Here is a 57671-nt window from a genome sequence, read left to right on the forward strand (position 1 = left end):
CACCGAGGATAATAACAGATTCCAAGAGGAAACAGAAGCACGCCAAGGTACATGATTTTTGCAGATATCGAGCCATTTAGCGTGTTGGTTGAACATGGAATCGATAACGTGGGCAAAAGCCTCGTAGGAGTGAAATAAACCGTGACGACCGGATAATAAATAACCCTCTAACCAACCGACTAAAGTATGTTCACTCAGCATCTCCATCACCCGACCATCGGCAGATAATTGGCTACCATCTAAATCCTCCGGATAGGTATCAGCTAACCAAGCTTTTTTAGTCACTTCATAGAGAGCTGCTAAACGATTAGAAGCAGTTTCATCGGGACCAAAAACGCGAAAATTAGTCATATTATTTCGCATTACATCCCGCAAAAATACCCCCATCACTCCCGTGTTTTCCGCTTCCACTTGGCCCGGGTGGGTGACATCTACGGCATATTGACGAAAATCGGGCATTTTTAGGTCTTTACGCAGCAATCCGCCATTAGCGTGCGGATTAGCACTCATGCGACGATGACCAATAGGAGCGAGTTCTTTAAATTCCGGCTTAAATTGACCCGTGGCATAGTCAAATAATTCCTCCGGGTTATAGCTTTTCATCCACTCCTCTAATTTTCTCAAGTGGTCCGGGTTTTCGTGCATAGCACCCATGGGGACTTGGTGAGCGCGCCAGAATCCTTCTACTTTATGACCATCAACCTTTTTCGGACCTGTCCAACCCTTGGGAGACCGGAGGATAATCATCGGCCAGGGGTAACGTTTAGCCACTCCTGTGCTGCGAGCTTCCTGTTGATAGGAGCGAATCTGATTGATACAGTGTTCTAGGGTAGCGGCCATTTTTTGATGGCAGTGCATGAGGTCTTCATCTTCCTTACATTCGACGATGTAGGGAGTGTAACCGTAACCGACAAAGAGACTTTCTAACTCGTGGGTCGAAATACGGGAGAGAATGGTGGGATTAGCGATTTTATAACCGTTTAAGTTTAAAATTGGCAGTACCGCACCATCGCGAATCGGGTTAAGGAATTTATTCGAGTGCCATGCGGTGGCAAGGGGGCCGGTTTCTGCTTCCCCATCACCCACCACCACGGCCGTAATTAGGTCGGGATTGTCAAAAACAGAACCGTAGGCATGGGAAACACTATAACCCAGTTCGCCGCCCTCATGGATAGAACCGGGGGTTTCGGGGGTGACGTGACTACCGATGTGACCGGGAAAAGAAAATTGTTTAAAGAATTTTTGTAATCCTTCCTCGTCTTCACTTTTATCGGGGTAAATTTCCGAATAGGTTCCTTCTAGATAAACCGGACCGAGTACCCCCGGCGCCCCATGGCCGGGACCGGCCATAAAAATCATATCGAGGTCGTATTTTTTGATTAAACGGTTGAGGTGAACGTAGGTAAAACTTAAGGCCGGACTCGCTCCCCAGTGACCAAGTAAGCGATACTTAACGTGTTCGGGTTTAAGATGTTCTTTGAGCAGGGGATTATCGCGCAGATAAATCATACCTACAGCTAAATAGTTACAAGCGCGCCAATAGGCATGGGTTTTATAGAGTTCGTCTTGAGAAAGGGGATTTTGCTCTGTTAAGGGTCTTTCTGGTGCGGATACCATGAATATTTCTCCGATATCTATGAAGGATGAGATTAAGAGAGTTGATAGACAATTTCTCCAGATTATCGAGAGGGTTAACCCTCGGTCAGTTTTCAAACTGTAATCAAGAGTCTAACCTTTCGGAGCGTAAAAAACTATTAAAATAAGCTATATTTTGCCAATCCGGCCAGGGGAATTTATGTCAGTCGGGCGGCGTTTTTAAATCGCTTTTAAAGGAAAATTAATATCTTCTTAACTTAGGTAACAATAATTCTCAGAAAAATTTTAATTATTTTTTAATGTCAGCTTTTCCCAAAATACTATAGGGTTACACCCTAGTTTGTCGGGAAGAGCCTAATTAGGCCTTCTCGATGCCAGTGGTGAGGACTACTAGGATAGCTTTTGAAGCACTGAAACTTAAAATCTTTCTATACTTCATCTAGCGAGCAACAAAAGCTGATTAGCATATATAGTGATTCTCTAGAGGCCAATCAATTCTCAAATTATTGTTTCTTGATCGTGCCTAAGCTTATCGCAGCTGCAAAGGAGTTTTTTTCATGACAAAAGTAAGAGTCGCTATCAACGGATTTGGTCGTATCGGTCGCCTCGTTTTTAGGGCGGGTATCCAAAATCCTGATTTCGAGTTTGTTGGTATAAATGATCTGGTTCCCTCCGATAATATTGCCTATCTGCTCAAATACGACTCCACCCACGGACGTTTTCAGGGTACGGTAGAAGCAAAAGAAGATGGCATCGTCGTGGATGGTAAGTTTATCCCCTGTTACTCGATTAAAGACCCTGCTCAACTGCCCTGGGGTGCAACTGGGGCCGATTATGTGGTCGAGTCCACTGGTTTATTTACCACCGCGGAAGGGGCAGGAAAACACCTAGAAGCCGGGGCCAAACGGGTGGTTATCTCCGCACCCACCAAAGATCCCGACAAGATTCGTACTATTGTACTGGGCGTTAACGATAATGAATACGATCCCGCTAAGGATCTGATCGTCTCTAACGCTAGTTGTACCACCAATTGTTTAGCCCCGATCACCAAAGTTATTAACGATAACTTCGGACTAGCGGAAGGATTAATGACCACGGTACACTCGATGACCGCCACTCAACCCACCGTGGATGGTCCATCGAAAAAAGATTGGCGCGGTGGTCGCGGCGCTGGTCAAAATATTATCCCCTCCTCCACGGGAGCAGCCAAAGCAGTAACCCTAGTTATTCCTTCCCTAAAAGGCAAATTAACCGGTATGGCCTTCCGTGTGCCAACTCCCAACGTTTCGGCGGTGGATTTAACCTTTAAAACCGAAAAAGCCACCAGTTACGAGGAAATCTGCGCCGCTATGAAAGCCGCCAGCGAAGGTCCGATGAAAGGTATCCTCGGTTATACCGATGAGGAAGTGGTATCGAGTGACTTTATCACTGACCCCCGTTCCAGTATCTTTGATGCTAAAGCTGGCATTCAACTTAATGCCAATTTCTTTAAGGTCGTCTCTTGGTACGATAACGAATGGGGTTACTCCTGCCGGATGTTAGACCTGATGAAAATGATGGCAGCTAAGGAAGCAACCCTCGTAACAGCCTAAATCAGTTATCAGTTATCAGTTTACTGTTTACTGATAACTGATAACTGATAACTGATAACTGATAAGATGAATCCAAAATTTAAAGATATTATCGCTTGGGAACAGGCACAATTATTAATGCAGCCGGCATTTATTCGGGTGCTGGATAATCTGCGTAAACAGTTAGAAAATTCCCTCTGGAAAGGAACTTATACAGAAATTCAAGATCCCTATCCCAGTTATCTGCTCTGTTTGACTTATCTCGATCGCTCCGTTACTGTAAATATTTGGGAACTTTGTTTTCAAGTCTGTTTTCTCGATTATCCCACCGATGAGGGAGAGAGCGTCACCATCGATACCAGTCTCCTCGACCCCACCGGTGAACTAGATTGGCAGAGTTTGGAAACGAAAACCGAGCGCATTATTAAGCAATTATTCGCTAATTTACCTCCATGAAAGCAGATTTAGAAACGATCAAGGCAGAGTATGCCGCTAATTTTCTGAAAAATTACAGTAATGATCCCCAAAATTTAGCATCCCAAACAATTTTAATCGATCGCTCCGATTGGGGTTTATTAGAATTAAAAGGCCAGGACCGACTGCGTTTTCTCCACAATCAAACCAGTAACGCTATCGATCGCCTGAAACCGGGTCAGGGTTGTGAGACAATTTTCCTTAACTCTACCGGTCGTACTCTCGATTTTGTCACAGTTTACTCTGGCGATGACTCCCTCCTCATCCTCGTTTCTCCCCAACGTCGTCAATTTTTACTGGAATTGATCGATCGCTATATTTTCCCCTTCGATAAAGTGGAAATTAGCGACTTAACCGATAATTTTGCCATTGTCACCCTAATCGGTGCTAAAAGCGGGCAATACCTGCAAAAAATCGCCATTCCAGAGCAGATTTTAACGGGGGTGCAGCATAGTCATTATCTCCTTTCTGACCCCCCCCTGAGAGTGGCCGTCGGCACCGGCTTAGATCTGCCCGGATATACTTTAATCGTTGCCGCCGCCGAAGCCGGTCCCCTCTGGGAAAATTTAATAAAAAATGGCGTTACTCCCGCCGATGAGCAGGTGTGGGAATACCTGAGAATCCATCAGGGCCGACCGGCAGTCGATCGAGAATTAACCGAAGACTATAACCCTTTAGAGGCCGGTTTATGGCGAGCGATTGTCTTTGATAAGGGCTGTTATATTGGTCAAGAAACTATCGCCCGTCTCAACACCTATAAAGGCGTAAAACAAAGACTTTGGGGCATAAAACTCAGCCAACCCGTCCCCAGCAATACCCCGATTATTTTAGAAGCGCAAAAAGTCGGTTTACTCACCAGTGTGCTGGAGGATTTTGGCTTGGGTTATGTGAAAACAAAAGCGGGAGGAGAGGGTTTAAAAGTACAAATCGGCGAGGCAACAGGAGAATTAATCCCCTTACCCTTCCTCTCTCACGAATACCCCTTTCAGTGAACAGTAATCAGTAAACAGTGATCAGTAATCAGTAATCAGTAATCAGTGACCAATCACTAATCAATGATAACTGATAACTCACATCTTATAAGTAGTTGTGCAAAATTAATTTATTGGTTAGGATAGGCAAAAGGCAGGAGGCAAAAGGCAAAAGCTTTATCGAAATGTGTAATTAATTTTGCTTAGATACTTAACTAATAACTAATAACTAATAACTAATAACTAATAACTAATAACTGATAACTGATAACTGATAACTGATAACTGATAACTAATAACTGATAACTGATAACTGATAACTGATAACTGATAACTGATAACTGATAACTGATAACCCCCCTAACCCCAACGACTAGCGATAGGCATTCGCCAACCAGTGCCAAAAGCGCGATCGCTAATTTTTAGACCAGGAGGGGCTTGTTTGCGCTTAAATTCGGCATTTTTAACTAATTTAATCACTTTCTGCACAATTTCAGCCTCAAAGCCGGCGGCGATAATTTGTTCGGCGGATTGATGGCGATCGATTAATAGTGCTAAAATAGCATCTAAAATCTCGTAGGGAGGTAAAGAATCTTGATCCTTCTGATTGGGTTTTAATTCAGCACTAGGAGCTTTATTAATCACATTGAGGGGAAGAATTTCCCCGTGCCGATTTAACCAGCGACAGAGGGAATAAACACGGGTTTTCGGCACATCAGCAATCACTGCTAAACCACCATTCATATCACCGTAAAGGGTGCAATATCCCACCGCCATTTCTGATTTATTGCCAGTGGATAATAGTAAATGACCGAATTTATTAGAGAGGGCCATTAATAAATTACCGCGAATGCGTGACTGAAGATTTTCTTCAGCAATACCGAAATCAGTCCCAGCGAAAAGCCGCTCTAAAAGTTGATCATAAGCAGTCATAATTTCTTTAATTGCTAACTTCTCACTTTTGATACCTAAATTATTAACTAAAGCCACTGCATCGCTAATGGAATGGTCGGAACTATAGGGAGAAGGCATCATCACAGCGAGAACATTTTCTTTACCTAATGCGTCGCTGGCAATAGCGGCAACTAAACTGGAATCAATGCCACCACTCAAGCCGAAAATTACCCGTTTAAAACCGCATTTCTGCACATAATCTCGCACTCCTAAGACTAAAGCTCGATAAATTTCCTCATCTTCATCGACAGGTAAAGGATGAATAACTGCGGGTAACAAATCCTGATTAAACTCGATCAACTCTAGGCTAGAAGTAAATGCTTGGGCGCGATAAATCACTTCTCCTTGTCGGTTAAAAGCCACGCTGTCACCATCAAAAATTAAATCATCATTACCTCCCACTTGATTGACATAAACTATAGGTAAATTATATCTAGTGGCACTATGGGATAATAAAGATTCTCGCAATTTTTGCTTACCGACACTGTAGGGAGAAGCGGAAAGATTAACGATTAAATCCACTCCTAAATTAGCTAAATCGGCGATGGGATTAACCGCGTATTGACGCTGACCCCAAAATTGTTCATCATTCCAAACATCTTCACAGATAGTTACCCCAATTTTTACATTATTTTCTGTTAGTTGAAAATATTGACTTTCTTTCCCAGAAGCAAAGTAACGATCCTCATCAAAAACATCGTAGGTAGGCAATAAACGTTTAGTAAAAATTTGTTTGATTTCTTGACTTTTTAACAAAGCTATGCTATTAAATAACGGCTTTTCTCCTCTGACCGTTGCCGAGGGATTTTTTTCGACAAAACCAACTAAGACGGCTAATTTTTCTGGTAATTGTTGGGACAATAATTGCAATTGTTGAGACATTTTCTCCACAAAACCCAGATTTAATAACAAGTCTCTGGGAGGATAACCACAGAGGGATAATTCCGGAGTTAAAAGTAATTCTGCTCCCTGATTAAATGCTGTTTGAGCGGCCTCTAAAACTCTTTGGGCATTTCCTTCGATATCTCCAACAATGGGATTTAATTGAGCGATAGCAATTCTCATGTTTTTTCCTATTTAAACAAAAACTAACGGTTGCTCTTTAAAGGGAGCAAAAGCTTTTTCATCAAAGCGATACAAACTAGCGGGACGACCGGCACCACGAGAGACTTTTAACCCCATATCCTTGAGAAATCCTAATTTCAATAGCCGATTTCTGAAGTTAGAATAATCACTAAAATTTTTACCTAAAATTGTCTCATAAAATTGATAAAGATCATTTAAAGTAAATAATTCTGGTAAAACCTCAAAAGCGACGGGACTATATTCTACTTTATTGCGTAATCTTCGCCAGCCATATTCCAAAATTTGACCGTGATTAAAGGCTAAATCTGGCACTTTATCAATCATATACCAAGTGATATTATAATCCCGTTCAGTGATTAACTTTGCTTCTTCAAACCGCACTAAAGCGAAGTAACTCACCGATAGATAACGTTCCCTAAAACTCTCGGCCGCTGCTGGAGAATCTCCCTCTGGACTGCCAAAAGTATATAACTGTTCCAGATAGAGATTATTGACGCTAATTTTCTCGGCTAAAATTCGATAGGCTGCCGTTTCCAGTGATTCCCCATTTCTCACTAAAGTTCCGGGTAAACTCCAGTAATTACTAAAGGGTTCTTCCCGTCGTTTAATCAGAAGCACTAGCAGCCGATTTAATTGGGTATCAACGGAAAAGATCACGTTATCAACTCCGACTTTAAAATCAGCTAGAGATTTATTAACTAGGGTCTTTTGCGGTTTCATGCGTAAAGTTTTTGACCTTCAATATAATCTTTAATCGGTGCGGGAACAGCCTGTTTATCGCCTTTTTCTCGATAATCTGTTGAGGATACAGCCGGAGCAAATACATCGGCAATCAGACAATCACCCCCTAATGTTTGCAGTTGTTTAATATCATCTTGGTTAATAGGATATCCTGGACGGGGAATCACAAGAATTTTGACTTTTTCTAGTAATTCTTGGCTACGATACCAGTGCCTAATTTGTCCAGCTAAATCGGAACCAATGACTAGGGTATATTCCTCCTGTTCTCCCCAAATTGCTCGCGCTTTTTCCACACTAATTAAGCTCCGTCGATCGCTTAATTCTCGTCGCAGTTGTATATTATCCCTTGGGGGTCGAATATCCCGGATGAGCAAATTTAACATCCTCAGACGATGTTCGAGACTGGTTTGATGATTTTTAAAGGGATTATCGGCAGCCCAAACCGCAACGATATCGTACTGTTCCGATAACCATTTTAGTATGGCTTGATGACCGGCAGTAGGAGGATCGGCACTGGTTCCAAAAAGGGCAATTTTAAGCATAGGATTCAATTGCTTGCTCACTGAGGGATTAGTTTAAGTCTGCTCAAGCTTGGCAAAGATTAACTTCTCCCCATTATAGTTGATTTTACCAAAATAGGGCAAGAGGATCAGTCATCTCCTGCAAAAGTAAGTTATCGAGCCGCTATCGGGTCAAAATATCTAAAACCCCGGATAAATTCGACATAATTTTAGGTTTTATGAATAGGATAGTTAGGGACTTGCGCTTTGATAATGTACCTTTTGGGCGAACGCAGTTCGCCCCTACATTGTGGACAAAATCCGTTACTGTAGGGGCGCAATGCGCCCTCCGATCGATCAGGTTTGCTGATCACCCTAAGTAGGGGGAGAGCCTTCGAGGTGTTAGGGACTTGCGCTTTGATAATGTGCCATCTGGCTGGTCTGGTTCTTCTACAGAGCGATTTTCTGGCTGGGATATTATTCCTACGCAAGTCCCTTATCTCTTATCTTTTGTCTGCTACTGAAGATTTTTGATTCTTGCAGGAGATATTATTTTTTATAAAATTGGTGAACTAATTCTCAAACGTACTAACCCACAAACAGAAGGAGGCAAACCCATTACGCTGCGCTATGACTCCCGTAGCACTTAGCGGCCCAAACCACTGGATCGATTTCTCCCTTTTGGAGTTTTTCTAGCGGGGTTGCTCCCTCTAAACGAATATCACCCGTAAGCAGAAAGAGCATTTGTGTCCAAGCACCATCTTCTTTTAAAACGGCTAACACTTGGTCTAAACCAGACAAAACTTTGCCATCAATAAATTGCCAAGCGGGATAAACTAATTCCTCGTTGACAGATAAACCTAAGACCTGATGATTGAGCCTCATAGTTTCTAATTCCAAAGAACTACAGGCTAAAACACTACAAACCTCGGCGCTGGTTAAGGTTCCGCCTTGCTTGGATAGGAACCGCTTCTTCGCTTCTTCGCCTCGTTTAATGGCAGCTGCCAACGGAGGGGCCAAAGCTAAAGGAGATTGTGCTTTTTGTATGGATTCTAACATTTTTAAGCAACCCTACCACCGTCAACAAGACCTGTATAAAACAAATATAAGTCTCCCTTCAAATGTTTAGTCTCTTGTATCAGCTTACTTTTATCGTCTGAATACCCAATAACCTTACCTTTCTCTGGCCAGCCATATTTGTCGCGACCAGTGATCTCTAAGACCACCCATTGATCGGGGTAATAGGATGAGACATCGGCTATACTCAAATCTTCTGTTTTGTGGCTAAGTGTCTTCATGGCTAAGGTGGCAGTTGATTTGATCAGGATCTTTGTTTTTGCCTAGTAGTGTTTTGCTCCTCGTGTCAGGAATCCCTAACATTATTAGCTTTACTCAATCTACCCTAATAAGCTAAGATGCGGGGATGATAATGATGAGTAAAGAGCCAGCACCCGCGAGGATGCTGGCCCTCTCCTAGCTTCGCATCATCGGGATTAGCCCTCTCAACAGCCCACCAGGAGACTTAAAAACCTTATTAGTGGACTAAGAAGCCAGGAGGTCAATCAATAATGAAGAACTTACTCACTGTCATGCTCCTAAGCTCCCTTGCTTACGGCGTAGCTGTCGGGAAGATTCATCCCTATGACTACGTTTTTATCTACACCATCAACGAACTAGCAAAACGTCAGGGTGGAGATAATAAAGACGGGAAGCGATAGGTAGAACGTTTATTTAATTCAGGCTGGGCAGTGCGGCAACACTCGACCAGCTTTTTTGTACTGTTTTTTACTATCGCTCTATTTTCTTCAATGGTATCCACAATATAATCACTTACTGTAAGGATATCAACCAATAAATATTGCCCATTTAAACCAACAAATATTGCCCATTTAAACCAATAATTGTTGCTATCATTAAACAATAATTGTTGGTACTCCATTTCAAAATATGCTAACTAGCTCGAAAATACAGCCATGAAGACGCTCTCGTCAATGCCCCAAAACCTATCCGAAATGCCCCAAAACCTATCCGATGCCGAAAGGCAGGCAAGAAACTGTAATACAGCCATGAAGACGCTCTCGTCAATGCCCCCATCACTGTGTGATGCCCAAAAGCAGGCAAGAAACTGTGGTTTGGATATACCCAAGCTAGAAGCTTTGTTGAAAGAAATCGAACCCCTATCTGAAAAGTACAAAATTATGTTCTATCTGGCGGCTACAGGGCTTTATTCCGCCGATGATTTGGCTGAAAAGTTCAATCATAGCAGCGGCAAAAATCTAAACGCAGATTTCAACAGATATATAGGAGACAATCTTAAACCTTTCCTTGATTTACATGAAAGTGATCGTCTGGGAATTACTTCCCTAAGAAGGATTCTCTTTAACAAGGGCTATCTTCCTGACATTAATGACGATGAATCAGTGGAAGTTTTGCCAACACGCTACGCTGAAAATTCGCAATTAGAGGAGCCTTCTGCTTCGGACCCAATTATTGTTGATCAGAATACCACCAATCAAGGAGATTAATTTAAAAATGGAAAACACAGAGTTATTGTGTGAGGCAACAACATCGGCCAGTCCCCGTGCTGACATTATTAATGGTTTGTTAGCTCAACTAGAAAAGGAACAGGATAGCGATATCCGTGCTGAAATCATAAGGAAATTAGGGGAATATCCTGAGCCTCAAGTGATTAAAAAACTTTGGGATTTGAGAAATAATCTCGAAAGCGAATCTGATGATTTTGTGCAGTACGAAATCAAGCTTAGTTTGCGTAAAGTGACTAATCATCCTAGTATAAATATTGATTTTTTTCTTGATAACTTAGAGGTATTCCAATCAAAAGATAACAATTCTCAAGCTCCAAAAGTCTTAATTGATGCCGATCTAATTGAAGAGTTTTTATTAAGAAATCAGACGACTCTTAACAGTGAAGCTACTAGGGTTATGGGACTTGTTTTAGAGGGAAAAATTAATCCTTACATCGGCGAAATGGGATTAATCAAAATTTGGCATAATATCAAAAATCTGAAATCTAGAGAAGATGCCAATCGTTCGATCATTGAACTTCTGAGCAAGATTAACGTCGGCCAAGTTAACTTGAAAGAAATCGACCTAGAAAAATATCCCAACGTTAATTTAACAACGGCAATTCAAGTTGAGATTGCCAGAAAGTATAGCCTAGAAAGTATTATCACCATCAGAGATCGAGAATTCATTGCCAGTGGGTATCCTTTTGTGGGTTCTCCTTCCTTATTCTTACAGTTTTTAGGGAAAGATACCTCGCCGGCATCTATCAAAAGAACTCTCAAAAATCTCGATAAAGCGGCAATGGAACATGAAAAAGTAAAACTCAATCAGCTTTTAGAAAACGAGCCTCAACAAAACTTATTCTTTGAAGATAATCTTTTGCTTTTTCAAGGCTGGAAAATTGAGAACTTTGAAATTCTTTGTGCTAATAACAATTTAACTGCTGCGACAGTTATCCTATGTAATACAAAAACTCAAAAACGTTACACTGAATCGGCCTTTAAAAAAGGTTCAGTAGATGCACTTTGTACTGCTTTTAATGAGGCTCTAGCTCATTTAGTTGAGGTTAAACATACCCTTAAATCTATCTATTTGGCCAACTTGACACCGGGTCAAGAAGGAGCCACAACTGTCAAGGCGGCGGTTGAGTATGATGGTAAAGAAGTTATTACCATCCACACCCATGAAAATATTCTCAAGGCTCATTTTTTCGCCTACGTCAAAGCGATGATTGCCGTTTATGCACCCGATGAATATCACCCCGATATTCATAGCACAAAAGAATTGACATATTTGCACAAAATTGGCGAACGAGATTTTCATGGACTGAATTTCAGCCAAGTTAATTTAATGGATAGTGAGGCCAATCTTTCCGATGCAAAATTGATGGGATGTAACTTCAGTAAGGCTAATCTTTCGGGGGTTAATTTAACTAATGCTGATTTAACAGGAGCCGATTTAAGTCATGCCAATTTGAGCAAAGCTGATTTAACAAGAGCCAATTTGAGCAAAGCTAATTTAACGGGAGCTAACTTGACCGATGTTAAATTAGATGAAAATAATCTAACCCTCCTTGATTGCACAATTTTGACTAACACAATTATGCCTGAAATTAACATTGAAATTAGCGGCGAATCCCGTTTAGAAAAGGTTGGTCAACTACTCAAACACATTGATCCTAAAAGTCAATCTCGAATCTTGGCTATTCACTCCATGACAGATTCCATCTGGTGGGATAATCCCCTTGGTCAAAAATTCTGGGAAGTTAACGAAGAACTAATCAAAAGGGGGATTTCTATTCAACGAGTCTTTATTCTTCCTGAAGCTCCGACTCCAAAGCATTTACAGGTGATTCAGGAACAACTTAACTGTGGCATAGAAGTTGCTTGTATTTGTCAGGAAAAAGCCAAAGATGAAGGCTATCGTTGGGATGATACCAACCTATTGATTAGCGAAAACTTATCTGTTCCCAGAAATTCTTTTACAGCGAGAAGAACTATGAATGGTCAAACAGAATCAGGTTATATTTCCTATCAAACAAGAGTTGTCGAGACAGATAAAAGTATCTTTAATGCTCTATGGGAAAAATCCGAAAAACTCTCTACTCAAGCTAATATTCAGGAACAATTAGCAAACCTGAATACCTGACCCCGAACTTTATTATTTTATTAACTGATGCTCACAATGCGATCGCTCTTTCTATTCTGTTTGAATAAAAAGCGATCGCTAAAAAGAAATTTCTCGGTCGTTTGTCACACAATCCTGAAGATATAAATCAATTAGTTCCTGATAAGAAATTCCTTTTTCTTTTGCTTTTTTTTCAAAGAAATCAATGACATCAATCCTTAAAGGTAAAGTGACCTGCCGCTTGAGTTGTTGAGCAAAAGGATTAGGACGACTTTTCATATTAGCGAGATCATACTCTGATTTCATAAACAATAACCTCGATATTGTTGAGACTCTTTTTGAGTAGCTTTTCGAGCCGAAATAATTCTAATAACAGAATCCTCTTCTCGATAACAGTGAACAATTAATAAAATTCGCATTTTTGAGCTTCTACCCAATAATAAAAATCGCTCTTCCATTTCTGAATGATCATCATCCCAAAACTGAATAGCATTTTCGTCATAGAAAACAGATTCAGCTTCTTGAAAGGAAACACCATGCTTCTTTTGATTGGTTTGATTTTTTTGCTTATCCCACTCAAAGGATAGATGAGGCATTGAGGACAGTGTAGTATTTTTGTTAAAACCAACGGCCCGATTATAACATATACAATCAAATTAACGATAGTTTGCTCTTAAAAAATTGTTCTCTCTCACCTCAGAAAAACTGCGATCGCCGTTCTAATTCTATTTTGATAAAAAGCGATCGCCCCACAGTTTAAACTTATAAAACCGCCATCGACAAAGAAGCGGTAATGAATAGTTCATTAGAACTATTCAGGATAGTTAGGCAGAGAATGATATTGAAAAATGCCAAAGATACTGCCGACACTGCCAATACTAAGAATACTGCCAACACTGCCAATACTAAGAATACTGCCGACGCTGCCAATACTGAGCATACTGCCGATACTAACCAGACTTAAAATGCTGCTGGCACTAGCGAGACTTAAAATACTGCCGGCACTGCCTAAACTCAAGATACAGCGATAACTAGCTTTGCTCAGATAATTAAGACCAGAAATCATTTTAAATCGGGGAAAGATTGGGGAATAGTTAGGGAAGTATTTTGCCAAACCTGTTGTAAACGCATAGCCGGCATAGTTAGATAAAGAATATCACCTTGATCGAGAGTGATTTCTAGTAATTGCCAACCGTGGATAGTTTGACCTTGTTTTTCTAAGTAAAGTGGCACAAAATCGGCATTCATCGCCGCTTCCTTGATAATTTGCCCCATAAAAGGATGATTAGGTGTGATTAATGTAGCCAAAGCAACCCAGAGGAGATCATCGGTCATGCCATTACCGAGAATTCTACCGCCCAAAGCGGCCGCAGCGAAGGAATAGGTAGCCAGATCCCGGGGACATAATACCGTATCAAAATCAAAAACCTCTTGAATCGATCGCCCGAATTGTTCCTGAGAGCAGCGTAAAACTAGATTAATTTTAGGAGCGATCGCTTTAGCAGTGAAGGCAATCTCCACATTAATCATATCCTCGTAAGTAACCACGATCAAAGATTCGGCGTTGTTAATATTAGCGGTTTCTAGGGTAGCCACTAGACGCGCATCCTCGATGATAACGGGGATTCCCCAGGAGCGCACGGAATGCAAAAATCGATTATTGGGGTCCGATTCGATCACCACCACTTCACAGCCTTGGTCGTGCAATTGTCGCACAATGCGGGTGCCGATACCTCCTAAACCACAGATAATGTGATGATTGCGGACGGGAATGCGGGTAGCATCCCAAAACTGCTTAAAGCGACTACCGAGAATAAAATCGTTGAGGAGAGCATAACAGATACCAATAACCCCCGCACCGACAATCATCATGACCACGGTAAAAATTTTGATACTATCGGGGGTAGATTCGGCCACTTTTTCGTTACCTCCGGCACCGGTAATCATCCCGACGGAAAAATAGAGGGAATCGACGAGGGAAATTTTTTGATTAACGCTGAGATAGGTAATGGTAGCAAGGGAAATCATCCCCAGGAGAGAAAGGGTGACAAGAATTACCGGTTGGACATAGTGCTGATAGGGACGGAGATTGAGTAGATTTCTCAGCCACTTTTGCAGTTTAAAACGCTGTTTTGCCTTAATTGTCGGTTTATTGCCGATAATGAGATGATCGCCAGTTGCGAGTTTTTTGCCTAAAAGAACTGCTGAAACCAGATCGATTTCGTCGTGAGCGGGGAGATAATAGATTAACATCCGGGCCGGATCGTCCCAAAGTTCGTAGAGGGGTAATCCCCACCAAGGATGATTTTCCTCGATAATTATCTCTTGAATTGGCCAAAGGCGATCGAATAGCTGTAATTGACCGATAGCTTTATTACCAAGGGCAGCAAAGGAAAAGATCGGGGCTGCTAGGGAAGCAACGCTCATGCTAACGTGAGCAGGGAGGGTTTGATCGAGTCTTTCTCCTAAAGTTTCGTTAAATAGTCGGTTAACTATCCGAATTTTCGGGTTAATTATCCTGGCGCGGGTGAGAATTTCCAGATTGAGTGCGTCGTTATCGATGGCCAAAACTAGGGTTTCTGCATCCGGGAGACCAGCTTGCAGGAGAGTTTTAGGAGAGCAGGGATCGCCGATAATAATATCAGACTGGTATTCGCAGACCATTTGGCGATCGCTAATCGCTACTACTGCCGCAGATTGTTGTTTGAGTAAACAAAAGATTTTATAACCCGTGCGACCTAATCCACAGACGATGATTTGCGGTTTCATTCGTCGAGCGCGTTTTTTGCTGATTAACTTTTCATTTCTAGCGCAAAAACTAGGAAAAATCTGTAACTAAAGCTGCAATGCTGCCAATTTTCCTAATCAGGCTTTGAAGATGATAAAATAACCATCATCATTGATTGAATCACTTCAGCCTTGACTCGCTTTCTTTGGGATAAATTTAGTAAAGATTACCTCGAAACTTTTCTCGCTTCTTGCGGTGACGTGAAAACTAGCCTTGATGTGACGGCAGAAACTCAAGAAATCGATGTGTATTTTCGACCGACTTCCCCCAAAATACCGCCCGAATTAGGTTTATTAGGCCGATTAGCTCAAACCCCTTGTCTATTGGAACCCTATCGCAATCCGGTCACGATTGAGGGAATTCTCGCTTGTTTATCTAAACTGTTGACGGTGCGGGAACAATTACAAAGAGAAGCTCACCGCAATCAACAACCCTTATTAGCAGAAAATATCCCTAGACTATGGATAATAACTCCTACGGCCAGTCAGAGGATTATAACTGCTTTTTCCGCTCTCAATCATCCAGATTGGGGAGAAGGAATTTATTTTTTACCTCCAGCATTAACCACAGCCATTATTGTCCTGCATCAATTACCTGAAACCCCTGAAACCCTTTGGTTAAGATTATTAGGTAGAGGAGGAACCAGAAGCAGAGCGATTGATGAATTAGAGTCCTTGTCTCCTAGTCATCCCTTTAAATCAGCTTCCTTAAAATTATTATACAATTTAAGTAGGAACTTGCAAGCCTTACCCAAAAGAACCCAGGAGGAGAGAAAATTTATCATGCGTTTAGCCCCTTTATACGAACAAGATAGAGAAAAAGCTATTCAACAAGGAGAAGCTATCGGACTTCAAAAAGGTAGAATCGAAGGGATTCAACAAGGAGAAGCTATCGGACTTCAAAAAGAAGCATCCAAGTTAGTGCTACGTCAACTAAAGCGACGTTTTGGTGAATTGCCCCCGCATATCACCGAAACTATTCAAAAACTCTCAGTAGAAAAATTAGAAGACTTAGGAGAAGCATTACTAGACTTTGAGACTCAAGCTGACTTAATTAATTGGCTGAACTAATAAATAGGCTTTGAAGATGATAAAATAACCATCATCATTGATTGAATCAATTCAGCCTTGACTCGCTTTCTTTGGGATAAATTTAGTGAAAGACTACCTCGAAACCTTTCTCTCTTCTTCCGGTGACGTGAAAACCAGCCTTGATGTGACGGCAGAAACTCAAGAAATCGATGTGTATTTTCGACCGACTTCCCCAGAAATACCGCCCGAATTAGGCCTATTGGGCAAATTAGCTCAAACCCCTTGTTTATTGGAACCCTATCGCAATCCGGTCACGATTGATGGCATTATTGCCTGTTTATCTAAACTGTTTACTGTGCGGGAACAATTACAAAGAGAAGCTCACCGTCATCAACAACCCTTACCCTTATTATCAGAAAATATTCCCAGACTATGGATACTAACTCCTACTGCCAGTCAAAGAATTATAACTGTTTTTTCCGCTAAAGAAAAGTTATTATAAATCCAACAAAAAAGATTACAAGGAAGAGCGACTATTCCCGCAGCTGAGGTGGATAAAATATATGGGATAGAACCTTAAATGAGCTATTCTGTTACTTTTGAACCAGAGTCGATAACTGATTTAGATTTGATCACCGATTTTATCAGACTTAGGATTGTTAATAAAATTAAATATAACTAATGAAATTACTTTTTTAGAACCATGCCAGCAAAAGATATTTACCATGAAGCCGTGAAAAATGCCTTAATTAAAGACGGTTGGACTATTTTAGCTGATCCTTATAAAATTAAATATAAAGATGTTGAATTTTTGCTGATTTAGCAGCAGAAAAACCTTTGGCTGCTGAAAGAAATGGACGTAAAATTGTTGTGGAAATCAAAAGCTTTTTAAGTCCCTCACCTATGAGATATTTTGAAATAGCTTTAGGACAATATATTTTATATCGAAATTTAATCAGTCTTGCCGTGAGTTAAGTTATCGGTAAATCTTGCCTCGAAATCTGAGGTTGATAAAAGAAGCTTAAAGAAGCTATTCTGTTACTTTTGAACCAGTTTATCCCTATGGGTAACAAAAATTTGAGGTATAATCATAATATCTCTATAACCCCACATAAAAAAGGCTTATGGCCATTTCAATTACTTTAACCCTACCTGATGAGATTTTTAATCTAGCTCAATCCTTAGCCCATTCAATTAACCGTGATCTTAATGATATATTAGTAGAAGCGATCGCTTTTTCTATTAGTCCCAATTATCAAGGCCAAAAAATCTCATCCCTAAATTCATTATCAGATGAAGAAATTATCAAATTAACTCAATTACAAATGGCATCAGAACAGGATCAAAGATTAAGCGAGTTGCTCAATCAACAACAAGAGGGGGATTTATCAACCTTTGAAAATAGGGAACTTTGGTCATTGATGCAAATTTATCAAATAAACTTGTTAAAGAAGGCACAAGGATTAAATGAAGCGGTTAAAAGAGGATTAATTTCACCATTAGAAGCATGAATCCTAGCCCTATTCCCGACTATATTAAAGATAAAATTCGCCAACAAGCTAATACTAAATCTGGTTATTAAAAACTGATTATTTATTCCCCCTTTTGCATGAGGTTCTCTCCTTTATAAGTAGCCTATACTCAACGGATTTAGTATAATTGCTGATTGTCGGTATTCCTGCAAATGTAAGATGCACCAGGTCAATTTATTGCGGGGGAACCTAGGAGCGAAGGTGATCATTTCGGTCAAAGAAATAAGTAGAGGTAGAACCTCGCTTATCTGCGTTGCCAGCTATAACCTTGCAACCAGTCAAAAATATTTATATAATCCAAAACTATCTTAAATATAAAAATCAATAAAAAATTATGATTAAATAACCCTTGACCCCCCCCTTTTTTTGTGATAGTCTCCGCTGCAGAGTATTGGCGCAAAACTAGCGTTAAATATGATCATAATTTTGTCTTATTACTGTCATCAAATCTATGAAAAAATTACTGACAATGTTAACCCCCTTGACTCTGATGGGGTTAGCCGGGGTTGCTCCTGCTCAAGCGGCAATAGTAGCCGGTTGGAATTCATTTAATGCCGCTACCGCAACCTATCCCAAAGCGGCGGATAATGTAGGTGCGAATATAACCAGCACGGGGTTAAACACTGCTGGGATAGATCGCCGGGTTCAGCCAGATTTCGTCTTGGGTTCTACTGTTGGTACATCGCCGGATCGGTGGAATGGAAATAGCACTGTTAATACCGGCCAATATGTCGAATTTGCCGTACAACCTAGTGCAGGTTTTCAAGTCGATTTTACTGACTTGCAACTCAATGCGAGGCGGGATGAAACGCGGCTAGATTTAGTCTTGCGCTCTAGTGTTGATGGGTTCACCAATAATTTAGGGACACAAGTGAACTTAACAACTAGCTTTAATACCTACAGCTTTGACCTAAGCAGTTTAGCACCCCAAACCGGACCGGTGCAGTTCCGTCTCTATGGACTGAATGCTGACTCCTCCACTATCTGGTTCTATGCTAATAACTCCGCTAATGTTGCCGGGGGTGGGTTTGTGGCTCTTAATGGGGATATCACTCCTGCTCCAACGGTTTCAACCCCCGAACCTAGTGGTATAGTGAGTTTAATCGCTGTTGGTGCGTTGGGTGCCGCTTCCCTTCGTCGTCGGGGATAAATTATCCTTGGCAGGGGCAACTACAGAGGGGTTGTCCCGAAATGCTATCATCAATTTTAGATTTGATCACCAGTTAATCAACATTATGTCATACAAAGATATTATTACCATAGAACCGGGAAAAAGGAGCGGAAAACCTTGTATTAGAGGAATGAGAATTACTGTTTATGATGTTCTCTCCTATCTGGCTTCGGGAATGACTTATGAGGAAATTTTAGAAGATTTTCCTTACTTAACCAAGGCGGATATTTTAGCCTGTTTGAGTTATGCCGCCGAGCGTGAACGTCAAACCATTTTAGTTAACTAATGAAATTACTTTTCGATCACAATTTATCACCTCGTTTAGTTAGTCTATTAATCGAGGGGTAGCCCTGATTAATTACGGCACGGCATATAATGAAAAACGGTCTCCCTAAACCAGTTGCTAAAATCGCCGCCATGGACAGTCAATTACTTGATAAACTCGGACAATTACAAAACCTCTTACAAACCAGCGAAAAAGCGCTGATTGCCTATTCTGGGGGCGTGGATAGTACCCTAGTGGCCAAAGTGGCCTATGATTTGCTAGGGAGTCAAGCATTGGCAATTACGGCGGTTTCCCCCTCCCTACTGCCGGAAGAATTGGAAGAAGCGATCGCTCAGGCCGATTATATCGGTATTCGACATGAATTGGTGGAAACCGAGGAAATGAATAACCCTAATTACACCAGTAATCCCGTTAATCGCTGTTATTTCTGCAAAAGTGAGCTACACGACACCCTTAAACCCCTTGCTCTAGCTCGTGGTTATTCCTACGTCATCGATGGCGTTAATGCTGATGATTTAAGGGATTATCGTCCCGGGATTCAAGCAGCTAGGGAACGCGGCGCTCGTTCACCTTTGGCGGAAATTGCTATCACAAAAAGCGAAGTTCGTCAACTATCCCGTTACTTAAATTTACCTTGGTGGGATAAACCGGCGCAACCCTGTTTAAGTTCCCGTTTTCCCTACGGGGAGGAAATTAGCCTGGAGAAATTGCAAAGAGTCGGACGGGCGGAGATTTATCTGCGAAAATTAGGTTATCGTCAATTACGGGTGCGATCGAGCGGCGATACGGCACGGATTGAATTACCGGCAGCGGAAATTCCCGACTTTATTAATCGGACAAATTTAAGCGAATTAGTCGCTGATCTGCAAAAATTAGGCTTTATCTATGTCACCCTCGATCTAGAAGGTTATCAAAGCGGCAAGCTTAATCGAGTCCTCTAGTTCAGTGATCAGTAAACAGTAATCAGTGGACTGAAAACTCAAATCTGCTCTAACAGTTATCTTAATGGTGAGGTACGAAGTTTTCCTTTTGGGGAGCCGGTCGCTGGTCGTCAATACCAAATTGAGTTATACTTCATCTTGACGAGAAAGGCTGTAACGGATAACGGATAACTGGTCACTGATAACTGATAACTGGTCACTGATAACTGATAGATGAACCTTTTTCTAGGGTTCCTAAGTCTTTACCCTTAAACCTCTAATTGCCAAGGCGAGGATAGATGAGTCAACTACAAAATGCCTTTACCCTATTCCTGAGCCTGTTGGTGGAAGCGATGCCTTTCTTACTGCTAGGGGTGATTCTCTCTAGTATTCTTTTAATATTTGTCGATGAACGTCGCCTAGTTGCCTTGATGCCTCGCAATGCTGTTTTAGGAGCATTTGTGGGGGGATGTATTGGGTTTTTGTTCCCCGTCTGCGAGTGTGGCAATGTGCCAGTGGCGCGACGTTTACTTGTGCAAGGAATGCCGAATGCAGTAGCGGTTAGTTTTCTCTTAGCAGCGCCGACAATTAACCCGATTGTTATCTGGTCCACTTGGGTAGCTTTTCGCGATCAACCGGAAATTGTTTTCTATCGAGTTATCTTTTCTTTGTTCATCGCTACGGTTATCGGGATTATCTTTAGTATCCAAAAAGATCCCCGACCGCTCCTACAAACCTCTTTGGCAAAAAGTCTCAATTGGCAACCGCAAACACCGGAAAAAGAATCTATCCCACTACTACTACAATCCGGTTCTTTTCTGATCGGTAATTCTGGGCAAACTTTGCGCTTAGACGAAAGTTTTGCCGCTACTGCTGTCCTACCGGCGGTGCAAGCTATCCCGATGAAAAGGCGCTGGTTAACTTTTCTGGAAAACGTGGTGATGGAATTACGCGAATTAGGAGGAGTGTTAATCTTAGGAAGTGCTATAGCGGCCGGTTTACAGGTGTTTGTTCCCCGGGAATTTGTGCTTAATTTGGGTCAGGATCCGATTACTTCGATCTTGGCCATGATGCTGTTAGCGGTAATTGTTTCGATTTGTTCCACAGTTGATTCTTTTTTTGCTCTCTCCTTTGCCTCTAGTTTTACCAGTAGTTCCCTACTGGCTTTTCTAGTGTTCGGTCCGATGATTGACCTGAAAGGGATTGGTTTAATGTTGTCTATTTTTAAACCGAGAATGTTAATTTATCTCTTTGCTTTAGCATCGCAAATGACTTTTTTACTCACCTTGACTCACAGTTATTTATTTTAGGTCAGTACCTGGATAGTTTTTCCCATGAATTCATCACGTCTAAAAATAATTGCCCCCCAATTTATCGATATTATTGCCCTAATCGGTTGGGGTTCATTACTATTTAAATACTGGATAACTGGACAGTTAAATTTACTGATCCATCCTAATTATTTTTTTCTGGTTCTCATCACCAGTATTGCTTTATTTGCCCTAGGATTGGTCAAGCTTTGGACATTATTAAAACAGTGGCAAAAAAAGATTAATTTAGATAGTAACGATAATCGATCGCATATTACCATTCTTCCTCAACATTTTGGCTCAGGTTTATTAGTAATAACTGCCCTTTTAGGCCTATTTATCGCTCCGCAGCCCCTCAGTAGTCAAATCGCATTACAGAGGGGAATTAGTGAATCTTTACCCCTAACTCGCGTGCAAACTCAATCCTTTGGTACTACCGTTAAACCGGAGGAAAAAAGTTTAATTGAATGGGTAAGAACTTTGAATGCTTACCCTGAACCTGATGCTTACACAGGACAACCGGTAAAAGTCACAGGTTTTGTGGTGCAATTGCCCCAATTACCCGATAATTATTTATTAATTAGTCGCTTTATTCTTACCTGTTGTGCCGTGGATGCTTATCCCGTGGGTTTACCAGTGAAACTATCAGGAAGTCGCAGTCAATATCCCAATGATACCTGGTTAGAAATCACCGGAGAAATGGCCACGGAATCTTTACCCGTAGAGGTAGGAAAATCAACCACCAGAAGACAATTAGTAATTAAGGCCAAATCCGTGAAACCTATACCCACTCCTGCGGATCCCTACGGATATTAACAGTTATCAGTTATCAGTTATCAGTTATCAGTTAAGTAGGTGGGTGGAATTAAATATAAGATGAACGTAGGTTGGGTTGAAGCATGAAACCCAACGCCCAATCATGTTACGCTACCGCTAACCCATCCTACAAATAATTGTGCCTCCCTACTTATCAGTGAGCAGTGAGCAGTTGTTGTTACTAACCATCTACTATAATGCTGAAAACCTTACAACTACAACCGATTGATAAATTAGCGATAACATTAATTGTATCCCTAACCTTAGTAATTGGTGGCTTAATTTGGTTGGGTAATAGCTGTGGTAATCAATGTCTTTTACAAACTGGTCCAAGAGTCAAGGAATTTAGCTGGGAAAATCGAGAAATTGGAGTGGAAGATCAAGCATTTATTATCACTTTTGATCGCCCCATGGATCATGCTAGTGTAGAAAAAAATCTAGTTATCGATCCTGCGCTGCCGGGGAAGTTTAGTTGGGCCGGAAGACGATTAGCTTATACCCTCACTTCTCCCATTCCCTACGGAGAAAAATATCATCTGCAAATTGAAGGTGCGAGGGAACAATTTCCCAGCGGTAATCGATTAGGACAAACCCTAGCAATTTTTGAAAGAGAATTTAAAAGTCGGGATCGTGCTTTTGCCTATATTGGCACTAATGGGGAAGAACAGGGAAGATTAATTTTTTATAACTTGACCGAGGAGAAGAAAACCCTCTTAACCCCCGCAAATTTGACCGTTATGGCTTTTGAATTCTATCCTGATGGTAAAAAAATCCTCTTTTCGGCTGTGGCGAAAAATCAGGGAATACAGGGAATTCGTGAACTACAGCTTTACCAAGTTGATTTTGGCCAATCTTCCCCAAAAATTGAGTTAGTACTAGACAATAAAGATTATCAAAATAATCATTTTGATTTATCTAAAGATGGGGAAACTATTGTCGTGCAGAGAATTGAGCGCCGCAATCCGATTAACTTCGATTTATGGGCAGTTAAATCGGGGGAAAAACCCCAACAATTAAACATTCAAGGTGGCGAATTTTTGATCGCACCTGATAGTAAAACTTTGGCTGTCACCCAGGGGGAAGGAATTGCGCTTTTGCCCTTAAAACCCGAAACAAAACCCCTAGATTTTTTACCAAAATTTGGGCGAATTTTGAATTTTTCTGCTGATGGTACGGCTGCGGCAATGGTGAATTTTAATACTGATAATGCCAAAATGCGTTATATTCGATCGCTTTTTTATGTCAATAATCAAGGATTACAAAAACGCTTACTCAATCTACAAGGTTCGATTATAGATTGTCAATTTAATGCCACTGGTAGTGATTTATATTGTTTGTTAACTGAGTTAGTTACTAACAGTCAAGAGTACAAAGAAAAACCCTATTTTGCTAAAATAGATGTGAAGACTGGTCAAGTGACTCCCCTACTGGAATTAGCCGATTATCGTGATATTCACATTAGTTTATCTCCCGATGGTTTAGCAATTATTTTTGATCAACTTCGCACCAGTTATGATACTAATCCGACTAATCCCTTGACTACTGACTCAGGAGAAACAATTATCGGTGGTCGTTTGTGGATGTTAATTCCTCCCCTACAAGATGGAGTGAAAGCAAGTAAATCTGATTTAATTGAATTACCTCTAGCGGGAATTCGTCCCCAGTGGATGCCATAGAATTACCATCATTAAGTTAGGAATTATTTCGATGCTGTCAAACTCAGAAAAATTAGCCAAATTGCGTCAGTATTTTGTTAGTGGTGCCACTCGTTCCTATCAATTCCGTCGTCAGCAGTTAGAGAAGTTAAAACAGGCAATTATTAAATATGAAGGAGAGATATATCAAGCTTTATATAGGGATTTAAAGAAAAGTCCCGAAGATTGTTGGATTACTGAAAATGGTTTCCTTTTGGGGGAAATTAATAACGCTTTAAAAAATTTGCGCTCATGGATGCAACCCAAACCTGTTAAAACTAATCTCTTAAATTTTCCTTCCTCCAGTCAAATTATTCGGGAACCTTTGGGAGTGGTGTTAATTATTGGTGCTTGGAATTATCCCCTCCAATTGTTATTAGTGCCTTTAGTTGGTGCTATTGCTGCCGGTAACTGTGCGGTATTAAAACCGAGTGAATTTGCCTCAGCGACGGAAAAATTAGTAATTGAAATAATTCAAGAAATATTCCCTGAAGAATATGTGTTAATTGTACCCGGAGATGGTGCGGAAGTAATTCCGAATATGTTAGACAGTTTCACCTTTGATCATATATTTTTTACTGGCAGTACAAGGGTAGGAAAAATTATTTATCAACTAGCGGCAGAAAAGTTAATTCCTGTTACTCTAGAATTAGGGGGAAAAAGTCCCTGTGTTATCGAAGCTGATGCTAATATTTCCGTGGCAACTCGTCGCATTGCCGTGACAAAATTCTCTAATTGTGGTCAAATGTGTATCGCAGCTGATTATGTTTTAGTACATCAATCCCAGCAGGAGAATTTGATCAGAGAATTAGCTAATACTATTGTTAATTTTTTTGGTGAAGATGCCAGATTAAGTGCTGATTATGGTAAGATAATTAATGATAAACAATTTGATCGCCTGATTGACTTGCTCAAAGATGGTGAGATTGTTTTTGGTGGCAAAACTGATCGAGAAAATTTATATATTCAACCAACTTTATTAACTAATGTTTCCCTTGATGCTCCTATTATGCAAGGGGAAATATTCGGTCCAATTTTACCGATCATTGCCTTTAGCACTTTTGAGGAAGCTTTAGCAATTATTGCTAAAAACCCTAACCCTCTAGCTTTTTATCTGTTTACTACCAAGGCAAATACCGAAAAGAAATGGTTAGAATCAGTCCAGTTTGGGGGAGGTTGTATTAACAACAATAGTTTTCATTTTACTAATCCTAGTTTACCCTTTGGTGGTCGAGGAAATAGCGGTATTGGTAGCTATCATGGTCGTTTTTCCTTTGAGAATTTTAGTCACCAAAAAGCGATTATGAAAACACCTCTTTGGTTCAATCCCGCTTTAAAATATCCGCCTTTTAAGGGTAAATTAAACTTATTTAAGTTATTAGTTCGCTAAAAAGCTACAGTTTAAGTTAAAGCTTTTAAGAGAGCTTGAAATTTCAGCTGAATTTCTGCTAGTTCTTTTTCTGGATCGGAGCCGGCAACAATACCCGCACCGGCGTATAATCGCGCTTGATCGCCTTTAATTAATGCCGAACGAATACCAACAATAAACTCACTATTATTTTGACAATCAATCCAACCCAAAGGAGCGGCATAAAGAGAGCGATCGAAGGTTTCATAATGACGAATTTGTGCTAAAGCGATCTCGGTGGGAACCCCAGCAACAGCAGGAGTGGGGTGTAGTTGGGCAACAATTTCGAGGGGATGGATAGAGGGTTTTAGTTTGGCATGGATAGGAGTCCAGAGATGTTGAATATTGGAGAGTTTTAACAATCTAGAGGGAGAATTTTGCGGATTTAAGCCAATTTGTCGCAGTTTTTGGTTAATAAAGTCACTAACAGCCCGATGTTCCCGTTGTTCTTTTTCACTAGCGAGGAGTTTATTGGCAAAGAGAGCATCTTCGATCGCATTTTCTCCCCGGGGGGCGGATCCCGCTAAAGCATCGGTGATTAATTGCCCCTGATGGACAGTTAACAATCGTTCGGGACTAGCACCGATAAAATGATCTCCCCGTCCATTGCCGAGGGAAAAAGTGTAGCAATCGGGATGACGCTGACGCAAATTATCGAGACAGTTTACTAGATGAAAAGGACGAGGAGAAATCACGTCAAGAGCGTGAGCGAGGACAATTTTGCTAAATTTTTGAGCATGGATAGATTGGATGGCATCAGCAACAGCCGCTTGAAAATTATAGGTAGGACGAATATAATAACTACAGGAATCCTGGTGAGGATTTTGTCGGCAATTGCTGGAGTTATTTTGGATAATTTTGAGGTTATTAATAGTTTCTTCGAGGGAGTTTTCTATTTCTTTTTCGCCGGTGATTAAGAGATTAGTCAGGAAAAAATATTCCGATTGTTTTTTGATAATTTGAAACTTAGGCAGGGTTAGGGTAGCTGAGGGAAAGGGGGTAGCTGTTGCCGAGTCGAAAAAAGTGAAACTACAAAAGATGCGGGGAGTAATCTCGCTATAGTTATCAATTTTAATAATTCTTTGTTGACAGTTTTCAATAAATTTTTGAGCTTTTAAAAAACGTTGTTTGCCGTGGAAAGTAGCAGTAAAAGCGATGCCGTAGCCGAGAAAAGCAGTTTCTCGTTCGGGATTTTCCCAATAACAATGGGTGGGATAGCTAGAAGCAATCCGAGAGAGAATTTCTAGGAGATCAAGGGGGGAAATTTTTTGACAAAAACTGACGATCGACCGATTTCCCTTTTCTGCGGCTAACAGTTGCGGGTTGAGGATAAAGTTATAGAGGCCGCGAAGATCAGCAATCGGACTATCAGGATAGGAAAGGCGAGGAACGGCAGAAGTCATGTCAAGTTTTTTGTATTTTTTGCAAAAAAAACCATGATTAATGGTATGTAATCCCCACAGATGTGGCCAGAGTCAAGGCTCTCTTTTTAACTATGGTATCGGAGAAAGGGTCTTTAGGCAGAAAGCGAGCGGGATATTTGTGGCGATTAACCTCCTTGGCAACACATCAAGGCTTAAAATCTCCAGAGATGGCTATTATTTAAATGGGCAAAAAAATTAATTTAATAATTTCTATTTTACAAGTTTGTGGAAATTGCCACCACGGGACAAGTGGGGATACATTGTTCACAAACCACACAACGGGAACGCAAAAACTTAAGACGAAAACTTTCGGGATCAAGGGTTAAAGCTTCCGTGGGACAAACTCCCGTACATAAGCCACAATCGACGCATTTTTCTTCATCAATAACGATTTCGCGACTAACTTGGGAAACGCCAATATTTTGTAATTGTAACCATTCGATCGCCGCTTCTAACTCATCGATATCTCCCGATAATTCTAATACTAATGTTCCCACTTGATTGGGGGCAACTTGGGCGCGGATAATATTAGCGGCGACGTTAAAATCCTTTGCCAGTCGATAGGTAACGGGCATATGGACGGCTTTTTTGGGAAAAGTGAGAGTAACGCGTTTTTTCATGCAGCCTTTCCAATCAAAGAATCTTTTTTTGCTTATTTGCCGAAAACGGCTGGAATTACAATAGTAGCAGTGGCGGCAACGATCAGACCAAAAGCCAAATTAACTACCTGTTGATCAGCTTTTTGGTAGGTATCGATGCTAAGACTAAGTTCACGGATTTGGTTGATCACGTCTCCTAGCTTTTTTTCAATGTTTTGAACGTTACTTTCTAAAGTTTCTAATCGCCCCTCAATTGTATGAACGTCCCCTCCTAGCCTTTTTAGCTGTCCCTCTATTCGATCGAGTCTTTCTTCTGTCATAATTATTACCCATCTCTAACTTAATTGTAACTCAATCGACACCAATACTAAAAGAGCGCAGCAGTCGTTACAATAGGACAAAGTAAACTTTGATTAAATATCCATGACAGCCACCACACCCACCAACAAAACCAGAAATCTTCTGCTGGCAGTAACGGCAGTTATCCTTAGTGTAGCGATTTTCTTGGGGTTTCAAACCACCGCTAGTTCTGTATCTTTGGAAGCGCAAGCGGAAAAAGCGACACCTTTCGATCTTGCCGTCAGCAATGGTAAACCCACCCTGACAGAATTTTATGCTAATTGGTGTACCAGTTGTCAGGCGATGGCCCCTGAAATTGCCGAAATTAAAAAACAATACGGTAATGCCATTAATTTTGTTATGCTCAACGTTGATAATAATAAATGGTTGCCGGAAATTCTCCGTTATCGTGTGGATGGAATTCCCCATTTTGTATTTTTAAATAACCAAGGACAACCGGTTGCCCAAGCGATCGGAGAACAACCAAAATCAATTTTAACTGCTAATTTAGAAGCACTTTTAACTAATTCTACCCTACCCTATGCCACCACTACGGGAGAGACTTCTGATTTTAATATCCTTGTGGGTGCTAGTCAAACCGATCCCCGCAGTCACGGCAGTCAAGTTAAGCAGTAAGCAGTAAGCAGTTATCAGTTATCATTGGAAAGCTTCGGGCTGAAAGCTATCATTCAAGAGTCAACTATCAATCAGTACATTTCATTGACTAAAACCTTTTAACTATGGCGATTATTGTTCAACATTTGACCACAGGTAACGAATATATATTCCTAGGAGTTAGTGGGGGTGAAAGTAAGAATATTTTACCCACCAAAATGTTAGGAGATTTCTTCGCAACCGAGACTCCAGATAAATCGCGATCGGTGACGGTTTGTGATGATCAAGGCCGGATACTTTGGTTTCCCGTCACAGAAATAATTGTGGTGGAGGTAGATGGTCAAAAACCCGAAGAATTATTACCAGAAATTATCGCTCCTGAACCAGTTCCTTTACAATTAGATAAAGAGAATCAAACTCAGACCCCAGAAAATCAAGGAAACATCGATGAATTTGCCGAAGATGACGATTGGATCTAGAATTAAATATCTAATTTTAGCGGGAATCATTGCCCTATTTACTGTAGGCTTTAACTCCCTCTATTCGGTTTCTCAAAACTTGATCGCTTCCTTCCCTGTTGCCGAAGTTGAAGCCCAATATCTTAACGATTGGACACCAGAATTAGAGGCAGAATTTCAACAAAGGGCAAAGCAAGTTATTAACCATTTTGCTAGGGCAGAAAGTTATGGCAATTTGTGGGGAGAAAACGAGAAAAAATCCTATGCTATGGCCATGTTTGATTTCTTGGCAGGAAACAGGCAAAAAGCCCTAGATTTCCTGCAGCAGGATGACCCACAAAAACGGGAACAGTCCCACACTGATTATATAGATTATTATTTTTCTTTTACCCTAAAAGGACAAATTAGAAAATATTTTCTTCTCGGAAAGTATCTCGATCCAGTTTATCGTCAGAGAATGTATAATGCGGCGAAAATTTGGACAGAAACCGACCCTTTACAACGGCCCCATCCTATCCACGGCACCGGCCAAGGAACGGGTAATGATTGGAGTATGAAAAGACGGGGTTTATGGGTAGATAGTCGCAATACTGATAACCTGCGAGCGATGCGCGAAACATCGGTTTATCTGATGGCCGAAGAAACAGGAAATGAGGCAACTCGTCAACTTTATAAAAGTAAAATTAAGCGCTACGTTTCAGCTTTATATAACATCGGTATGGGAGAATGGGATTCAGAAGTTTATCAAGGTCATACCTTTGCTGCCTATCTCAATCTCTACGATTTTTCTCAAGATACGGAAGTTAAACAATGGGCAAAAATGGCCTTAGATTGGTTATCCATGGCCGCTAGTGTTAAATATTATCGGGGTGGTTGGGGTGGCCCTGTAAAACGTGATTATGGTGATGGCCATGGCGTAATGCGATCACACGCAGGTCGCACTTTTTGGTTATACTTTGGTGATACTCCCGTCGCCAATAATCGCCAGGAATTGGACTCTCTTTATCTAATTACCAGTCATTATCGTCCTCCTTTAGCAGTGATGGAATTAGCCCGAAAAAACTTTAATAAACCGGTAGAAATTCTCGCCAGTAAACCCCTATATGAAAACTGGAAACCGGGCAATAATCAGAGTCCGGGTTATTGGGAAACTCAATTTATTGGGGCTAGTTATCAAATGGGTAGTCTGGCGGGAACTTTCCCCGATGGCGATGTGGCTCCGTTTAAATTAATGGCCTTTAATCAACACAAAGGTGTGGATTTTTTTGTGGCTAACACTGGCAAAAATGGCGTAAAACCGGGCAAAAATCCCGGGGATGAAATCGGACAATATCGTAATCTTTTAATCTGGTTACGTCCAGCAGACCAAGCTTTTTTCTGGCAATTACCGAAAACTGCCAAGGTAGAAAAAGATGATAATATCTGGTTTATTCAATTAGAAAAAACTTGGTTAGCCCTGAGATTAATAAATCTTTCTTCTCCTGAAATGATCGAGATTCCTAATTCCCCTTATCCCGATGATAATACCTACCAAGCTTTACCCACAGGTAACAATTATGCGGGTTTTGCTCTGGAAGTGGGGGAAGCGGCAACCCAGGGTAGTTATGAGAATTTCAAGAGCATATTTAAGCAAAAAAGTCAAGTAAATTTAACTCAAATTAAGCAAGGCAGGGTTTTATTTAAAGGCAGTCAAGGGCAGAGTTTACAATTGACCTATAATCAAATCAATCTACTGCCGATGTTAATTCGTAACGGTCAAAAGCACGATTGGTCAAAAAATTTCGCCCTTTATAACAGTTTAAGTCGAGATAACTCTCCCGTTTCTTTAGGATGGAAAGAGGGCAAATTAACCGTCAAAGCAGGGAAATATCAATTTTCTAATGCTTTGATTCTGTCTTCTCCTTAAGTTAGATATTCTCGACTATTTATTCAGCAGACCCTAGTTATGAGGAGAGGCAAAAGGCAAAAGGCAAAAGGCAAAAGGCAAAAGGCAAAAGGCAAAAGGCAAAAGGCAAAAGGCAAAAGGCAGCTTTGTTCTCCCCACACCCCACACCCCACACCCTGTCCCCACGAAAAACTTTTTCAGCAGACCCTGTTTATGAGGATTGCTCAGACCATTTGCGCTTGATTTAAGAATTCTTGCAATTTTTCTCCTTCGATTACTTCCGTGGTCAAAAGATTAGCAGTAATCGACTCTAATAAATTGCGGTTGTGACTAAGAATTGCTAGGGCTTTTTGGTAACTAGCTTCGATAATTTGTTTGACTTCTTCATCGATCGCTTTGGCCGTATTTTCCCCGATCGAACGCCGGGGACTACCCTGATTATTACCTAAAAAATTAGCCTGTCCCGTTTTATCGTAGGCTAGGGGACCCAGGGATTTACTCATACCATAAATTGTCACCATTCTTTCCGCAATATCCGTCGCCCTTTGTAAATCATCGGAAGCACCATTAGTGACACTGCCAAAGATTAATTCTTCGGCTGCCCGACCGCCCAATAACATAGTAATTTGTTCTTTAAATTCGGTTTCTGTCATCAAAAAACGGTCTTCCGTGGGAATTTTCAGGGTATAACCCAAAGCGGATAAACCCCGGGGAACGATGGAAATTTTCTCGACGCGACCACCTCCCGGCATGACAGCACCAACTAAAGCATGGCCGACCTCGTGATAAGCGACGATTTTCTTTTCTTTTTCCGATAAAACCCGACTTTTCTTTTCTAAACCAGCGATAACTCTTTCTATCGCCTCTTTAAAGTCGATTTGACTGACTTTTTCCCGATTATTACGGGCAGCCAAGAGAGCAGCCTCATTGACGAGGTTGGCTAAATCGGCACCGGCAAAACCGGGGGTTTGGGTGGCGATCGCTTTGAGGTTAACATCTTCACCCATCTGGACTCGTTGGGCGTATATTTCCAAAATTGCCAATCTTCCCGCTAAATCGGGACGATCCACCAAAACTTGGCGATCAAAGCGCCCCGGACGCAATAAAGCGGCATCAAGAGTCTCCGGGCGATTGGTGGCGGCCAAAACGATGACGACGGCTTCTTTGGGGCTAAAACCGTCCATTTCTGTCAAAAGTTGGTTTAAAGTCTGCTCGCGCTCATCATTACTGCCGCTAGTTCCCGATCCCGAACTTCTTGATTTACCGATCGCGTCCAATTCATCAATAAAAATGATGCTGGGGGCATTTTTCTTCGCTTGGGCAAATAGATCCCGCACCCGGGCTGCCCCAGTGCCGACAAATAATTCCACGAATTCCGAGGCCGAAATGCTAAAAAAAGTTACTCCCGCTTCTCCCGCGACCGCTTTTGCTAAGAGGGTTTTTCCTGTCCCCGGCGGTCCGACTAAGAGAACACCCTTAGGAATACGCGCCCCAATTTTATTAAAGCGCTCGGCATCCTTGAGAAATTCGACGATTTCCTTTAACTCGGTTTTTGCTTCCTCGGCCCCGGCCACATCAGTGAAGGTAATCGGATATTTTTCGTCGTCTCCGTAAACTTTAGCGAGATTTTTGTTAAAAAGCAGCGATTTACGCGTGTCATCGTTGCGATAGAGCAGAAACTGCATAGCGGCGACTAAAATTAAGGGGGGAACCACCCAAGCGAGGAGAGTGCTGATCCAACTGTTTTCGGCTACGGGAATCGCCTCGAATATTACGCCTTTTTGCTGTAATAGTTGGGGTAATTGGGGGTTATCGACTGGAATTGTGGCCAATACTCGTCCGGGGGCTAGATTACTGCTTGGTTTGCTGGCCAGAGAACTAGAATCACTGTGAAAGGGATTACTTGATTCTGGGGGATTAAGGGGGGGATTACCCGGAATAGCCAGGGATTCTAAAGGATTTTTTAATTGATACAAGATGACTTGATTGCCAATTCTGACCCTACTGATGTCGCCCCGTTCCACTTTATTGATAAATTCGCTGTAGGGTTCGAGGGGAATATTGGATAATTCTGAGGGACGAGGGATAAGAAAATAGCCTAAAGCGGCAACACCAGAACAAATGATCAGGATTTTGCCTAACAGAGGCAAACGCGACCAGAAAAATTGATTATCTTCTTGATTAGTCATAATTTTTAGGGTGGGTCAGAGTGAAAATGCAAAGTTTATACTAACAATTCCCTGTCTCGATCGCCTTACCGATGGGATAGGATAGAGGATGGAATACTTGGTAGCGAGCGAGCGACAAACGAGAGAAATCCCATGAATTTAGTTAGCTTAGAGAACTTTCTCGATAACACTTCTTTTTTAGTCCTGTTTTTAACCATGCTGGTTTATTGGGGCGGGGCAGCCTTTCCTAGCATACCTTTGTTGCCGGGCCTGGGCAGCACGGGAGTGGCCATCGCTAACCTCTGTATCGCCGCTTTATTGGGAGCGCGTTGGTTAGAAGCGGGTTATTTCCCCATTAGCAATCTTTACGAATCTTTATTCTTTCTCGCTTGGGGTGTAACTGCGGTTCATTTAATTGCTGAGTACACTAGCCGCAGTCGCCTGGTGGGGGTGGTGACGACTCCTGTAGCCATGGGGATTACTGCTTTTGCCACTTTGTCCTTACCCGGAGAAATGCAAACTTCGGCGCCCTTGGTTCCGGCTTTAAAATCGAATTGGTTGATGATGCACGTTAGCGTCATGATGTTAAGTTATGCTGCTTTGATGGTGGGTTCCCTGATGGCGATCGCTTTTCTGATCGTCACGAGAGGTCAAAATATCGAGTTAAAAGGCAGTTCCGTGGGTACGGGGGCCTATCGTCTCCAAAATAAGTTATCTACCACTCTTTCTGCGCCAGTTTTCATGGAAACGGCTAACGGTGGCACAACCGCCCTTTTAACTCCCACCCTAACAGCGATGGCGACTCTTTCGCCCCAACGTCTTAGCTTGGCGGAAACCCTCGATAATATCAGTTATCGGGTCATTGGTCTCGGTTTTCCCCTTCTCACTATCGGTATCATCGCCGGAGCAGTTTGGGCGAATGAAGCTTGGGGTTCCTATTGGAGTTGGGATCCGAAAGAAACTTGGGCGCTAATCACTTGGTTAGTGTTTGCCGCTTATCTCCATGCCCGCATTACCCGGGGATGGCAGGGAAGAAAACCAGCTATTCTAGCAGCGAGTGGTTTTGTTGTGGTTTGGGTATGTTATTTAGGAGTGAATCTTTTAGGTAAAGGTCTTCATTCCTACGGTTGGTTTTTCTAAATCAGTTATAGGGGTGGGTTGGCAAACCTGCCCCTCTAGACTACCCTTTTTTAAGGCTTATAATTGTTATTTAATTACGGCAATTTTGCCCTAGATAAATAATTACAAATTCTCAAAACTTATAAAAAATGATCGATCAAAAAACTACTATTAAAAATCTGGCTTTAATTGCCGGTGTGCATGGCAATGAACTAACTCCCGCTTATTTGGTTAAATACCTGCAAAACTCACCTAATCTTATTGCTCGCAGCAGTTTTCAATCCCACAGTCTCATCGCTAACCCCTTGGCCCTAAAGCAACGAGTTAGATATATCGATACGGATTTAAATCGTTGTTTTAACCAGAAAGATTTAGTGAATCCCGATTGTCAGCAATACGAACAAAAACGAGCCAAAAAAATAGTCAAAGAAATCCGAGAAAAATCCATTGATTTATTAATCGATATTCACAGCACCACATCTAACATGATGCTGGCGATTATTTATTCTAATCCCCATCCTTGGCTATTAAAACTCTTTACCTATCTGACTAAAATTAATCCTGATGTGCGCTTAATTTATCATCCCGTCAGCGAGGAAGAAAATCATTTTCTGAAAGGAATTTGTCCCCTAGCTTTTACCCTAGAAATCGGTCCAATTAACCATGGTGTCATCTGTCCCTATCTTTTTCGTCAAACCGAAACACTCATTTATCAAATCCTAGACTACATCGAACAGGAAAATTATCTCGCTGCCCATCTCGATACTTTCAGCGAATCCCTAACAGTTTACCAACGTTTAGGCTCGATCGATTATCCTAGGGATGAACAGGGTGAAATTAAAGCCATGTTACATCCTCAGATTCTCCAACGAGATTATCAGGCAATTCAACCCAATCAACCGATTTTTCTAGGATTTGATGGTCAGGAAATTATCTATCGTGGTGAATCTGAATTATATCCTATCTTTGTCGGAGAATCTTCCTACAAAGAAAAGGGAATCGCCCTTTGTTGGACAGAAAAAAAACAAATCGATATTAATTAGTACCTCCACAGCAGTTTTACTGACAAAAAACAGGTCTAAATAAGGGAAAAGCCACTATGACCTTTACTTCTGATTCTTTTTTAGCGGAACGTTACCGACTACAACAACGCCTGGGAAATACCGCTATCGGTCGTCAAACTTGGTTAGCTACCGATGTATTATCTCAAGAATCGGTAATTATTAAACTCCTCGCTTTTAGTCCCCAGATGGAGTGGGAAGAATTAAAATTATTTGAACGAGAGGCAGCCGTCTTAGCTTCTCTCCATCATCCCCGTATTCCCCGCTATCGCGATTATTTTTCCCTCGATAAAAATCAAGGTGATGGGATTCCTTGGTTTGTACTTGTACAAGATTATATACCGGGAGAATCCTTAAGTGATCACTTAGAAAGGGGGCAACATTTCACCGCTACGGTAATTCGGACTATTGCCCAAGAAGTTCTCGAAATTCTCATCTATTTGCATGAATTATCGCCCCCAGTATTACATCGAGATATTAAACCTAGTAATTTAATTATTAACTCGGAAAATAACGTTTATTTAGTGGATTTTGGGGCAGTCCAGTCCAGGGGTGCAGTGACGGGAGTTACTTTTACCGTGGTGGGGACGAGTGGTTATGCACCCCTAGAACAATTTTGGGGCCGAGCAGTTCCGGGTTCTGATTTATATGCCTTGGGTATGACTTTAATTCATTTATTGACAGGAATTGTGCCAATAGAACTGCCCTACCGCGACTCTAAAATTCAATTTCGCCAACTGGTGACAATCGATGATGATTTAATCGATTGGTTAGAAACTATGACCGATATGGCAGTAGAAAAGCGGTTTAAAAGTGCCAGAGAAGCTCTGAAAATTCTCCAACATCCCTACTATCGTCAAGTATCAAGTTTAATCGATCCTAAGAAATTACCAAAACCTCCCCACAGTTCCATCCGTATCGCTAAACACCGGGATAATTTAGAGATTAATTTACCACCAACAATTAAGCTACCTTCCGATGCGCCTACTCTCTGGTCTTTGGCGATTTTCCTTACTGTCACTGTCTTTATCTCCCCAATTATTACCTTTATTATAGCTCTGATTGGTTTTATTTTTTCGCGGGAGATGCAATTAATTCTTACACCTCAAGAAGTTTTAATTAAATATAAACTTTTCAATTTTATCTACAAAAAATTTGCTTTCAAAACTCAAGACTTATGGGGTATTTTTCTTCATAGCAATGGTACAGAAGGTAACTATCAGATTCGTCTGCGGACAGCTAAAAATTACTATCTTATCGGCCAGAATCTCCGCGAGGATGAATGTCTCTGGTTAGGACAGGAAATCCAAGATTGGTTAAATTTTATCAAATATAACGTTTCTCATCAAGAGGAAGTGTAGCCCGACAGGGTATCTTCTCCTGGCTCTCTTGGATAATGTATTCTAAGATACATTCTCAAGAGCGAGGGGGTGGAACGAACCACAAAGACACAAAGGACACAAAGATTGATCGATCATATTGTAAGTTTAACTTATCACACAGAACCTAGAAGAGCCTTCTCCTGACTCCCCAAAAGGAAAACCTTGTACCTCATCTCAAGAAATCTGGGGAATTAGTCGGTAGGTATTTTCCCTTTTTTAACCTTAATTTTGCAAAGATTAACCTATCTTGATATAATAACAACTGATTGGCATTCCCTTAGCTACAGGACGGCAATTATTAAATCGAATTAGGAATTACAAAAAAACAGCCATGAAATGTTAGTTATTAGTGGAGAATAAAAAATGATTTCTGAAATTTACCAAAAAGTCAGCTTGTTAGTTTTGTATCAAGGGGTTTTTGATAATGCTATTGGCAAGGCATTTATTACCCTATTATCTACGGATAATATTGCCGATTTTCTTAAAGCCTATGGTCAATGGTTTCAAGCTTTAGCATCTAAAGATATCAGTTGGAATGATTTTCTAGTCGAACAAATTTTATTAGATGACAATCCCTTTAGTCAACAGGTACAGAAAAAAAGTTTTTGGGAGTTACCCGAATCTTTAATTAATGGCGTGAAACAGGATTTATCTATCCTTCAATCTCTCTATAATTCTAGCATTTATAGCCTCAGCAATTCGACAATTTTGGAACAAATTAAATTTCTCAGTTTCCCCGCTTGGGAAATGGACAATAAATTAGAAAGTTTTTTACATTCCGGTTTAGATTGGAGGGAATTAGTTGAAGATTTAGCAGATTATTATCGCGAATGTGGTACGGGAATTTTTGCCCGTTATCAAGCTTTAAGGTGGCAAGAAGGTCGATTACAAGGAATTACTCATCCCGATCCCGTGCAGATTCAAGAAATAGTCGGTTATGAAATGCCCAAGGAAACCTTGATTAAAAACACTGAGTTTTTATTAGCAGGTTATCCCGCTTTAAATGTGCTACTCTATGGCAGTCGTGGTTCGGGAAAATCCTCTCTAGTCAAGGGATTATTGCAAAAATACCATAGTCAAGGATTGCGCTTAATTGAAGTGGCCAAATCCCAATTAAAAGACCTACCATTAATTATTGAAATTCTGCGATATTTACCGCAAAAATTTATTATCTTTGTCGATGATTTATCCTTTGAAGAAGACGATGAAGCTTTTAAAGCTTTAAAGGTTGTTTTAGAGGGAAGTATCACCGCTAGACCGAAAAATGTCGTAGTTTATGCCACTTCTAATCGCCGACATTTAGTCAGAGAATTTTTTGCCGATCGACCCCGACCAAAAGATGGGGATGAAGTGCATAATTGGGACACAGTACAAGAAAAATTATCCTTTAGTGATCGCTTTGGGTTAACCCTAACTTTTGAACCAGCTAATCAAGAAAAGTATCTGGAAATAGTGCGTCATTTAGCCAGTTTAGCTAAATTAAAAATTAGCTTAGAAGACTTAGAATTTCGTGCCAAACAATGGGCAACCCAACATAATGGGCGATCGGGAAGAACTGCCAGACAATTTGTTGATTTTCTCCAAGGGGAATTAGAATTAAATAGGTAGCATTAATTGTGTTATGATTAAATAAAAGAATATCTAATCTGGAAAAATGTTGACTCAATCTCCTCCCAAAACCCTCAGCTTAGAAGAATATCGTAATTTAGAAACCATTGCCGAGGTTAAACACGAATATCACGACGGGGAAATTATCGAGATGACAGGGGGAAGCATCAATCATAATAGTATTCTCATTAATCTTATTGTCCTGCTAAAATTAGCTTCAAGAGGAACTAATTATCGTCTTCAATCTAGCGATCTACGTCTATGGATACCCCAGTATAATCGCGGTTTATACCCAGATTTAATGATCATTGCTGGGGAACCATTATTTAGTGATAATCGCAACGATGAAATTTTAAATCCCTGTGTAATTATCGAAGTTTTATCCCCTTCCACCTCTAGTTATGATCGGGGTGATAAATTTCGTTATTATCGTTCTATACCCCAATTAAACCAATATCTTCTCGTCAGTCAAGGGGAGATATTAATAGAATCCTATAGCAAAACCTCAGAAAATAATTGGTTGCTGCAAGAATACACCCAAGCAAGGGGAATTATATCCCTAGATTCTTTAGGAATTAGCTTAAATCTTGCCGATATTTACGAAGGAGTTGATTTTAATTGAAGAATAATTGATGAATGATAACCTTTTTTCTGTGATCTAGGTTATAATCGGGAGGATTAAAAATTCTGTGACAGAGAAAATGCTAACTCGATCTCCTACCAAAACCCTCAGCTTAGAAGAATATCGTAATTTAGAAACTAGAGCGGAAACTAAACAGGAATATCACGACGGGGAAATTATCGAGATGACAGGGGGAAGCATCAATCATAATCGACTGGTACGCAATTTAATTCGCTTGTTAGACAATGCTTTAAGGAAAACTATTTATGAAGTCTTTCCCAGTGATTTACGACTATGGATACCCCAGTATAATCGCGGTTTATACCCAGATTTAATGATCATTGCTGGGGAACCATTATTTAGTGATAATCGCAACGATGAAATTTTAAATCCCTGTGTAATTATCGAAGTTTTATCTCCTTCCACCTCTGGTTATGATCGGGGTGATAAATTTCGTTATTATCGTTCTATACCCCAATTAAACCAATATCTTCTCGTCAGTCAAGAGGAGATACTAATAGAATCCTATAGCAAAACCTCGGAAAATAATTGGTTGCTGCAAGAATACACCCCAGCAAGGGGAATTATATCCCTAGATTCTTTAGGAATTAGCTTAAATCTTGTCGATATTTACGAAGGAGTTGATTTTAATCTCAAATCCTAACTTTAGCTATCTTTTAAGAAGACGTACTAAAAACAATTTTACCATCTTTTACCGCTACTAAACGCAAAGTTAAAGGTCCAGATGTATTAGTTTTACTAGCAGCAACTGCCTCAAGTGTCTCGATAGAATTACCCGACTTTTTCACTTGACCAATAAAGTTAACTACCGTAGTTAATAAACCATCTTCCACTTGAATTGACCCTAAAACTCCCGCACTTCTAGCGCGAAATTGAGCCGAAGCTAAGAGTAAATCTAATCGCTTTTGTAGGTCTTCTTCTGTCATATTTTGGGGATCAATAGAAACGGTAGCGATCACCTGTTTCTCCTCAAAAACTCTTTGATTGGGAACCACATCAGCAAAGACACGAATCTCGCTTTCTCCTAAGACATAATTACCTGCGGAAAGGATTCTCACCACATATTCTTTACCGTCCTGTAATTGTTGACTTAACTGTTCTACCTGTGCTTTTGTGATCTTAACTAAACGCTGGTCAAAATTAGGCTGATTCGGTTGGGTGGCACGGATAGCATTTATATTCGCTTCCCGCAATAACTTATCAATAACAGCGACAATAGCTTGGGGATCGACAATACGAAAAGCTCCAAAAGATAACACCTGTCCCCGGAAAATAGCGATTTGTTTTTCCCGCAATTCTTGATAGGTTTGATAGTATTGTTCTAAAACTTCCACTTCCCGCTTAAGAAAAGCCATTTGGGTTTCTAAATCTTTTAATTTTCCCTCGCGCTGTTCCAAAGCAAAATTTTTATCCACAATCGATCGATCGAGTTCTCCAATACGTTGATCCCGGCGATCAATTTCTAGCTGTAGGGTTTTTTGTTGAGTTTCCAACTGTTGAAGTCGCGCTTGTCTGGTTGTTAATAACTTTTGTTGATTAGCTAACTCTTTATCTCTAACTTGAACGGTGGTTTGTAGTTGATTGATCTGACTAGAAAGAATTGATTTTTGTTGGGACAATTGATCCCGTTGACTGCTTAACTGTGCCTTTTGATTAGTTAAAATAACTCGTTCATTATTTAAATTAGCCACTTCCTTACGAAACTTTTCCAACTGTCCCGAAACTAATCGCAAACGTTGACGAGAAGCTTGATAATTTTTATTAAGAACCTCTAGACGTTTCTGCACAGCTATCTGTTCACTTTTAGCCGTTTTTAAAGCCTTTTCCACTCGATTTTTTTGTTCGGTGGTTTTTCTCACCTGACTTTCCAAATCCTTAATAGCGGCACGACGTTCATTTAAGAGACGATCCAGTTCAAAAACCCCTTGACGCAGGGATTTACTAGAAGCAAATAAGACAATTAAAGTGGAACCGGCGATCAAAATTCCCGTTACAATCGTCATCAAAGTTGCGGTTTGTTTCGGACGCAGATTAAATAAACGCATCCTTTTCTTACCGATACGGCTCCCTATGCGATCGCCAATCGCCGCTATCAGACCACCTAAAACCACGATGGCCAAAACTAAAATATAAGCGCTAGTCATCCAGAATTTAGGTAAATTGTTGACTGAGAGCGACGGGATTATGGACGGTAATTTTCTTCTTGTAAATTGAGACCATTTCTTGATCCCGCAGCTCTCCCAATAAACGGGTGACAGTGACGCGGGTAGAACCGATCGCTTCTGCGATCGCTTGGTGAGACAATTTTAGATCCACCCGGATGCCATCGGTGGTGGGAACCCCAAAATCACGACAGAGAATTAATAAAAAACTGACCAAACGTGAACCCATATCCCGGTGAGCTAAGGTTTCGATCATCATTTCCGTTTGCAGAATCCGCGAGGACAACCCCTGCAGCATCAACATTGATAAATCGGGATTATTGCGGAGGGATCTTTCTACCTGCTCGATCGGGGCCGAGAGTAATTCTACCGGAGTAAAAGCCACGGCATGATAAAAACGATCCGATCGCTGACCAGTCAGTAAGGATAGCACACCAAAGACGCTATTTTCCCGCAGTAGAGCCACGGTAATTTCCTCTCCCGCTTCATAGACTCGCGATAACTTAACGGCTCCTTTCAGCAAAAAATAGACTCTTTCGGCGGGATCTCCCGGGAAAAAGATCGTTTTGCCACGCTCGAACAACTCCACCACCGGGGGGAAATTGCCGCTGCCGATTCGACGGAACACATCTGCTAGGGGTTTATCTTGTATTAATGATAAGTCCATCTCACATCCAAAAAAGGGGAAAATTGTTTTTATTATCCAACGAGTGTCACCTCTATTAAACACAACCGCTCGCTAAACTGGGAAAAGTTTTGGGCGCTTTTTGCCAGACAATGGGGGAGGGGTGATCATTGCTGCCCCGTTATCTGTATCCCTATTATACCGAATCTCGCTGGGGTCGGCTATTGGGGAGATTTTTGTAAGAGAAACGAGAACTATGTTAGATTTAACGGGAAAAAACGCCCTAGTGACAGGAATTGCCAATAATCGCTCGATCGCTTGGGGAATTGCTCAACAACTCCATCAAGCTGGTGCAAATATCGGTGTCACCTATCTCCCCGACGAAAAAGGCCGTTTTGAGAAAAAAGTGCGAGAATTGGCCGATGAACTTAATCCCGCTTTTTATGTCCCCTGCGATGTCCAAAATGACCAACAGGTAGAAGATACTTTCGCTACAGTGGCGGAAAAATGGGGTAAACTGGATATTTTGATTCACTGTCTCGCTTTTGCCGATAAAGAGGGTTTAACGGGCGATTTTACCGCCATCCCCCGGGAAGCTTTCACTAAATCCCTAGATATTAGCACTTTTTCCCTAACCCGTCTAGCGCGATCGGCTAAACCCTTGATGACGGAAGGGGGAAGTATTATCACTCTTACCTATCTCGGCGGTGTCAAGGTAATTCCTAACTATAATTTAATGGGGGTGGCAAAAGCCGGTTTAGAAATGAGTGTTCGCTATTTAGCTGCGGAATTAGGTGGCCAAAAGATCCGAGTCAATGGTATTTCTGCCGGTCCAATTCGCACCTTAGCATCTTCGGCCGTGGGGGGAATTCTTGATATGATCCATCATGTGGAAGAAATCGCTCCTTTACATCGCACCGTGACACAAATTGAGGTAGGAAATACGGCCGCTTTTTTAGCCAGTGATCTTTCTAGTGGTATTACCGGTCAGATTATTTATGTAGATTCCGGTTACGAAATTATGGGAATGTAGTTTTATTCAGTTATTAGTTATTAGTGTTACGGGGTTCTGAAGGGGGATTTTTGACTTCTTTGGGGTCAATTGTGATCGGTCTGAAGGTTCATTTAATTTTTTCACAATTTATTCCCTATTTTCAAACAATTTCTCAATGATGCTTTTCATTTTTGCATTGGTGAAGGGATTGGGGAAGATTCGGCGAATCTCAGGATAGGCGATTAAAATGCGTCTTAGCCTATTATTTGTGTTAATCTCATCTTTACAGACCAAAACCCTAAATCGTCTAAGAAGACAATGGCCGCCAATTCTCGGAATAAATCGCCCGTTTTTCTCGGCTGTTCTGGCAGAATCGCTATTTTTTGCCTCTTGATGTTATTATCGGCGGCAATAGGCTGGTTAATTGGGAAACAGTGGGTTAAACACAGCAATCAACACGAAACCGTTAAACCAGTTTTTGCCACGGAGGAAAATAATTTTAATTCTGCCACAGATAGGGCATGGCAACGGAAAACTGAGATAAGAAAGCGCCGTCTAGAGTTGGGAATTGATAGTCAGTTTTTTAAAAATCTCGTCAATGAATTGTTTAACCTCCGCTATGGGGATATCAAAGAGGAAAAACAGAAACAGGAACAAAGAGACATTCTAGGAGCAGAAATACTCGATCGCTTAGAACGTCTCGATTCTGGCACTAGAGAAGCATTAGGTAGCTACAACGAGCAACAGCGAGAAAAATGGCGAGAACAAGTGAATCAATTACGCTTAAGCGGTATAGTCTTTAATTTACTCACTGATACTGCCTTTTTTCAGCTATTTCCCGAATTGACAGAAAGACCAAGTTTTGATACAGGCCTGGGTCAACTATGGAGTGGTTTGGCCTGGAATCAGTTACAATCTTTACAGTCTGGCCTATCCTACCAAGCGATCGAAAGTTTAGACGCGGGGGGGGAGGAAGTTATCGAGGCAATTCTCAGCGAGGGACAAGGAAAAGCCTATGCAATAAAATTGCGTTCCAGTGATCGGTTAAACTTAAATTTAGAGGCGGAAGGCGAAGTTTTACTATCTTTCTACTCTCCCACGGGTAATATTACCCTTTTAGATAAGTCTAGCGATCGGCAATGGTCTGGTCAATTACCCGAAGAGGGATTTTATGAATTAGTTATTCTCCCCCAGTCTTCTACCCCCGTCCACTTTCGCTTACAGTTAAAAGTAAGTCAATGACTTTAACCGTCAGGAGACAGGATACAGGAGACAGTCGGCAGCTTTTTTCTCCCCAACCCCCCATCTCCCCACACCCCACACCCCACACCCCACACCCTACACCCCACACCCTACACCCCACTTCCCCAACCCCTAACCCGCTTTTTTACTTTTTCCCATGTCTCTAACTTTCCAAGCTGTTATCGCTAAATTAAATGAATTTTGGGCTGATCGCGGTTGTTTAGTTGCTCAACCCTATGATACCGAAAAAGGTGCAGGAACCATGAGTCCCCACACTTTTTTAAGGGCAATTGGTCCGGAACCTTGGGCCGTTGCCTATGTGGAACCCTGTCGTCGTCCTACGGATGGCCGTTATGGCGAAAATCCCAATCGTTTTCAGCATTACTATCAATATCAAGTCCTAATTAAACCCTCTCCCGATAATATTCAGGATATCTATTTAGACTCCCTGAGGGTGTTAGGAATTAACCCAGAAGATCACGATATTCGCTTCGTGGAAGATAACTGGGAATCTCCCACCCTCGGCGCCTGGGGTGTGGGTTGGGAAGTGTGGTTAGATGGTATGGAAATCACCCAGTTTACCTACTTTCAACAGTGTGGGGGTATCGATTGTCGTCCCGTGGCGATCGAAATTACCTACGGTTTAGAAAGATTAGCCATGTATCTGCAAGATGTGGAGGCAATTAATAAAATTCAATGGAATGAAAATATCCTCTACGGTGACATTTTTCTACAAAATGAAATCGAACAATGTACCTACAATTTTGAGGCTTCTAATCCTGAGTTATTATTTAGTTTATTCAGTTTATATGAACAGGAAGCTAAACAATTAATCGATCGCTCTCTGGTGATTCCCAGTCTAGATTATGTTCTCAAATGTTCCCATACTTTTAATTTACTTGATGCTAGAGGTGTGATTGCTGTAGCTGAAAGAACCCGTTATATCGGCAGAATTCGCAATTTAGCTCGACAGGTTGCTCAATTGTATTTACAGCAACGAGAAGCTTTAGGTTTTCCCCTACAAAAGGTCTAGTGATCTGGGCATCTTTGGTGATGCACCCCTACCAATTGTACTGCCCTTCTTTTAATAACTTCCTTTTATCAAAAATCCTGTTTAAAAGTTATGGGATAGTGGGGAAGAAAAAAAGATGTTAGCGATAACATCTTTTTGGCATTTTTTACAATTTAACTTCAATATCAACCCCTGCGGGTAAATCCAATTTCATCAAAGCATCGATTGTCTTAGAAGAGGGTTGGTAAATATCAATAATGCGGCGATGGGTGCGGGTTTCAAAATGTTCACGGGAGTCCTTGTCAACGTGAGGGGAACGCAGGACACAATAAATCTTTCTTTTTGTCGGTAGGGGAATCGGTCCGATCGCTGTGGCGTTAGTTCTATTGGCAGTATCGACAATCTTCTCACAGGAAGTATCGAGTAAGCGCTGGTCAAAAGCTTTCAAACGAATGCGAATTTTCTGTTGTTGTAGCGTAGCCATAATTTCACCTATTGCAATTGTCAAGGTACAAAATAAAGACAGTAACGGAGCAGCTTTTAAATTCACTGCCCCGTTAATTAGTAGATTAGCCTACTTGATAATTTTCGAGATAACGCCGGAACCGATGGTGCGACCACCTTCGCGAATAGCGAAGCGCATACCCTGTTCAATAGCGATCGGGTTGATCAGTTCCACGGTCATTTTGATCCGGTCTCCCGGCATGACCATTTCTACAGTGCTGCCATCATCGGCGGTGTAGTCTTTGATAGTGCCAGTTACGTCGGTTGTGCGTACATAAAACTGAGGACGATAGTTTTTAAAGAAAGGAGTGTGACGACCACCTTCTCCTGCAGTTAACACATACACCTCCCCCTCAAACTGGGTGTGGGGTTTGATTGTACCCGGTTTAGCGATCACCATGCCGCGCTCGATGTCGGTTTTTTGGATACCACGCAGGAGGATACCAGCGTTGTCACCGGCCATCCCTTGCTCAAGACTTTTCTTGAACATTTCGATCCCGGTGACGGTGGTGGGGCGAGTTTCTCTGATCCCGACCAATTCCACGTTATCACCCACTTTCACAATACCGCGTTCGATCCGACCGGTAGCCACCGTCCCCCGACCAGTAATCGAGAATACGTCTTCTACCGCCATCAGGAAGGGTTTATCGATATCCCGTTCGGGGGTGGGGATATAGCTATCTACCGCTTCCATTAATTCATAAATTGCGTCCACCCACTCGTTATCGCCTTTTTGGGCCTTGGGATTTTTGGTCATGTAGTCGAGGGCTTCTTTCGCAGAACCGGCAATAATGGGGATATCGTCGCCAGCAAAGTCGTAACTGGTGAGAAGTTCGCGTACTTCCAGTTCTACGAGTTCCAGTAACTCCTCATCGTCCACCATATCTTTTTTGTTGAGGAAGACCACCAGGTTAGGTACACCCACCTGACGAGCCAGCAGGATATGTTCCCGGGTTTGGGGCATCGGGCCATCGGCGGCCGAGACCACGAGAATACCACCGTCCATCTGTGCCGCACCGGTGATCATGTTTTTTACATAGTCGGCGTGGCCGGGGCAGTCCACGTGTGCATAGTGGCGATCAGCGGTTTCGTACTCAACGTGAGCGGTGTTGATGGTGATCCCGCGGGCTTTTTCTTCGGGAGCGGCATCGATTTCATCGTATTTTTTAGCTTGGGCATTACCCAGAGCCGCTAGGGTCATAGTGATAGCGGCGGTGAGGGTAGTTTTGCCGTGGTCAACGTGACCGATCGTACCGATGTTAACGTGAGGTTTCGTCCGTTCAAATTTAGCGCGTGCCATTTACTTTCTGTTCCTTTGTTTTTTTTTCTTCTTCAGCCGGGTGAACAGTAATCAGTCACCAGAGATCAGTTTTAAGTTAGCAGTTATTAGGGTTGACCGATCGAATTTAAATGATCGGTTTATCCCCACTGCTCACTGGTCACTGGCAACTGATTAACCGTTCCCTTTACTTTTGGTGATAATCGCCTCAGCCACGTTGCGGGGGACTTCTTCGTAATGGCTAAATTCCATGGTGAAGATGCCCCGTCCTTGGGTTTTAGAGCGAATATCAGTGGCGTAACCAAACATTTCCGCTAGGGGGACTTTAGCGGAGACTTTGGCGATGCCAGCCTCGGTTTCTTGGCCTTCGATTTGTCCCCGACGGGAGTTAAGATCACCGATGACGTTACCGATGAAGTCTTCGGGTACTTCCACCTCCACCTTCATCATCGGTTCTAGGAGAACGGGGGTAGCTTTCATCACCGCTTCTTTGATCGCCATGGAACCGGCTATCTTAAAGGCCATCTCGGAGGAGTCCACATCGTGGAAAGAACCATCTACCAGGGTTGCTTTCAGGTCGATGACGGGATAACCCGCGACGATCCCCGATTCGCAAGCTTCTTTCATCCCTTGTTCTGACGGACTGATGTATTCTTTGGGGATAGCACCACCGACAATTTTGGAGACGAAGACAAAGCCTGACCCCGGTTCACCCGGTTCGAGTTCGATGACGACGTGGCCGTACTGCCCTTTACCGCCACTTTGACGGATAAATTTACCCTCAGCGCGCACGGGTTTCCGCACAGTTTCCCGATAGGCCACCTGGGGAGCGCCCACCGTCGCTTCGACTTTGTATTCCCGGAGCATTCGATCGACTAGGATTTCCAGGTGCAGTTCTCCCATTCCAGCGATTACCGTTTGATTGGTTTCGGGATCAACTTTGACCCGGAAGGTGGGATCTTCATCGGAGAGAGCTTGCAGAGCTTTGCTGAGTTTCTCGATGTCCTGTTTGGTTTTCGGTTCCACCGCCACGGAGATAACCGGTTCGGGGATAAAGAGGGATTCTAGGATAACTGGGTTCTTCTCATCACAGAGGGTATCCCCGGTAATGGTGTTTTTCAGTCCGATCGCCGCTCCTAGATCACCGGCGCGCAGTTCATCCACTTCGATCCGTTCGTTGGATTTGAGGACGATCAGGCGAGCGATCCGTTCTTTGGTTCCTTTGGTGGAGTTGTAGGCGTAGCTGCCTTTGGCTAGTACACCGGAATAGACCCGTAGGAAGGTTAAACGACCGAAGGGATCGGCCATGATTTTGAAGGCGAGAGCAGAGAAGGGCGCATCGTCCTTGGCTTCCCGGATTGCCTCGCTGCCATCGGGAAGAATCCCTTTAACGGCGGCTACTTCCGAGGGTGAGGGCAGATAATCGACAACGGCATCGAGGAGCAGTTGTACCCCTTTGTTTTTGAAAGCCGAGCCGCAGAGGACGGGAACAATTGTACCAGCAATCGTCCCTTCCCTGAGACCGCGCTTGATTTCAGCTTCGGTGAGTTCTTCACCTTCTAGATATTTTTCTAGGAGTTCTTCATCCGCTTCCGCTACAGCTTCCACCAGCTGCACGCGGAATTCTTCGGCCTTTTTCAATAAGTCTTCGGGAATGTCGGTTTCTTCTATGTCTTTCCCTAGATCATCCTTATATATATAGGCGCGCATCTTGACGAGATCAACGATCCCGCTCAGTTCGCTTTCTGCGCCGATCGGCATTTGGATGGGAACGGCGTTAGCTCTAAGGCGATCTCTTAATTGTTCGTAAACTTTGAAGAAGTTCGCTCCCGTTCTGTCCATTTTGTTGATAAAGGCAATCCGGGGTACTTTGTACCGATCGGCTTGTCTCCAGACGGTTTCCGATTGGGGTTGTACACCACCAACAGAGCAGAAAACCGCCACCACGCCATCGAGTACCCGCATGGAACGTTCCACTTCAATGGTGAAATCGACGTGGCCAGGGGTATCAATGATGTTGATGCGATGATCTTGCCAACTGGTACTGATGGCGGCGGCGGTGATGGTGATTCCTCGCTCCCGTTCCTGTTCCATCCAGTCGGTAATTGCCGTTCCGTCGTGGACTTCGCCCAGTTTATGAGCGACTCCCGTATAGAACAGGATTCTTTCTGTTGTCGTTGTTTTGCCCGCGTCTATGTGAGCGGCGATTCCGATGTTTCGCACTCTCTCTAGCGGGATAGTCCGTGCCACAGCAACCTCCTTGCTTTGCTTGCCAGTGATGGGATTTTGTTCTAGGATTTTTTACACTATTTACAATTCTATACTTTTCTTGACAGTTTTTTGGCGGCAGCGGTGTAGTCCACCGCCCTTAAAGTATCTTTAAAGTATCTTTTTAGTAACGATAGTGGGCAAAGGCTTTGTTTGCCTCCGCCATCCGGTGGGTTTCTTCCCGTTTTTTGATCGTGCCGCCGGTTTCGTTGGCCGCATCCATGATCTCGTTAGCTAGTTTACCTGCCATGGTTTTGCCGCCTCTGGTTCTGGCATAATGGACTAACCAGCGTAGTGCCAATGTACTACCACGGTTGGTGCGTACTTCCATCGGCACTTGATAGGTGGCTCCACCGACCCGGCGGGCTTTCACTTCCACTAGGGGGGTGGCGTTTTTAACGGCTTTTTCAAATACTTCTAGGGGTTCTTGACCGGTACGTTCGCCGACGGTTTTCAGGGCATCGTAAACGATGTTAGCGGCCAGGGATTTTTTGCCCGATCGCATGATCCGGCGGATGGTCATGCTGACTAAACAGCTATTGTAAACGGGATCGGGGGGAATAGGACGTTTTTTGACGTTTTTACGGCGAGACATCGGATTATTCCTGAATTTTCTAGGTTAACTTTAACTTTTGCTTGACAGTCGGATGATTACAGCCCATCTCAAACCCTCTCCTGCGAGTTTTCAGTCTCTTGGGTTAACTTTGACCGACTCGGTGGGAGTATTTTTTTGGTTAATCAATTCCCTGTTTATTTAGCGGCGGGTTTGGGGCGTTTGGTTCCGTACTTAGACCGCGCCTTTTGACGGTTTTTCACCCCGGTGGCATCGAGGGTGCCGCGAATGATGTGATATCTGACTCCGGGTAGATCTTTGACCCGACCGCCGCGAATGAGGACGACCGAGTGTTCTTGCAGGTTATGACCGATGCCCGGGATGTAGGCTGTCACCTCAAATCCAGAGGTTAAACGTACCCTAGCCACTTTCCGTAGGGCTGAGTTGGGTTTTTTGGGTGTGGTGGTATATACTCTTGTACAAACTCCCCGACGTTGGGGGCATTGTTTGAGGGCGGGAGATTTGGTTTTTCTTTTCGCTTTGGATCTTTCGTCGCGTATTAATTGCTGAATGGTGGGCATGATAGGGCTGTATCTAAGGTTACTCTGAACTCCTTGTTACCGAAGGTCAAATCGTTGACAAAAGGCCATTATAGCAAATTGCCGCTGTTGTTGTCAAGTCGCTTATTGTGCTTTTCTCTGGTTTCGGAGGTTAGAGATTGTCTTTTTCTTGGGCAGCGGCGGCACTCAATTCGGGCGTTATTAGACGATAAAATTACAGCTTCGTTGTTTTGGCTTGATGGTGCGATTTTAGCGATAATTATCACCTGATTAATCGGCTAATATCTGAAAAACTGTCTCTAGCTAACCTCATTTTCAGAACTGGTGTCTAGACTATTAGCTCTTAACGCTATATTTAGAGCTTTTGTACTGGATGCACCACAGGCTACCATAAAATATTGTTAACCTTTGAGGTTAACAATATTACAAGGGTCATCTACAATGGATATTGTCTTTAAGGAAAAAAAATTTGAGAACGAATGCAATAGCCAAAGACTACTGAAAAAACAGTATGGAGAGAAGATGGCTAAGAAAATCAGGCAAAGACTCAACGACTTAAAAGCAGTTATTGTCCTGGAGGAAATGCGATCGCTGCCGGGACGTTGCCACGAATTGTTATATAACCTTGCTGGACAACTATCCCTAGATTTAGTTCATCCTCTCAGACTAATTTTTGAGCCGGCTAATATACCGATTCCTCAAAAAGCAGACGGGGGAATTGATTAGAAGAAAGTAACCGCAGTCGTAATTATTGGCATAGATGACACCCATGACTAATACTATTGAGAACAGATATGCACCGGATTTTATTTCTCCACCGGGAGAAACCCTTGCCGAAATCCTAGAAGAAAGAAATATGTCTCAATCGGAACTCGCCCAACGCATGGGCAGACCAAAAAAGACTATCAATGAGATAATAAAAGGTAAAGCGGAGATTACTATCGATACCGCCTTACAGATACAGTTAGTGTTAGGAACTCCCGCCAGTTTCTGGATAGAGCGCGAAAGACTTTATCGGGAATATTTAGCGAGAAAAAACGAGACTCAAAGATTAAAAGGTTATTTAGACTGGTTAAAACAAATTCCTTATCGCCAGATGACTAAACTAGGCTGGCTCAAGTTTTATGAGGATAAAATAGAGCAATTACGGGAGAGTTTGAATTTTTTTGCCGTTGTTTCCCCTGAGCAATGGGAGGAGATTTGGGGGAGAAATTTATCGATTGATTTTAGAAAGTCTCAAGCATTTGATAGCGATCGAGGGGCAATAACAGCATGGTTACGTCAAGGAGAAATAGAAGCATCGAAAATTAATTGTGCTGATTACAACGAGTTGAAATTCAGAGATGCCTTGCGACAAATTCGTTCGTTAACTATTAAGTCTATCGAGGTATTTCAACCGCAAATTATCGAGCTTTGTGCGGCAGCGGGAGTTGCCTTGGTTTTTGTTCCTGAACTTCCGAAAACAAGGGTACACGGTGCTACCCGTTGGTTAGGTTCTCAGAAAGCTTTAATTCAATTGAGCGATCGATACAAAACAAATGATCATTTTTGGTTTTCTTTTTTTCATGAAGCTGGTCATATTTTATTACATGGGAAACGAATTTTATTTTTAGAGGGGCAAGATATTCAAGATAAAATTAAAGAAAAAGAGGCGGATGTTTTTGCGGCTAATTTCTTAATTGATCCTGGAGATTGGCAGAGATTTATCGCCAATAATTCTCTCAGTAAAAAAGCTATTAATCAATTTGCTGAACAACTAGAAATACACCCTGGTATTATTGTGGGTAGAATGCAACATGAGCAAATTATTTCTTATCAAAACTATAATGATCTTAAGGAGAAATATTGTCTAAATACGCAAGATTCCTTTTTGGTATTGACGAGCGACTCCCCAAAAGGAAAACTTCCTATCTCACCCTTGAGATAACTGCTGTAAGCGGAGATTACTATGGATAAATTTGGCAATAAGTGACAAAATTGCGATAAAATCAAAAAAAGTCAGGGAGAGGATAGCTATGCTCGATCTTGCGAAATTAGCGGCAAAAATGCCAGGAATCAGTCAACATTTTCAACAGGAAGTGGCAGCTAGTCGCGAGCGCGTGCAACGGGCTAAAATTCTTTTAGAACAGGCTCAACAGCAACAGGAAAAACTGCTAGAACTCTATCATAACTGGCACGATCACCTAATTTTCTCCGTTGCACTACCGATCGAACCTCTCGACACCCGCGTTACTATCCTTCCCGCTCCCGAAAGTCATAGCGTTTTTGCCACGGATGGTTCCCAAATTGCCCCTTCTCACCACGAAATCGCCTACTGTTATCTAATTAATATCGGTAGGATTATGTTGCACTATGGTCAAAATTTGCACCCGCTCCTCGATAGCATTCCCGAAGTCTATTACAAATCAGAAGACCTCTACATTTCTAAACAGTGGGGTATTCGCGTGGATGAGTGGATGAGTTATCGTCGGACGGTATTAGAAAGCCAAATGTTAGCAGAAATGGCTACCCGTTGGGTAAAACCCCCTGGGGCCCATTATGAACCAAATTTAGCCCTCGTGGATGGTTCTTTGATCTATTGGTTTATCGATAGTCTCCCCCCGGAAGCAAAAGATTTAATTTTGCCACCGATTTTTCAGTCTTGGGACGATTTAAAATCAGCTAGAATCCCGCTTATGGGTTATATTAGTGCTTCTCGTAGCACGGAAAGCTTAAATTTCCTCCGTTTACAATCTTGTCCCCATGATACTCCCAATTGCTTGATCAATTGCGGTGATCTAGACCCAGAAAAAACCCCTTGTCGCGTTGTCGATCCTCTCCGAGATGCTTCTCTCTGGGGTTATTTATTGGAACCGGGACAAAGAAGTCCTTTTTGGCGCAGTTCTTTGAAAATACTCGATCTTTATGGGGATGAGCATCGCATTTACTTCTGTTATCTCCATGTGGGGACGGAAATCGCTAGGGTAGAGGTTCCTGCTTGGGTGGTGGAGGAGCGAGAATTACTCGATCGCTCTTTGAGTATTTTACTGGCCCAGGTGTTAAAAGGTTATGGTTATCCGATCGCCTTAGCGGAAGCGCACAATTTAGCTGTGATTAAAGGTGGCGATCGCTTGCGTTTTTTTGCCCTTTTGGAACAACAGATGATTAAAGTCGGTTTACAGGATGTGGGAACATCTTATAAGGAAGCGAGAAAACGCAGTAGTATCGCTTGATAGTAAATCTGTTGAGTATAGGCTACATATCAGGACAGGCAAAAGGCAATAGGTAAGAGGCAAAAGAGGGAATAAATAATCAGTCTTTAATAACCGGATTTAGTATCACTGATAACTGATAACTGATCACTGATCACTGATCACTGATCACTGAAAAAGGTGGGAATTACCCACCTTAAACTTGATTTTTGCTGAATTTTTCTAGCGACTGCTCCGATCTTGGTCTAAGACGCTGACGGGGAAATTATTATAACCAACGTGATGTTTGCTAGTTTTTTGAATTTCTTCTTTAATTTGATCTAGATCAACATAGCGATCGGCTACATTAATTAAACTATCACTGGTCATTGATCGCAAACTAACCACTTCCACTCGCGCACCACGGTAACTGACGGAATCGGCAGCATAGGCCAAATCCCCATCACCACTGACAATTACTGCGGTATCATAGGAACCCACTAGCGCCATTAAATCTACGGCAATTTCCACGTCGAGATTGGCTTTTTTGGAACCATCGGGTAATTGTACCAGATCTTTAGCGATGACTCGATAACCGTTGCGACGCATCCAGAGGAGGAATCCCTGCTGTTTTTCGTTAGTGCGATCAACTCCAGTATAAAAGAAGGCGCGCAGGAGACGAGAACCGGCAGTCAAACGACAAAGTAATTTGGTGTAGTCAATTTCGATACCTAATTGCAGAGCCGCATAAAATAAATTAGAACCATCGATGAAAATCGCCACACGACCGCGATTTTCTAGCACTTGTTCGGGGGTGAAGACTGGGGCTGTGTCATAATCATCAAACATTTTATTTTTCCTCGTTTGTTAAAAGTTTAGTGTTGGGTGTTTGCCAGTTGTGTCCCAAAGGACAACAGACCTTAAAAAATAGAGTTATCAAAAAATTCCCTTAGGAATCGTTTAACGGCAGTTCTAGTTTAGAAAAGATCGGTTCAGGTGTTCCTAGTTGTGGATTTGTGGGTAATCCCCATTGACAGTGTTGGGAAAAAGAGACACCATCAGGGAAGTTTTCCCCATCCTCCGACCTGAAAGTATTAAAATCAATAACAAAACCTAGTTGTTGATAAATTTTACTGCTTAAGGTCGGTATTATCGGTGAGAGTAGGTAGGCAGAGAGTCTTACTGATTCCAAAACTGCGTAGAGAACCTGTTCTACTGCTGCTTGTTGTTTCTGTTTAAATAAACTCCAGGGCGCACTCTCATCGATAAACTTATTACTAGCACGAATTAACGCCAATATTTCCTCACAGGCTTGATCAAATTGTAGCGCATTGTACTTCTGTTCAACAATGCCCCCTAGATTGATCCCCATATTCTTAAGACGATTATCGTTGGGGATATCTACGCCAGTCAACTGGGGGGGGATATTTTGGCAGTATTTTTTAACCATGCCTAGGGTGCGATTGAGGAGGTTGCCTAAATCGTTGGCTAAATCTGCGTTAAGAATATTAACAAATCTGGTTTCCTGAAAATCGCCATCCTGTCCTAATTCAATCTCTTTAACGAAATAGTAACGGACGGCATCGGCCCCATAGCGATCAACCAAATCGAAGGGATCGAGGGTATTACCGAGACTTTTGCCCATTTTCCGCCCGTCTTTGGTCAAAAAGCCGTGGCCGAAGACTCTTTTAGGCAAGGGTAAACCCGCCGACATTAGCATAGCCGGCCAATAAATGGCATGGAATCTTAATATATCTTTACCGATCAGATGCAGATCGATCGGCCACCATTTGGCCAAGGCATTTTCTAGGGTGGGTTCGTCTTCGGGGTCGAGAAGGGCGGTAACATAGCCAAGAAGGGCATCAAACCAAACGTAGATGGTATGCTGACCATCGTGGGGAATGGGAAACCCCCAAGCCACATTAACCCTAGAGATGGAGAAGTCCTGTAGTCCCTGGTTGACGAAGTTGAGAACCTCATTACGTCGGCTTTCCGGTTGAATAAAATCGGGTTGTTCTTGGTAAAGTTGTTCTAGTTGTGCTTGGTATTTAGAGAGACGGAAAAAATAGTTTTCCTCGTCGCGCCATTCGGCGGCCAGATTAGTATGAATGGGACAACAGCCATTATCTAACAGTTCTCTTTTTTCCTTAAATTCTTCACAGGCGACGCAATACCAACCCTGTTGGCGATCGAGATAGATATCGCCCTTTTCCCAGACTCTTTCAAAAAATTCGTTAACAATTGCCTGATGACGGGGGGCAGTGGTGCGACTAAAGCGATCATACTGGATGTTTAGCTTGGCCCAGAGATTGGCAAAACTGGTGGCGATGCGATCGCAGTGTTCCTGGGGATTGAGTCCTTTGGCTGCCGCGGTTCGTTCGATTTTCTGTCCGTGTTCGTCGGTTCCTGTAATCAGGAGGACAGAATTGCCCTGTAACCGCTGCCATCGCGCCATAACATCCGCTACGATCGTCGTGTAAGCACTACCGATGTGGGGGATATCGTTGACATAATAAAGAGGTGTTGTTAAAGCAAATGTTTTTCGCTCATTCAAATCATTCATGAAATTTATTTTTTTAAATAGACGAGGCTGCCCCAAGGCTGATCCGTAGATGATTGGGAGACAATCCCTATGTTTTATGATCCTCTAATTCTGTTTTATCCTTTAGTTGTGATCTAAGTCAATAAAAACAATCTTAAGGCCGATTTTTTTTTCCATGAAGCTGCTTACCCCCCTATCCACCTCTCGTTTAATTCTTGATACCACGCGCACGAGTCTGTTTACCGTCGGTCAAGAAAATCTACCCGGCCAAGGAGTGGCGATCGTGGTAAGTAACCATCGTAGCTTTTTGGACGCGCCGATTTTAATTCAAGCTTTGGGCAAAACTCTCCCGATCGCCTGTCATCACTACATGGGAAAAACGCCGCTTTTGCGGGAATTAATCGGAGAATTGGGCTGTTTTCCCTTTGATACTCCCGAAAAGCGCCACCAGACTTTTTTTCGGCAAGCAACGGATTTTTTACAGTCCGGACGATGGATCGGTTTATTTCCAGAAGGTGGATCGCCGATGTTAAATTTGACTGCTCCTCGTCAAATTAGCCGTTTTCAAAGCGGATTTGCCCATTTAGCCTTGGGTTGTCCCGTGGAGAATCTATCTGTCTTACCTGTGGCTATTCTCTCCGAGTCGGAAACTACTATTAGTCCTTTTCCCGTGCGTTTGCTGCGCTTATTAGATACCACAGAACCTTTATTCGATCAAGATGGTTGGCATCCCGTTGTCTTTTATCATCGTGTCAAGGTGGCGATCGGTCGTCCCTACCGAATTACTGAAAGCGATCGCTCAGATTATCAAGGTAAACAAGGAAAAAAAGCCCTTAATCGTTTAATTGGTCATTGTCAGTCGGAAATTGGCGATTTATTGCTGAAAGGGTAAGTCAGGAGGCAGTCGGCAGCTTTTTTCTTCCCACTTCCTAACTCATAATTCATAATTCATACTCCTTTTTATGATTGCGCCAATATTCTGACTAGCTCTGCTTTCTTCATCTTGCTTAAACCAACGATTCCTTTTTCTTTGGCTAGAGTCTTTAATTCAGAAACAGTCTTGAGTTTGAGAGTTTCTTCTGAAAACTCCTCAATCACTGCATCTTGTTGAGATTGAGGAGTGAGATAAAAGACAGTTTTGAGTAAATCTAATCCCTTCCCTTTTGTAATTCCACACTTGAGGGCAACAATTGAATCTAAACTCTTCCAGAATTGACGGGGAGCCTCATCAATCCTAGCAGTAGCAGTAGCTAATTTAACTGTTTTTAGGGGGCTATTCGGTTGTTCAATTAAGAACTGTAAAGCAGATTTAATTTCTTCTCTTGAAGCTGTTGACAGATTTAGTTTTGGGGTTTCTTCTCTTGCCAAAACTCTGGATATATTCCTAGCATTTTCTGTTCCATCGGCAATAATACACCAAATTCTTTCTAGTCCAGCCCTTTCAGCCACAGCATAAACAAATGAGTTGCCGATAACTTCATAGCGATCCTCTGATAGTTCTTTCACGATTACAGGCAGCCAATTGCGTCCACCTGTCTGCTGTAATAGTTTAGCAGTAGCTTCAATTAAAAAACTATCAGCATCGGTCCCATTGGTAATTTCTATTTCATCTAAGTAGAGATACTTCAAAGTACCAATATCGGTATATTCCATCATTGTAAAAAATACTCCTTTGCTAAGTCTTTGTAATAGTCATAAGCGGAACGATTTTTATAAACGGCTGGCACGCGAGCGAAGGCAGCACTGGCTATAATAGCGTATTCTGGCAGGTGATGAATATGTAAATCTTTTTTGGCATTAGTATATCTGGGATAAAAATAGTGTACAAGGTTTTTGTCATTTTTGAGTATTTGATTAATTTCTTTTTGGGCAAGTTCTAACTGTGGTTGAGTAATCTTCTCACCGTTGAAAAAAATTGGTAAGGCTATGGGAGTCCCATCTTTTTTTAATTCTTGCA

General features: G+C 42.0%; 57 protein-coding genes and 1 pseudogene (2 of these 58 cut by a window edge). 32 read left to right on the forward strand and 26 right to left on the reverse strand.

Going from position 1 to position 57671, the window contains the following annotated elements; translation table 11 throughout:
- Positions 1 to 1617, reverse strand: partial view of a phosphoketolase family protein gene (locus H6G40_RS00255; RefSeq protein WP_002739607.1) — the 5' portion only. Its footprint begins 804 nt before the window's first position; the window shows 1617 of its 2421 coding nt (coding positions 1–1617); the start codon lies at positions 1615 to 1617; the stop codon falls past the left edge of the window.
- A 536-nt stretch (positions 1618 to 2153) separates the two neighbouring features.
- Here H6G40_RS00255 and gap point away from each other — a divergent pair.
- From gap to ygfZ, 3 genes are all read left to right on the forward strand, one after another.
- Positions 2154 to 3188, forward strand: a complete 1035-nt coding sequence (gene gap, locus H6G40_RS00260) for a type I glyceraldehyde-3-phosphate dehydrogenase (RefSeq protein ID WP_002739710.1) — start codon at positions 2154 to 2156, stop codon at positions 3186 to 3188.
- A gap of 66 nt (positions 3189 to 3254) precedes the next feature.
- Positions 3255 to 3623, forward strand: coding sequence for a hypothetical protein (locus H6G40_RS00265; RefSeq protein ID WP_123231023.1), 369 nt, complete (start codon positions 3255 to 3257; stop codon positions 3621 to 3623).
- Positions 3620 to 4633, forward strand: coding sequence for a CAF17-like 4Fe-4S cluster assembly/insertion protein YgfZ (ygfZ, locus tag H6G40_RS00270; RefSeq protein ID WP_190537099.1), 1014 nt, complete (start codon positions 3620 to 3622; stop codon positions 4631 to 4633). Before H6G40_RS00265 ends, ygfZ begins: the two co-directional genes overlap by 4 nt.
- Before the next feature lie 339 nt (positions 4634 to 4972).
- On the opposite strand, the gene H6G40_RS00275 is transcribed toward ygfZ, so the two are convergent.
- The 6 genes from H6G40_RS00275 to H6G40_RS00300 all read right to left on the reverse strand — a co-directional run bounded on the left by H6G40_RS00275 (position 4973) and on the right by H6G40_RS00300 (position 9832).
- Positions 4973 to 6631 (reverse strand): NAD+ synthase, encoded by a 1659-nt coding sequence (locus H6G40_RS00275; RefSeq protein ID WP_190537100.1) that lies wholly within the window; start codon positions 6629 to 6631, stop codon positions 4973 to 4975.
- 12 nt (positions 6632 to 6643) lie between these two features.
- On the reverse strand, positions 6644 to 7372 hold the full coding sequence (locus tag H6G40_RS00280; protein WP_190537102.1) for an NUDIX hydrolase: 729 nt from the start codon (positions 7370 to 7372) through the stop codon (positions 6644 to 6646).
- Complete coding sequence (locus H6G40_RS00285) at positions 7369 to 7935, reverse strand: nicotinate-nucleotide adenylyltransferase (protein ID WP_190537104.1); 567 nt, start codon at positions 7933 to 7935, stop codon at positions 7369 to 7371. Before H6G40_RS00285 ends, H6G40_RS00280 begins: the two co-directional genes overlap by 4 nt.
- Positions 7936 to 8511: 576 nt before the next feature.
- Positions 8512 to 8952: a hypothetical protein gene (locus H6G40_RS00290; protein ID WP_190537106.1), complete on the reverse strand. Its 441-nt coding sequence runs from the start codon at positions 8950 to 8952 to the stop codon at positions 8512 to 8514.
- Positions 8953 to 8954: 2 nt separating this feature from the next.
- Positions 8955 to 9191, reverse strand: coding sequence for a hypothetical protein (locus tag H6G40_RS00295; RefSeq protein WP_016515387.1), 237 nt, complete (start codon positions 9189 to 9191; stop codon positions 8955 to 8957).
- Between the two features lie 386 nt (positions 9192 to 9577).
- Complete coding sequence (locus H6G40_RS00300) at positions 9578 to 9832, reverse strand: hypothetical protein (protein ID WP_185238005.1); 255 nt, start codon at positions 9830 to 9832, stop codon at positions 9578 to 9580.
- Positions 9833 to 9884: 52 nt separating this feature from the next.
- On the opposite strand from H6G40_RS00300, the gene H6G40_RS00305 reads away from it, so the two are divergent.
- Positions 9885 to 10418 (forward strand): hypothetical protein, encoded by a 534-nt coding sequence (locus H6G40_RS00305; protein ID WP_190537135.1) that lies wholly within the window; start codon positions 9885 to 9887, stop codon positions 10416 to 10418.
- Between the two features lie 7 nt (positions 10419 to 10425).
- Positions 10426 to 12567 carry a pentapeptide repeat-containing protein gene (locus tag H6G40_RS00310; protein ID WP_190537108.1) on the forward strand — a complete coding sequence of 714 codons (2142 nt, stop codon included), beginning with the start codon at positions 10426 to 10428 and terminating at the stop codon, positions 12565 to 12567.
- Positions 12568 to 12645: 78 nt separating this feature from the next.
- On the opposite strand, the gene H6G40_RS00315 is transcribed toward H6G40_RS00310, so the two are convergent.
- From H6G40_RS00315 to H6G40_RS00330, 4 genes are all read right to left on the reverse strand, one after another.
- On the reverse strand, positions 12646 to 12852 hold the full coding sequence (locus H6G40_RS00315) for a UPF0223 family protein (RefSeq protein ID WP_002740011.1): 207 nt from the start codon (positions 12850 to 12852) through the stop codon (positions 12646 to 12648).
- The gene (locus H6G40_RS00320) at positions 12849 to 13142 is read right to left on the reverse strand and encodes a BrnT family toxin (RefSeq protein ID WP_002776536.1); all 294 of its coding nucleotides are present in this window, start codon (positions 13140 to 13142) and stop codon (positions 12849 to 12851) included. Before H6G40_RS00320 ends, H6G40_RS00315 begins: the two co-directional genes overlap by 4 nt.
- 215 nt (positions 13143 to 13357) lie before the next feature.
- Positions 13358 to 13612 carry a hypothetical protein gene (locus tag H6G40_RS00325; protein ID WP_002776534.1) on the reverse strand — a complete coding sequence of 85 codons (255 nt, stop codon included), beginning with the start codon at positions 13610 to 13612 and terminating at the stop codon, positions 13358 to 13360.
- Positions 13609 to 15315 (reverse strand): potassium channel family protein, encoded by a 1707-nt coding sequence (locus H6G40_RS00330; protein WP_190537110.1) that lies wholly within the window; start codon positions 15313 to 15315, stop codon positions 13609 to 13611. The genes H6G40_RS00325 and H6G40_RS00330 overlap by 4 nt, the downstream gene beginning before the upstream one ends.
- A gap of 150 nt (positions 15316 to 15465) precedes the next feature.
- On the opposite strand from H6G40_RS00330, the gene H6G40_RS00335 reads away from it, so the two are divergent.
- The 11 genes and pseudogenes from H6G40_RS00335 to H6G40_RS00385 all read left to right on the forward strand — a co-directional run bounded on the left by H6G40_RS00335 (position 15466) and on the right by H6G40_RS00385 (position 25484).
- The gene (locus H6G40_RS00335) at positions 15466 to 16404 is read left to right on the forward strand and encodes a DUF4351 domain-containing protein (RefSeq protein WP_123231016.1); all 939 of its coding nucleotides are present in this window, start codon (positions 15466 to 15468) and stop codon (positions 16402 to 16404) included.
- A gap of 85 nt (positions 16405 to 16489) precedes the next feature.
- Positions 16490 to 16867, forward strand: a complete 378-nt coding sequence (locus H6G40_RS00340) for a hypothetical protein (RefSeq protein ID WP_002739479.1) — start codon at positions 16490 to 16492, stop codon at positions 16865 to 16867.
- Positions 16868 to 17068: 201 nt separating this feature from the next.
- A pseudogene (locus H6G40_RS00345) lies at positions 17069 to 17328 on the forward strand (element excision factor XisH family protein); the annotation flags it as partial.
- 161 nt (positions 17329 to 17489) lie between these two features.
- The gene (locus H6G40_RS00350) at positions 17490 to 17876 is read left to right on the forward strand and encodes a hypothetical protein (RefSeq protein ID WP_002739795.1); all 387 of its coding nucleotides are present in this window, start codon (positions 17490 to 17492) and stop codon (positions 17874 to 17876) included.
- 472 nt (positions 17877 to 18348) lie between these two features.
- Entirely contained in the window at positions 18349 to 19047 is a 699-nt protein-coding gene (locus H6G40_RS00355; RefSeq protein ID WP_069474795.1) for a PEP-CTERM sorting domain-containing protein, read from the forward strand.
- Between the two features lie 85 nt (positions 19048 to 19132).
- Entirely contained in the window at positions 19133 to 19354 is a 222-nt protein-coding gene (locus H6G40_RS00360; protein WP_002750124.1) for a DUF433 domain-containing protein, read from the forward strand.
- A 131-nt stretch (positions 19355 to 19485) separates the two neighbouring features.
- Positions 19486 to 20295, forward strand: a complete 810-nt coding sequence (larE, locus tag H6G40_RS00365; RefSeq protein ID WP_002740227.1) for an ATP-dependent sacrificial sulfur transferase LarE — start codon at positions 19486 to 19488, stop codon at positions 20293 to 20295.
- Between the two features lie 278 nt (positions 20296 to 20573).
- Positions 20574 to 21584: a permease gene (locus tag H6G40_RS00370; protein WP_069474796.1), complete on the forward strand. Its 1011-nt coding sequence runs from the start codon at positions 20574 to 20576 to the stop codon at positions 21582 to 21584.
- A 24-nt stretch (positions 21585 to 21608) separates the two neighbouring features.
- A complete protein-coding gene (locus tag H6G40_RS00375) occupies positions 21609 to 22400 on the forward strand; it encodes a TIGR03943 family putative permease subunit (protein WP_069474797.1) in 792 nt (263 codons plus the stop codon).
- Positions 22401 to 22597: 197 nt separating this feature from the next.
- On the forward strand, positions 22598 to 24076 hold the full coding sequence (locus H6G40_RS00380) for an Ig-like domain-containing domain (protein WP_190537112.1): 1479 nt from the start codon (positions 22598 to 22600) through the stop codon (positions 24074 to 24076).
- 31 nt (positions 24077 to 24107) lie between these two features.
- Positions 24108 to 25484, forward strand: coding sequence for an aldehyde dehydrogenase (locus H6G40_RS00385; protein WP_069474798.1), 1377 nt, complete (start codon positions 24108 to 24110; stop codon positions 25482 to 25484).
- An 11-nt stretch (positions 25485 to 25495) separates the two neighbouring features.
- On the opposite strand, the gene H6G40_RS00390 is transcribed toward H6G40_RS00385, so the two are convergent.
- The 3 genes from H6G40_RS00390 to H6G40_RS00400 all read right to left on the reverse strand — a co-directional run bounded on the left by H6G40_RS00390 (position 25496) and on the right by H6G40_RS00400 (position 27845).
- Positions 25496 to 26905, reverse strand: coding sequence for an isochorismate synthase (locus H6G40_RS00390; protein ID WP_069474799.1), 1410 nt, complete (start codon positions 26903 to 26905; stop codon positions 25496 to 25498).
- A 236-nt stretch (positions 26906 to 27141) separates the two neighbouring features.
- Complete coding sequence (locus H6G40_RS00395; RefSeq protein WP_002739790.1) at positions 27142 to 27546, reverse strand: NIL domain-containing protein; 405 nt, start codon at positions 27544 to 27546, stop codon at positions 27142 to 27144.
- A 32-nt stretch (positions 27547 to 27578) separates the two neighbouring features.
- Positions 27579 to 27845, reverse strand: coding sequence for a ssr2422 family thylakoid membrane protein (locus tag H6G40_RS00400; RefSeq protein WP_002740128.1), 267 nt, complete (start codon positions 27843 to 27845; stop codon positions 27579 to 27581).
- A gap of 103 nt (positions 27846 to 27948) precedes the next feature.
- Between H6G40_RS00400 and H6G40_RS00405 the strand changes: the two genes are divergently transcribed.
- From H6G40_RS00405 to H6G40_RS00415, 3 genes are all read left to right on the forward strand, one after another.
- On the forward strand, positions 27949 to 28500 hold the full coding sequence (locus H6G40_RS00405) for a thioredoxin family protein (protein WP_002739604.1): 552 nt from the start codon (positions 27949 to 27951) through the stop codon (positions 28498 to 28500).
- A gap of 104 nt (positions 28501 to 28604) precedes the next feature.
- Positions 28605 to 28958 (forward strand): hypothetical protein, encoded by a 354-nt coding sequence (locus H6G40_RS00410; RefSeq protein WP_002739676.1) that lies wholly within the window; start codon positions 28605 to 28607, stop codon positions 28956 to 28958.
- Positions 28927 to 30843, forward strand: a complete 1917-nt coding sequence (locus H6G40_RS00415; protein ID WP_190537115.1) for a hypothetical protein — start codon at positions 28927 to 28929, stop codon at positions 30841 to 30843. Before H6G40_RS00410 ends, H6G40_RS00415 begins: the two co-directional genes overlap by 32 nt.
- Positions 30844 to 31046: 203 nt before the next feature.
- Here the strand turns inward: H6G40_RS00415 and ftsH are convergent, their stop codons facing one another.
- Positions 31047 to 33011: an ATP-dependent zinc metalloprotease FtsH gene (ftsH, locus tag H6G40_RS00420; protein ID WP_123231013.1), complete on the reverse strand. Its 1965-nt coding sequence runs from the start codon at positions 33009 to 33011 to the stop codon at positions 31047 to 31049.
- Between the two features lie 132 nt (positions 33012 to 33143).
- Here ftsH and ccsB point away from each other — a divergent pair, with 132 nt between their 5' ends.
- The 6 genes from ccsB to H6G40_RS00450 all read left to right on the forward strand — a co-directional run bounded on the left by ccsB (position 33144) and on the right by H6G40_RS00450 (position 39446).
- Entirely contained in the window at positions 33144 to 34130 is a 987-nt protein-coding gene (gene ccsB, locus H6G40_RS00425; RefSeq protein ID WP_069474804.1) for a c-type cytochrome biogenesis protein CcsB, read from the forward strand.
- A gap of 128 nt (positions 34131 to 34258) precedes the next feature.
- Positions 34259 to 35152 (forward strand): aspartoacylase, encoded by an 894-nt coding sequence (locus H6G40_RS00430; RefSeq protein WP_002750102.1) that lies wholly within the window; start codon positions 34259 to 34261, stop codon positions 35150 to 35152.
- 56 nt (positions 35153 to 35208) lie between these two features.
- Positions 35209 to 36531, forward strand: coding sequence for a serine/threonine protein kinase (locus tag H6G40_RS00435; protein WP_069474805.1), 1323 nt, complete (start codon positions 35209 to 35211; stop codon positions 36529 to 36531).
- Positions 36532 to 36915: 384 nt separating this feature from the next.
- A complete protein-coding gene (locus tag H6G40_RS00440) occupies positions 36916 to 38160 on the forward strand; it encodes an ATP-binding protein (RefSeq protein ID WP_002740076.1) in 1245 nt (414 codons plus the stop codon).
- A gap of 46 nt (positions 38161 to 38206) precedes the next feature.
- Positions 38207 to 38782, forward strand: a complete 576-nt coding sequence (locus tag H6G40_RS00445; RefSeq protein ID WP_042791087.1) for a Uma2 family endonuclease — start codon at positions 38207 to 38209, stop codon at positions 38780 to 38782.
- Between the two features lie 79 nt (positions 38783 to 38861).
- Positions 38862 to 39446 carry a Uma2 family endonuclease gene (locus H6G40_RS00450; RefSeq protein WP_002750099.1) on the forward strand — a complete coding sequence of 195 codons (585 nt, stop codon included), beginning with the start codon at positions 38862 to 38864 and terminating at the stop codon, positions 39444 to 39446.
- A gap of 13 nt (positions 39447 to 39459) precedes the next feature.
- On the opposite strand, the gene H6G40_RS00455 is transcribed toward H6G40_RS00450, so the two are convergent.
- Together H6G40_RS00455 and ntcA are read right to left on the reverse strand one after the other, a co-directional pair.
- Positions 39460 to 40947 (reverse strand): DUF3084 domain-containing protein, encoded by a 1488-nt coding sequence (locus H6G40_RS00455; protein WP_002743595.1) that lies wholly within the window; start codon positions 40945 to 40947, stop codon positions 39460 to 39462.
- A 7-nt stretch (positions 40948 to 40954) separates the two neighbouring features.
- Positions 40955 to 41632, reverse strand: coding sequence for a global nitrogen regulator NtcA (ntcA, locus tag H6G40_RS00460; RefSeq protein ID WP_002750097.1), 678 nt, complete (start codon positions 41630 to 41632; stop codon positions 40955 to 40957).
- Between the two features lie 214 nt (positions 41633 to 41846).
- Between ntcA and fabI the strand changes: the two genes are divergently transcribed.
- From fabI to glyQ, 3 genes are all read left to right on the forward strand, one after another.
- On the forward strand, positions 41847 to 42623 hold the full coding sequence (gene fabI, locus H6G40_RS00465; RefSeq protein WP_002740281.1) for an enoyl-ACP reductase FabI: 777 nt from the start codon (positions 41847 to 41849) through the stop codon (positions 42621 to 42623).
- Positions 42624 to 42902: 279 nt separating this feature from the next.
- The gene (locus tag H6G40_RS00470) at positions 42903 to 43826 is read left to right on the forward strand and encodes a serine/threonine protein kinase (protein WP_069474807.1); all 924 of its coding nucleotides are present in this window, start codon (positions 42903 to 42905) and stop codon (positions 43824 to 43826) included.
- A 157-nt stretch (positions 43827 to 43983) separates the two neighbouring features.
- Entirely contained in the window at positions 43984 to 44859 is an 876-nt protein-coding gene (gene glyQ, locus H6G40_RS00475; RefSeq protein WP_002739739.1) for a glycine--tRNA ligase subunit alpha, read from the forward strand.
- A 145-nt stretch (positions 44860 to 45004) separates the two neighbouring features.
- Here the strand turns inward: glyQ and rpsJ are convergent, their stop codons facing one another.
- The 5 genes from rpsJ to rpsL all read right to left on the reverse strand — a co-directional run bounded on the left by rpsJ (position 45005) and on the right by rpsL (position 50023).
- Positions 45005 to 45322, reverse strand: coding sequence for a 30S ribosomal protein S10 (rpsJ, locus tag H6G40_RS00480; protein ID WP_002740287.1), 318 nt, complete (start codon positions 45320 to 45322; stop codon positions 45005 to 45007).
- Between the two features lie 90 nt (positions 45323 to 45412).
- Entirely contained in the window at positions 45413 to 46642 is a 1230-nt protein-coding gene (gene tuf / locus H6G40_RS00485) for an elongation factor Tu (RefSeq protein ID WP_002740136.1), read from the reverse strand.
- A 153-nt stretch (positions 46643 to 46795) separates the two neighbouring features.
- Positions 46796 to 48871, reverse strand: coding sequence for an elongation factor G (fusA, locus tag H6G40_RS00490; RefSeq protein ID WP_042791084.1), 2076 nt, complete (start codon positions 48869 to 48871; stop codon positions 46796 to 46798).
- A 142-nt stretch (positions 48872 to 49013) separates the two neighbouring features.
- The gene (gene rpsG / locus H6G40_RS00495) at positions 49014 to 49484 is read right to left on the reverse strand and encodes a 30S ribosomal protein S7 (RefSeq protein WP_002739653.1); all 471 of its coding nucleotides are present in this window, start codon (positions 49482 to 49484) and stop codon (positions 49014 to 49016) included.
- Between the two features lie 155 nt (positions 49485 to 49639).
- Positions 49640 to 50023, reverse strand: a complete 384-nt coding sequence (gene rpsL / locus H6G40_RS00500; RefSeq protein WP_002740176.1) for a 30S ribosomal protein S12 — start codon at positions 50021 to 50023, stop codon at positions 49640 to 49642.
- 420 nt (positions 50024 to 50443) lie between these two features.
- Between rpsL and H6G40_RS00505 the strand changes: the two genes are divergently transcribed.
- The 3 genes from H6G40_RS00505 (at position 50444) to H6G40_RS00515 (ending at position 53214) form a co-directional block, all read left to right on the forward strand.
- A complete protein-coding gene (locus tag H6G40_RS00505; RefSeq protein WP_069474808.1) occupies positions 50444 to 50728 on the forward strand; it encodes a type II toxin-antitoxin system RelE/ParE family toxin in 285 nt (94 codons plus the stop codon).
- A gap of 43 nt (positions 50729 to 50771) precedes the next feature.
- The gene (locus H6G40_RS00510) at positions 50772 to 51929 is read left to right on the forward strand and encodes a HigA family addiction module antitoxin (protein WP_190537117.1); all 1158 of its coding nucleotides are present in this window, start codon (positions 50772 to 50774) and stop codon (positions 51927 to 51929) included.
- 88 nt (positions 51930 to 52017) lie between these two features.
- Positions 52018 to 53214 carry a DNA double-strand break repair nuclease NurA gene (locus tag H6G40_RS00515; RefSeq protein WP_002740095.1) on the forward strand — a complete coding sequence of 399 codons (1197 nt, stop codon included), beginning with the start codon at positions 52018 to 52020 and terminating at the stop codon, positions 53212 to 53214.
- 201 nt (positions 53215 to 53415) lie between these two features.
- Here H6G40_RS00515 and H6G40_RS00520 read toward each other — a convergent pair whose 3' ends face one another.
- Both H6G40_RS00520 and metG read right to left on the reverse strand, forming a co-directional pair.
- The gene (locus H6G40_RS00520; protein WP_002739868.1) at positions 53416 to 54021 is read right to left on the reverse strand and encodes a LabA-like NYN domain-containing protein; all 606 of its coding nucleotides are present in this window, start codon (positions 54019 to 54021) and stop codon (positions 53416 to 53418) included.
- Positions 54022 to 54121: 100 nt separating this feature from the next.
- The gene (gene metG / locus H6G40_RS00525; protein WP_123231007.1) at positions 54122 to 55735 is read right to left on the reverse strand and encodes a methionine--tRNA ligase; all 1614 of its coding nucleotides are present in this window, start codon (positions 55733 to 55735) and stop codon (positions 54122 to 54124) included.
- Positions 55736 to 55889: 154 nt separating this feature from the next.
- On the opposite strand from metG, the gene H6G40_RS00530 reads away from it, so the two are divergent.
- Positions 55890 to 56606: a lysophospholipid acyltransferase family protein gene (locus H6G40_RS00530; protein WP_123231006.1), complete on the forward strand. Its 717-nt coding sequence runs from the start codon at positions 55890 to 55892 to the stop codon at positions 56604 to 56606.
- Between the two features lie 68 nt (positions 56607 to 56674).
- Here the strand turns inward: H6G40_RS00530 and H6G40_RS00535 are convergent, their stop codons facing one another.
- Positions 56675 to 57370 (reverse strand): Rho termination factor N-terminal domain-containing protein, encoded by a 696-nt coding sequence (locus H6G40_RS00535; protein WP_190537118.1) that lies wholly within the window; start codon positions 57368 to 57370, stop codon positions 56675 to 56677.
- Positions 57367 to 57671 carry the end of an AAA family ATPase gene (locus H6G40_RS00540; protein WP_190537120.1) on the reverse strand. Its footprint extends 1030 nt past the window's final position, so only the last 305 of its 1335 coding nucleotides appear in the window; its start codon lies beyond the right edge, outside the window; its stop codon occupies positions 57367 to 57369. Before H6G40_RS00540 ends, H6G40_RS00535 begins: the two co-directional genes overlap by 4 nt.

This window comes from Microcystis viridis FACHB-1342, from assembly GCF_014698335.1.
Classification (GTDB): Bacteria; Cyanobacteriota; Cyanobacteriia; order Cyanobacteriales; family Microcystaceae; genus Microcystis; species Microcystis ichthyoblabe_A.

Bases quoted from the DNA above. Each gene is read 5' to 3' on its own strand.
- gap (WP_002739710.1), top strand. From the start codon at position 2,154: ATGACAAAAGTAAGAGTCGCTATCAACGGATTTGGTCGTATCGGTCGC.
- H6G40_RS00265 (WP_123231023.1), top strand. From the start codon at position 3,255: ATGAATCCAAAATTTAAAGATATTATCGCTTGGGAACAGGCACAATTA.
- ygfZ (WP_190537099.1), top strand. From the start codon at position 3,620: ATGAAAGCAGATTTAGAAACGATCAAGGCAGAGTATGCCGCTAATTTT.
- H6G40_RS00275 (WP_190537100.1), bottom strand. From the start codon at position 6,631: ATGAGAATTGCTATCGCTCAATTAAATCCCATTGTTGGAGATATCGAA.
- H6G40_RS00280 (WP_190537102.1), bottom strand. From the start codon at position 7,372: ATGAAACCGCAAAAGACCCTAGTTAATAAATCTCTAGCTGATTTTAAA.
- H6G40_RS00285 (WP_190537104.1), bottom strand. From the start codon at position 7,935: ATGCTTAAAATTGCCCTTTTTGGAACCAGTGCCGATCCTCCTACTGCC.
- H6G40_RS00290 (WP_190537106.1), bottom strand. From the start codon at position 8,952: ATGTTAGAATCCATACAAAAAGCACAATCTCCTTTAGCTTTGGCCCCT.
- H6G40_RS00295 (WP_016515387.1), bottom strand. From the start codon at position 9,191: ATGAAGACACTTAGCCACAAAACAGAAGATTTGAGTATAGCCGATGTC.
- H6G40_RS00300 (WP_185238005.1), bottom strand. From the start codon at position 9,832: ATGGAGTACCAACAATTATTGTTTAATGATAGCAACAATTATTGGTTT.
- H6G40_RS00305 (WP_190537135.1), top strand. From the start codon at position 9,885: ATGCCCCAAAACCTATCCGAAATGCCCCAAAACCTATCCGATGCCGAA.
- H6G40_RS00310 (WP_190537108.1), top strand. From the start codon at position 10,426: ATGGAAAACACAGAGTTATTGTGTGAGGCAACAACATCGGCCAGTCCC.
- H6G40_RS00315 (WP_002740011.1), bottom strand. From the start codon at position 12,852: ATGAAATCAGAGTATGATCTCGCTAATATGAAAAGTCGTCCTAATCCT.
- H6G40_RS00320 (WP_002776536.1), bottom strand. From the start codon at position 13,142: ATGCCTCATCTATCCTTTGAGTGGGATAAGCAAAAAAATCAAACCAAT.
- H6G40_RS00325 (WP_002776534.1), bottom strand. From the start codon at position 13,612: ATGATTTCTGGTCTTAATTATCTGAGCAAAGCTAGTTATCGCTGTATC.
- H6G40_RS00330 (WP_190537110.1), bottom strand. From the start codon at position 15,315: ATGAAACCGCAAATCATCGTCTGTGGATTAGGTCGCACGGGTTATAAA.
- H6G40_RS00350 (WP_002739795.1), top strand. From the start codon at position 17,490: ATGGCCATTTCAATTACTTTAACCCTACCTGATGAGATTTTTAATCTA.
- H6G40_RS00355 (WP_069474795.1), top strand. From the start codon at position 18,349: ATGAAAAAATTACTGACAATGTTAACCCCCTTGACTCTGATGGGGTTA.
- H6G40_RS00360 (WP_002750124.1), top strand. From the start codon at position 19,133: ATGTCATACAAAGATATTATTACCATAGAACCGGGAAAAAGGAGCGGA.
- larE (WP_002740227.1), top strand. From the start codon at position 19,486: ATGGACAGTCAATTACTTGATAAACTCGGACAATTACAAAACCTCTTA.
- H6G40_RS00370 (WP_069474796.1), top strand. From the start codon at position 20,574: ATGAGTCAACTACAAAATGCCTTTACCCTATTCCTGAGCCTGTTGGTG.
- H6G40_RS00375 (WP_069474797.1), top strand. From the start codon at position 21,609: ATGAATTCATCACGTCTAAAAATAATTGCCCCCCAATTTATCGATATT.
- H6G40_RS00380 (WP_190537112.1), top strand. From the start codon at position 22,598: ATGCTGAAAACCTTACAACTACAACCGATTGATAAATTAGCGATAACA.
- H6G40_RS00385 (WP_069474798.1), top strand. From the start codon at position 24,108: ATGCTGTCAAACTCAGAAAAATTAGCCAAATTGCGTCAGTATTTTGTT.
- H6G40_RS00390 (WP_069474799.1), bottom strand. From the start codon at position 26,905: ATGACTTCTGCCGTTCCTCGCCTTTCCTATCCTGATAGTCCGATTGCT.
- H6G40_RS00395 (WP_002739790.1), bottom strand. From the start codon at position 27,546: ATGAAAAAACGCGTTACTCTCACTTTTCCCAAAAAAGCCGTCCATATG.
- H6G40_RS00400 (WP_002740128.1), bottom strand. From the start codon at position 27,845: ATGACAGAAGAAAGACTCGATCGAATAGAGGGACAGCTAAAAAGGCTA.
- H6G40_RS00405 (WP_002739604.1), top strand. From the start codon at position 27,949: ATGACAGCCACCACACCCACCAACAAAACCAGAAATCTTCTGCTGGCA.
- H6G40_RS00410 (WP_002739676.1), top strand. From the start codon at position 28,605: ATGGCGATTATTGTTCAACATTTGACCACAGGTAACGAATATATATTC.
- H6G40_RS00415 (WP_190537115.1), top strand. From the start codon at position 28,927: ATGAATTTGCCGAAGATGACGATTGGATCTAGAATTAAATATCTAATT.
- ftsH (WP_123231013.1), bottom strand. From the start codon at position 33,011: ATGACTAATCAAGAAGATAATCAATTTTTCTGGTCGCGTTTGCCTCTG.
- ccsB (WP_069474804.1), top strand. From the start codon at position 33,144: ATGAATTTAGTTAGCTTAGAGAACTTTCTCGATAACACTTCTTTTTTA.
- H6G40_RS00430 (WP_002750102.1), top strand. From the start codon at position 34,259: ATGATCGATCAAAAAACTACTATTAAAAATCTGGCTTTAATTGCCGGT.
- H6G40_RS00435 (WP_069474805.1), top strand. From the start codon at position 35,209: ATGACCTTTACTTCTGATTCTTTTTTAGCGGAACGTTACCGACTACAA.
- H6G40_RS00440 (WP_002740076.1), top strand. From the start codon at position 36,916: ATGATTTCTGAAATTTACCAAAAAGTCAGCTTGTTAGTTTTGTATCAA.
- H6G40_RS00445 (WP_042791087.1), top strand. From the start codon at position 38,207: ATGTTGACTCAATCTCCTCCCAAAACCCTCAGCTTAGAAGAATATCGT.
- H6G40_RS00450 (WP_002750099.1), top strand. From the start codon at position 38,862: ATGCTAACTCGATCTCCTACCAAAACCCTCAGCTTAGAAGAATATCGT.
- H6G40_RS00455 (WP_002743595.1), bottom strand. From the start codon at position 40,947: ATGACTAGCGCTTATATTTTAGTTTTGGCCATCGTGGTTTTAGGTGGT.
- ntcA (WP_002750097.1), bottom strand. From the start codon at position 41,632: ATGGACTTATCATTAATACAAGATAAACCCCTAGCAGATGTGTTCCGT.
- fabI (WP_002740281.1), top strand. From the start codon at position 41,847: ATGTTAGATTTAACGGGAAAAAACGCCCTAGTGACAGGAATTGCCAAT.
- H6G40_RS00470 (WP_069474807.1), top strand. From the start codon at position 42,903: ATGGCCGCCAATTCTCGGAATAAATCGCCCGTTTTTCTCGGCTGTTCT.
- glyQ (WP_002739739.1), top strand. From the start codon at position 43,984: ATGTCTCTAACTTTCCAAGCTGTTATCGCTAAATTAAATGAATTTTGG.
- rpsJ (WP_002740287.1), bottom strand. From the start codon at position 45,322: ATGGCTACGCTACAACAACAGAAAATTCGCATTCGTTTGAAAGCTTTT.
- tuf (WP_002740136.1), bottom strand. From the start codon at position 46,642: ATGGCACGCGCTAAATTTGAACGGACGAAACCTCACGTTAACATCGGT.
- rpsG (WP_002739653.1), bottom strand. From the start codon at position 49,484: ATGTCTCGCCGTAAAAACGTCAAAAAACGTCCTATTCCCCCCGATCCC.
- rpsL (WP_002740176.1), bottom strand. From the start codon at position 50,023: ATGCCCACCATTCAGCAATTAATACGCGACGAAAGATCCAAAGCGAAA.
- H6G40_RS00505 (WP_069474808.1), top strand. From the start codon at position 50,444: ATGGATATTGTCTTTAAGGAAAAAAAATTTGAGAACGAATGCAATAGC.
- H6G40_RS00510 (WP_190537117.1), top strand. From the start codon at position 50,772: ATGACTAATACTATTGAGAACAGATATGCACCGGATTTTATTTCTCCA.
- H6G40_RS00515 (WP_002740095.1), top strand. From the start codon at position 52,018: ATGCTCGATCTTGCGAAATTAGCGGCAAAAATGCCAGGAATCAGTCAA.
- H6G40_RS00520 (WP_002739868.1), bottom strand. From the start codon at position 54,021: ATGTTTGATGATTATGACACAGCCCCAGTCTTCACCCCCGAACAAGTG.
- metG (WP_123231007.1), bottom strand. From the start codon at position 55,735: ATGAATGATTTGAATGAGCGAAAAACATTTGCTTTAACAACACCTCTT.
- H6G40_RS00530 (WP_123231006.1), top strand. From the start codon at position 55,890: ATGAAGCTGCTTACCCCCCTATCCACCTCTCGTTTAATTCTTGATACC.
- H6G40_RS00535 (WP_190537118.1), bottom strand. From the start codon at position 57,370: ATGATGGAATATACCGATATTGGTACTTTGAAGTATCTCTACTTAGAT.